General features: G+C 60.3%; 44 protein-coding genes and 6 pseudogenes (1 of these 50 running past the window's edge). 27 read left to right on the forward strand and 23 right to left on the reverse strand.

The window, feature by feature from the left end:
* Positions 1 to 118 precede the first annotated feature (118 nt).
* Positions 119 to 436, reverse strand: a complete 318-nt coding sequence (locus LCM4573_RS14235) for a hypothetical protein (RefSeq protein ID WP_071007021.1) — start codon at positions 434 to 436, stop codon at positions 119 to 121.
* 672 nt (positions 437 to 1,108) lie between these two features.
* Between LCM4573_RS14235 and LCM4573_RS14250 the strand changes: the two genes are divergently transcribed.
* The gene (locus LCM4573_RS14250) at positions 1,109 to 4,522 is read left to right on the forward strand and encodes an autotransporter outer membrane beta-barrel domain-containing protein (protein ID WP_131818964.1); all 3,414 of its coding nucleotides are present in this window, start codon (positions 1,109 to 1,111) and stop codon (positions 4,520 to 4,522) included.
* A 31-nt stretch (positions 4,523 to 4,553) separates the two neighbouring features.
* Here the strand turns inward: LCM4573_RS14250 and LCM4573_RS28565 are convergent.
* Positions 4,554 to 4,784: pseudogene (locus tag LCM4573_RS28565) on the reverse strand (hypothetical protein); the annotation flags it as partial.
* Positions 4,785 to 4,801: 17 nt separating this feature from the next.
* On the opposite strand from LCM4573_RS28565, the gene LCM4573_RS27715 reads away from it, so the two are divergent.
* A complete protein-coding gene (locus tag LCM4573_RS27715; RefSeq protein WP_244505314.1) occupies positions 4,802 to 5,062 on the forward strand; it encodes an HlyD family efflux transporter periplasmic adaptor subunit in 261 nt (86 codons plus the stop codon).
* Between the two features lie 934 nt (positions 5,063 to 5,996).
* Here LCM4573_RS27715 and LCM4573_RS14255 read toward each other — a convergent pair.
* The 3 genes and pseudogenes from LCM4573_RS14255 to ligD all read right to left on the reverse strand — a co-directional run bounded on the left by LCM4573_RS14255 (position 5,997) and on the right by ligD (position 12,746).
* Entirely contained in the window at positions 5,997 to 10,346 is a 4,350-nt protein-coding gene (locus tag LCM4573_RS14255; protein ID WP_083347442.1) for an autotransporter outer membrane beta-barrel domain-containing protein, read from the reverse strand.
* Positions 10,347 to 11,417: 1,071 nt separating this feature from the next.
* Positions 11,418 to 11,717, reverse strand: coding sequence for a hypothetical protein (locus LCM4573_RS14260; RefSeq protein WP_071007029.1), 300 nt, complete (start codon positions 11,715 to 11,717; stop codon positions 11,418 to 11,420).
* Positions 11,718 to 11,817: 100 nt separating this feature from the next.
* Positions 11,818 to 12,746, reverse strand: a pseudogene (gene ligD, locus LCM4573_RS14265) (non-homologous end-joining DNA ligase).
* Between the two features lie 367 nt (positions 12,747 to 13,113).
* Between ligD and LCM4573_RS14270 the strand changes: the two are divergent.
* The 4 genes from LCM4573_RS14270 to LCM4573_RS14285 all read left to right on the forward strand — a co-directional run bounded on the left by LCM4573_RS14270 (position 13,114) and on the right by LCM4573_RS14285 (position 17,600).
* Positions 13,114 to 14,283, forward strand: coding sequence for a zinc-dependent alcohol dehydrogenase (locus LCM4573_RS14270; protein ID WP_071007031.1), 1,170 nt, complete (start codon positions 13,114 to 13,116; stop codon positions 14,281 to 14,283).
* Between the two features lie 11 nt (positions 14,284 to 14,294).
* Entirely contained in the window at positions 14,295 to 15,095 is an 801-nt protein-coding gene (locus tag LCM4573_RS14275) for an SDR family oxidoreductase (RefSeq protein WP_071007032.1), read from the forward strand.
* A gap of 245 nt (positions 15,096 to 15,340) precedes the next feature.
* Positions 15,341 to 16,651, forward strand: coding sequence for an Nramp family divalent metal transporter (locus LCM4573_RS14280; RefSeq protein ID WP_338012588.1), 1,311 nt, complete (start codon positions 15,341 to 15,343; stop codon positions 16,649 to 16,651).
* 235 nt (positions 16,652 to 16,886) lie between these two features.
* Complete coding sequence (locus LCM4573_RS14285; protein WP_071007034.1) at positions 16,887 to 17,600, forward strand: 3-keto-5-aminohexanoate cleavage protein; 714 nt, start codon at positions 16,887 to 16,889, stop codon at positions 17,598 to 17,600.
* A 184-nt stretch (positions 17,601 to 17,784) separates the two neighbouring features.
* On the opposite strand, the pseudogene LCM4573_RS27265 reads toward LCM4573_RS14285, so the two are convergent.
* A pseudogene (locus LCM4573_RS27265) lies at positions 17,785 to 18,075 on the reverse strand (VOC family protein); the annotation flags it as partial.
* 21 nt (positions 18,076 to 18,096) lie between these two features.
* On the opposite strand from LCM4573_RS27265, the gene LCM4573_RS14290 reads away from it, so the two are divergent.
* Together LCM4573_RS14290 and LCM4573_RS14295 are read left to right on the forward strand one after the other, a co-directional pair.
* On the forward strand, positions 18,097 to 18,558 hold the full coding sequence (locus LCM4573_RS14290) for a type IV toxin-antitoxin system AbiEi family antitoxin (protein WP_274534856.1): 462 nt from the start codon (positions 18,097 to 18,099) through the stop codon (positions 18,556 to 18,558).
* Between the two features lie 35 nt (positions 18,559 to 18,593).
* The gene (locus LCM4573_RS14295) at positions 18,594 to 18,875 is read left to right on the forward strand and encodes a nucleotidyl transferase AbiEii/AbiGii toxin family protein (RefSeq protein ID WP_071007035.1); all 282 of its coding nucleotides are present in this window, start codon (positions 18,594 to 18,596) and stop codon (positions 18,873 to 18,875) included.
* 169 nt (positions 18,876 to 19,044) lie between these two features.
* On the opposite strand, the gene LCM4573_RS14300 is transcribed toward LCM4573_RS14295, so the two are convergent.
* The gene (locus LCM4573_RS14300) at positions 19,045 to 19,719 is read right to left on the reverse strand and encodes an RraA family protein (protein ID WP_071007037.1); all 675 of its coding nucleotides are present in this window, start codon (positions 19,717 to 19,719) and stop codon (positions 19,045 to 19,047) included.
* A 29-nt stretch (positions 19,720 to 19,748) separates the two neighbouring features.
* Positions 19,749 to 20,750, reverse strand: coding sequence for a hydroxyacid dehydrogenase (locus LCM4573_RS14305; protein ID WP_071007039.1), 1,002 nt, complete (start codon positions 20,748 to 20,750; stop codon positions 19,749 to 19,751).
* Positions 20,751 to 20,889: 139 nt separating this feature from the next.
* On the opposite strand from LCM4573_RS14305, the gene LCM4573_RS14310 reads away from it, so the two are divergent.
* The 7 genes from LCM4573_RS14310 (at position 20,890) to LCM4573_RS14340 (ending at position 27,768) form a co-directional block, all read left to right on the forward strand.
* Positions 20,890 to 21,585, forward strand: coding sequence for an IclR family transcriptional regulator (locus tag LCM4573_RS14310; protein ID WP_071007041.1), 696 nt, complete (start codon positions 20,890 to 20,892; stop codon positions 21,583 to 21,585).
* A 42-nt stretch (positions 21,586 to 21,627) separates the two neighbouring features.
* The gene (locus tag LCM4573_RS14315; protein WP_083347444.1) at positions 21,628 to 22,587 is read left to right on the forward strand and encodes a tripartite tricarboxylate transporter substrate binding protein; all 960 of its coding nucleotides are present in this window, start codon (positions 21,628 to 21,630) and stop codon (positions 22,585 to 22,587) included.
* Positions 22,587 to 23,045, forward strand: coding sequence for a tripartite tricarboxylate transporter TctB family protein (locus LCM4573_RS14320; protein WP_071007043.1), 459 nt, complete (start codon positions 22,587 to 22,589; stop codon positions 23,043 to 23,045). The genes LCM4573_RS14315 and LCM4573_RS14320 overlap by 1 nt, the downstream gene beginning before the upstream one ends.
* A 22-nt stretch (positions 23,046 to 23,067) precedes the next feature.
* The gene (locus tag LCM4573_RS14325) at positions 23,068 to 24,576 is read left to right on the forward strand and encodes a tripartite tricarboxylate transporter permease (protein ID WP_071007044.1); all 1,509 of its coding nucleotides are present in this window, start codon (positions 23,068 to 23,070) and stop codon (positions 24,574 to 24,576) included.
* A 1-nt stretch (position 24,577) separates the two neighbouring features.
* Positions 24,578 to 25,765: an alpha-hydroxy acid oxidase gene (locus tag LCM4573_RS14330; protein WP_071007046.1), complete on the forward strand. Its 1,188-nt coding sequence runs from the start codon at positions 24,578 to 24,580 to the stop codon at positions 25,763 to 25,765.
* 406 nt (positions 25,766 to 26,171) lie between these two features.
* The gene (locus LCM4573_RS14335) at positions 26,172 to 26,456 is read left to right on the forward strand and encodes a helix-turn-helix transcriptional regulator (RefSeq protein ID WP_071007048.1); all 285 of its coding nucleotides are present in this window, start codon (positions 26,172 to 26,174) and stop codon (positions 26,454 to 26,456) included.
* Entirely contained in the window at positions 26,446 to 27,768 is a 1,323-nt protein-coding gene (locus LCM4573_RS14340; RefSeq protein WP_071007050.1) for a type II toxin-antitoxin system HipA family toxin, read from the forward strand. The genes LCM4573_RS14335 and LCM4573_RS14340 overlap by 11 nt, the downstream gene beginning before the upstream one ends.
* 683 nt (positions 27,769 to 28,451) lie before the next feature.
* Here the strand turns inward: LCM4573_RS14340 and LCM4573_RS14345 are convergent.
* Positions 28,452 to 29,342: a LysR family transcriptional regulator gene (locus LCM4573_RS14345; protein ID WP_071007052.1), complete on the reverse strand. Its 891-nt coding sequence runs from the start codon at positions 29,340 to 29,342 to the stop codon at positions 28,452 to 28,454.
* Positions 29,343 to 29,446: 104 nt separating this feature from the next.
* Here LCM4573_RS14345 and LCM4573_RS14350 point away from each other — a divergent pair, with 104 nt between their 5' ends.
* From LCM4573_RS14350 to LCM4573_RS14375, 6 genes and pseudogenes are all read left to right on the forward strand, one after another.
* The gene (locus tag LCM4573_RS14350; RefSeq protein ID WP_071007054.1) at positions 29,447 to 30,316 is read left to right on the forward strand and encodes an SDR family oxidoreductase; all 870 of its coding nucleotides are present in this window, start codon (positions 29,447 to 29,449) and stop codon (positions 30,314 to 30,316) included.
* A 37-nt stretch (positions 30,317 to 30,353) separates the two neighbouring features.
* A complete protein-coding gene (locus tag LCM4573_RS14355; protein ID WP_071007055.1) occupies positions 30,354 to 30,815 on the forward strand; it encodes an AtaL-like protein in 462 nt (153 codons plus the stop codon).
* A 486-nt stretch (positions 30,816 to 31,301) separates the two neighbouring features.
* Positions 31,302 to 31,895 carry a hypothetical protein gene (locus LCM4573_RS14360; RefSeq protein ID WP_071007057.1) on the forward strand — a complete coding sequence of 198 codons (594 nt, stop codon included), beginning with the start codon at positions 31,302 to 31,304 and terminating at the stop codon, positions 31,893 to 31,895.
* Positions 31,888 to 32,100 (forward strand): annotated as a pseudogene (locus tag LCM4573_RS14365) (nucleotidyl transferase AbiEii/AbiGii toxin family protein); the annotation flags it as partial. The gene LCM4573_RS14360 and the pseudogene LCM4573_RS14365, both read left to right, overlap by 8 nt.
* Positions 32,101 to 32,716: 616 nt before the next feature.
* Positions 32,717 to 34,228, forward strand: coding sequence for a group II intron reverse transcriptase/maturase (ltrA, locus tag LCM4573_RS14370; RefSeq protein WP_071007058.1), 1,512 nt, complete (start codon positions 32,717 to 32,719; stop codon positions 34,226 to 34,228).
* Between the two features lie 109 nt (positions 34,229 to 34,337).
* Positions 34,338 to 35,036: a nucleotidyl transferase AbiEii/AbiGii toxin family protein gene (locus LCM4573_RS14375; protein WP_244505317.1), complete on the forward strand. Its 699-nt coding sequence runs from the start codon at positions 34,338 to 34,340 to the stop codon at positions 35,034 to 35,036.
* A gap of 494 nt (positions 35,037 to 35,530) precedes the next feature.
* Here LCM4573_RS14375 and LCM4573_RS14380 read toward each other — a convergent pair whose 3' ends face one another.
* From LCM4573_RS14380 to LCM4573_RS14410, 7 genes are all read right to left on the reverse strand, one after another.
* Positions 35,531 to 36,658: a Xaa-Pro peptidase family protein gene (locus LCM4573_RS14380; protein ID WP_071007060.1), complete on the reverse strand. Its 1,128-nt coding sequence runs from the start codon at positions 36,656 to 36,658 to the stop codon at positions 35,531 to 35,533.
* A 2-nt stretch (positions 36,659 to 36,660) separates the two neighbouring features.
* Positions 36,661 to 37,881, reverse strand: a complete 1,221-nt coding sequence (locus tag LCM4573_RS14385) for a M20 family metallopeptidase (RefSeq protein ID WP_071007062.1) — start codon at positions 37,879 to 37,881, stop codon at positions 36,661 to 36,663.
* Between the two features lie 22 nt (positions 37,882 to 37,903).
* Positions 37,904 to 39,547 (reverse strand): ABC transporter ATP-binding protein, encoded by a 1,644-nt coding sequence (gene nikE / locus LCM4573_RS14390; RefSeq protein ID WP_071007064.1) that lies wholly within the window; start codon positions 39,545 to 39,547, stop codon positions 37,904 to 37,906.
* A 10-nt stretch (positions 39,548 to 39,557) separates the two neighbouring features.
* A complete protein-coding gene (locus LCM4573_RS14395) occupies positions 39,558 to 40,382 on the reverse strand; it encodes an ABC transporter permease (RefSeq protein ID WP_071007066.1) in 825 nt (274 codons plus the stop codon).
* The gene (locus tag LCM4573_RS14400) at positions 40,375 to 41,322 is read right to left on the reverse strand and encodes an ABC transporter permease (RefSeq protein ID WP_071007068.1); all 948 of its coding nucleotides are present in this window, start codon (positions 41,320 to 41,322) and stop codon (positions 40,375 to 40,377) included. Before LCM4573_RS14400 ends, LCM4573_RS14395 begins: the two co-directional genes overlap by 8 nt.
* A gap of 115 nt (positions 41,323 to 41,437) precedes the next feature.
* A complete protein-coding gene (locus tag LCM4573_RS14405) occupies positions 41,438 to 42,988 on the reverse strand; it encodes an ABC transporter substrate-binding protein (protein ID WP_071007070.1) in 1,551 nt (516 codons plus the stop codon).
* A 22-nt stretch (positions 42,989 to 43,010) separates the two neighbouring features.
* Entirely contained in the window at positions 43,011 to 44,324 is a 1,314-nt protein-coding gene (locus LCM4573_RS14410; RefSeq protein WP_071007072.1) for a M20 family metallopeptidase, read from the reverse strand.
* A gap of 115 nt (positions 44,325 to 44,439) precedes the next feature.
* On the opposite strand from LCM4573_RS14410, the gene LCM4573_RS14415 reads away from it, so the two are divergent.
* Positions 44,440 to 45,204 carry a GntR family transcriptional regulator gene (locus LCM4573_RS14415; protein WP_071007074.1) on the forward strand — a complete coding sequence of 255 codons (765 nt, stop codon included), beginning with the start codon at positions 44,440 to 44,442 and terminating at the stop codon, positions 45,202 to 45,204.
* Positions 45,205 to 45,266: 62 nt separating this feature from the next.
* Here LCM4573_RS14415 and LCM4573_RS28570 read toward each other — a convergent pair.
* The 3 genes and pseudogenes from LCM4573_RS28570 to LCM4573_RS14420 form a co-directional block, all read right to left on the reverse strand.
* Positions 45,267 to 45,350: pseudogene (locus tag LCM4573_RS28570) on the reverse strand (type II toxin-antitoxin system PemK/MazF family toxin); the annotation flags it as partial.
* Positions 45,351 to 45,417: 67 nt separating this feature from the next.
* Positions 45,418 to 45,474, reverse strand: a pseudogene (locus LCM4573_RS28855) (DUF3018 domain-containing protein); the annotation flags it as partial.
* A gap of 643 nt (positions 45,475 to 46,117) precedes the next feature.
* A complete protein-coding gene (locus LCM4573_RS14420; RefSeq protein ID WP_071007076.1) occupies positions 46,118 to 46,963 on the reverse strand; it encodes an SDR family oxidoreductase in 846 nt (281 codons plus the stop codon).
* Between the two features lie 158 nt (positions 46,964 to 47,121).
* Here LCM4573_RS14420 and LCM4573_RS14425 point away from each other — a divergent pair, with 158 nt between their 5' ends.
* The gene (locus tag LCM4573_RS14425; RefSeq protein WP_071007077.1) at positions 47,122 to 48,078 is read left to right on the forward strand and encodes an AraC family transcriptional regulator; all 957 of its coding nucleotides are present in this window, start codon (positions 47,122 to 47,124) and stop codon (positions 48,076 to 48,078) included.
* A gap of 472 nt (positions 48,079 to 48,550) precedes the next feature.
* On the opposite strand, the gene LCM4573_RS28095 is transcribed toward LCM4573_RS14425, so the two are convergent.
* A complete protein-coding gene (locus tag LCM4573_RS28095) occupies positions 48,551 to 48,691 on the reverse strand; it encodes a hypothetical protein (protein ID WP_157895510.1) in 141 nt (46 codons plus the stop codon).
* Between the two features lie 261 nt (positions 48,692 to 48,952).
* Between LCM4573_RS28095 and LCM4573_RS14435 the strand changes: the two genes are divergently transcribed.
* Positions 48,953 to 49,660: a FadR/GntR family transcriptional regulator gene (locus LCM4573_RS14435; RefSeq protein ID WP_071007081.1), complete on the forward strand. Its 708-nt coding sequence runs from the start codon at positions 48,953 to 48,955 to the stop codon at positions 49,658 to 49,660.
* A 36-nt stretch (positions 49,661 to 49,696) separates the two neighbouring features.
* Here LCM4573_RS14435 and LCM4573_RS14440 read toward each other — a convergent pair whose 3' ends face one another.
* Positions 49,697 to 51,106: an aspartate ammonia-lyase gene (locus tag LCM4573_RS14440; RefSeq protein WP_071007082.1), complete on the reverse strand. Its 1,410-nt coding sequence runs from the start codon at positions 51,104 to 51,106 to the stop codon at positions 49,697 to 49,699.
* 270 nt (positions 51,107 to 51,376) lie between these two features.
* On the opposite strand from LCM4573_RS14440, the gene LCM4573_RS14445 reads away from it, so the two are divergent.
* A complete protein-coding gene (locus LCM4573_RS14445) occupies positions 51,377 to 52,846 on the forward strand; it encodes an amino acid permease (RefSeq protein ID WP_071007084.1) in 1,470 nt (489 codons plus the stop codon).
* Between the two features lie 19 nt (positions 52,847 to 52,865).
* Positions 52,866 to 53,798, forward strand: coding sequence for an asparaginase (locus tag LCM4573_RS14450; protein ID WP_071007180.1), 933 nt, complete (start codon positions 52,866 to 52,868; stop codon positions 53,796 to 53,798).
* A 70-nt stretch (positions 53,799 to 53,868) separates the two neighbouring features.
* On the opposite strand, the gene LCM4573_RS14455 is transcribed toward LCM4573_RS14450, so the two are convergent.
* Both LCM4573_RS14455 and LCM4573_RS14460 read right to left on the reverse strand, forming a co-directional pair.
* Positions 53,869 to 54,372: a hypothetical protein gene (locus LCM4573_RS14455; protein WP_131818965.1), complete on the reverse strand. Its 504-nt coding sequence runs from the start codon at positions 54,370 to 54,372 to the stop codon at positions 53,869 to 53,871.
* A 450-nt stretch (positions 54,373 to 54,822) separates the two neighbouring features.
* The gene (locus tag LCM4573_RS14460; protein ID WP_071007087.1) at positions 54,823 to 55,800 is read right to left on the reverse strand and encodes a chemotaxis protein CheB; all 978 of its coding nucleotides are present in this window, start codon (positions 55,798 to 55,800) and stop codon (positions 54,823 to 54,825) included.
* 195 nt (positions 55,801 to 55,995) lie between these two features.
* Between LCM4573_RS14460 and LCM4573_RS14465 the strand changes: the two genes are divergently transcribed.
* Positions 55,996 to 57,671: the beginning of a chemotaxis protein CheB gene (locus LCM4573_RS14465; protein WP_071007089.1), read on the forward strand. Its footprint extends 1,828 nt past the window's final position; only the first 1,676 of its 3,504 coding nucleotides appear in the window; its start codon is at positions 55,996 to 55,998; the stop codon falls past the right edge of the window.

Consider the following 57,671-nt stretch of genomic DNA (forward strand, 5'->3'; position numbering starts at 1 on the left):
AACCCCGGAAAATTCCAGCTCCCGCTGGCCCAAAATCGGGGTGCACTTCAGATCTCCAAAATCCCGATGTGTTGCTTGGTGAGGAAGCTGGGGATGCGAGCAATTGACGCCTGCTAGATCAGGAGGGCACTACGTTTGCAGTACCGCTAGCACAGGCTGTGCCACAGGGTTCCGCGAACTGAACACTGCGGTCCGCCTCGGTATGCAACTCTGCGATCAGCTTGAGGAATTCGCTCAGCGCAATGGCCAACTCCCCTCCACCGGCCACTGGTAGATCGATGATCGAGTTGAGGCGAGCGATGACCTGTTCCGCCGCTTCCCTGACAGTTTCGCTTTTCGTTTCGCCTGCGATTTCGCAGGCAAGAACATACATCTGCCGATAGCTGTGCACAGCCAATATCGCGCGCACAAGCCAGTCTTTTTGAAGGCTCGTCATGAGCTCACCGCCACTCCAGGCTACATTTTAGATGCGGTGCCTTTACCCCATTTTGGCTCAGGAGTGCGAAATCTCGCTGTCTTTGGTGAAGAGGCTAGTAACCATCTTTCCAGACATCCAATCGGGGTCAACGTGCCTTAGCCCATGTTACAAAACGGAAACGTCGCATATCAGAGGCGTGCATATACAAAATTTTGTAATTGCATAGTTTTTCGATTCGCATGCAGTGTGATCGCGCCAGGCAAGGGGGCGACCAGGCAAACCAACTATGTGGTAAAGAAGCCCTGCAGACGATCCTGGCGAGGGCTGATGTCAAAACGTGCAAACTGTTATCGAGGTGCGACTTCTACAATCGCGCTGACTGCAGCACTTCTATGCGGAACGCACTACCAGGCAGACGCAGCCGACGAATGCGGATCAGCGGGTGGCGGCACCGTTACCTGCGGTGACGGCATCTATGCTGGAGGCATCTCCTATACGGTGGTTCCAGTCACGGGCTTCACTCTCAATCTCGATGGCCCAGGCATCGTTGTCCCGTCCACCGCCCCCTCGGGCGTGGGAATTAGCGGAGCGGCGACCGGTGCCTTTATACTGAATGCAACGCGCTTAACATCGATAACCCGCTTGGGTACAATTGCTCTGTCAGTCACGAACTCATCGAGCGGATCCTCGGTGATCAACATCGATTCCGGTTCGATCACCGGCAACATAGGCGGCACGTGGGGTGGGGTCTATGCCACATCCACTTCAGGAGCGGCGCGGATCAACTTAAACGGCGGGGCCGTGTCCGCCAACAACGCCGGCAACGTGGTCCTCAGGGCGAAAACGACCAGCGGCAGCGCGTCGATCCTTATGACGGGAGGCTCGGTTACGGGCACCAGAGGCCTCTTAGCCGATACTTTTTTCGGAGGCACCGGATCGGCGAGTGTAGACATCACGGGCGGCACCGTGACGACCACTGGCGACGGCGCTTCGAGCGTCACGTTCTCAGGCAACGCGACCACCGGCATGTCCGGCGGGAGTGTGACTAGCGGTGGCAATGGCCTCGTGGCGACAAGCGGTACGGCAACCACGGCCGGCAATGCGTCAGTCATCATGGAGGATGGCTCCGTACTGTCCACGGGTGCCAGCTCGAGTGGCATTCTAGCGCGGAGTACTGTAGGGCAGGCACGCGTGGAGATAAGCGGCGGTACTGTCACGGCAGCTTCGGGTGCGGCTGTCCTGAGCCAATCGGACACGCACAATGCCGACATCACCGTGACGGGCGGCACCGTGGAGGTCCAAAGCGGCACCAATCCGGCACTCAGCGCCGTGGTTAGCAATGCCGCCGGGACGGGCCGCGCCAGCGTCTCCATCAGCGGCAGCGCCACCGTCATCGGCGCGAGGGGTGCAACCGCCACCAACGGTGGTGCGGGCGTGGCCCAGATCACGATGGAGGACGGCAACCTCACCGCCAGTACTTTCGGTCTCAGCGCCACCACGGCTGGCGTCGGCGCGGCGCAGATCGCGATCACTGGTGGCAGCATCGCCACCTCCACGAGCTATGGCGCAAGGGCTGCAGCCAACGGATCGGGGAATGCCACGATCTCCATGAGCGGGGGCAGCATCGCGGCCGGGACCGGAGCGTCATCCTTTGGGATCCACGCGTTGTCTGGCGGCGGCGGTGCCGCACATGCCAGTTTCAACGGCGGCAGCATCGCCACGCGATCCTCGCTAGGCGTCGGCGTTTTTGCCCAGGCCGGCCTCACAGGCACCGGCCCGGCCACCGCCATCATGACCGACGGCACGGTAACCACCGCGAACGGCGTCAGCAACGGAGTACGGGCCCAGATCGCCAACACCGCCTCCACGGCGGATACGACGGTGATGATGACCGGCGGCGCTATCACTCTCAACGGGCCCCTCTCCGCCGGGCTTTATAGTTTCAATCAGGGTACGGGACAGGCCATCGTGCAGATGTCGGGCGGCAGCGTCACCGCCACCGGAGACAGGGGCGAAGGCATCTTCGCCAATGTCGGCAGCGCCACCGGCACCTACAATGTCAACATATCGGGCGGCACCGTCACGGCAGGCTCCGGCTTCGGCGCCGGCATCCACACGGTTGCCGCAGCGGGAGGCACGATCACCATCGGCACAGGCGCTACCATCGATGGCGGGGCTTCGGGTGTCGCCATCCGCGACGGAGATCTTAACCGCGACGGCGTGGACGAGATCGGCGGCAACGTCGCCATCACCACGGCAGGCACCCTGACTGGCGACGTGATCCTCGGCGGCGGCAATGACACTATAATCATCAACGGCGGCAGCATCGCCGGCGACATCGCCGGCGATAGCGCGGACAGCCTCACCTTCGACCTGGGCGCTGGCAGCTTCACCTATGGTGCAGCCTACGCGATCAGCGGTATGGACTCGGCCATTATGACCTCAGGCACGGCGCTGATCGACGGCACGCTGACCGCCGACACGCTCGCCGTGAATGGCGGCAAACTCAATCTCAACGGTGTATCCACGATCCCAGGTGGCGCGACGATCTCCGGCGGCACACTCGCCGTAGGCGATGCCACGCATGCCTCGGCCCTCCTCACCGGCAACCTTGACGTGCTGGCGGGAGGACGGCTGCAAGGCATCGGCACCGTTGTCGGATCACTGGCAAGCGCCGGCACGATCGCCCCGGGCAACTCGATCGGCACGCTGACGATCGACGGCGACTATGTGGGGAGTGGCGGCACGCTTGAAGTCGAGACAGTGCTTGGTGACGACGCGTCGCCTACCGACCTTCTTGTGATTTCCGGCGGCACGTCGGGTTCCACCAATGTGCAGGTCGTCAATCTCGGCGGCGCGGGCGCTCAAACCGTGGAAGGCATCAAGATCGTCGATGTCGGCGGAGCTTCTAACGGGGCCTTCGCATTGCAGGGCGACTATGTTTACCAGGGCGACCAGGCCACCGTCGCCGGTGCCTATGCCTATCGCCTTTACAAGAACGGCGTCAGTGATCCGGCAGACGGTGATTGGTATCTCCGCTCCGCCCTGATCTCTCCCGACGAACCTGCTCCGGGTCCTGGACCGGGTCCTGGCCCCAGTGAGCCCACACCACTTTATCAAGCCGGCGTGCCGATTTACGAGGCCTATGCCGGCGCGCTGCAGACCTTCAATCAACTCGGCACGCTGCAGCAGCGGCTCGGCAACCGCCATTGGACGGTGGTGGCACAGGGCGCCGACGGTATTTCAAACGAGATGACCGTCTCACCGGGCATCGGGATGTGGGGCGAGATCGAGGGCGCGCGCGCCGAATTCAATCCGGAAAGCACGACCGGTGCGCAGTATGACACCACGATCTGGCGSCTCAAGGCGGGTTTCGACACATCGCTTTACGAGGGCGCCGCCGGCAATTTCATCGGCGGCGTGGCGGTGCATTACGGCACGGTCTCGGCCGATGTCAGCTCGATATACGGTTCGGGTTCGATCGACACGAAGGGCTAYGGACTTTCGGGCATGCTGACCTGGTACGGCAATGACGGCTGGTATGTGGACAGCCAGGCGCAGGCGACCTGGTATGACAGCGATCTGTTTTCCGAAACCGCCGGCATCGGCCTCACCGAGGGCAATAATGGTTTCGGCTATGCTCTCGGCATCGAGGTCGGCAAGCGTATCCCGATCGATCCGGAATGGGCGWTCACGCCGCAGGCRCAGCTTGCCTGGTYGTCGGTCGATTTCGACGATTTCGCCGATCCGTTCGGCGCCGGTGTGGCGCTTGGAAGCGGCGACAGTCTGATCGGCAGGCTCGGGCTTGCAATCGACCGGCAGACGGAATGGCGGGACGCCGCCGGCAACATCAGCCGGGCGCATATCTACGGGATCGCCAATCTCTATTACGACTTCAAGGACGGTTCGACCGTGGATGTCGCCGGCACCCCGATCCGCAGCGAGAATGACGGCCTGTGGGGCGGCCTCGGCATGGGCGGCACGGTCGATTGGGCCGAGGGCAAATATTCGCTCTACGGCGAAGTCATGGCTCGCACCGGCCTGAAGGACTTCGGCGACAGTCACGTGTTCACCGGCACCGTCGGCTTCCGAATGAAGTGGTAAGTGGTGAAGGCGCGGACCCAATCGTCATCCGTCAGTGAAAATTCCGCGCCTTTACCTTCAGCGTGTCGATGTGCAGATCCCTGACGAAAATGTCCCTCGGCTGAGGAGGCTTCGTACGGCCGCTCGGATCCGGACTTCCAGGAGACCCATGGAAGAATTCGTCCCCCCTGCCCGGCTGCAGCTTGAACTCGGCGTCTCGATCCGCCAGCTTGGACAGGTCTTCGCTCAGGTCAAAGAGTTGCTGTGCCACGAGATGAACGAGCGAGCGGCGCGACAGAGATGTGCACTATTCTGCCGGAGGGCCAAAAGATCGTAAGAGTGGAAATTCCCGAGCAATTTCTTGACAATGTGAAACCAGCTGTTTCCGTTGACGTGCTTGCGGAAGACAGAACAAAGCAGGCATGCCAGGGCCGTATCAGCCACATTTCTCCGGTGTTGATGCAGTCAACCGGAATGCCCGGCGAACGCAAGTCTACGTTGGGGAGGTTGGGCGGGAAACACGGCCATGCTCCCCYTTTTCCTCCCTTAGCCGGGCGATGAGGAGCGAGAGCCCGGCCTCACGAGAATGATGCGGTCGGTGATCCGAGCTACGGGGAAGAAGGTGAACTCAGCACTCCCATGAGAACCGCCCCGGAAACCTCGAGAAGCGCCGATTGTTCCCCGATGTTGATGGGAACCGTCCAGAGGATCGCGGTTTGAGCTCATCCCCCGCACTTGGGAAGAGGCTGCCAGCACTGGCGTTCCGAAGCACCGGTCGCAGCAGTGAAGTCTGGCGGGAGAGCAGCCGCGAAGTCTTTCGATCGGTTTACCGGCCCCGTATGGCGGCCCTACATTTCGACCGCTACAGCAACCATCCCCGTTGCGGTGGGAGTCCGCATGTTCCGCCCAGCCTCGCGCAGCCTTTCTTATCACCCATTATCTTTAGGAATTACTAAATGACAAAAGACTGCAACAATTTGCCCAACCACATTGAGTTCTCACTCGCTGCGGCCGGGAGCTCGGCGACGTCCGCCAGCTTGAGCCGGGCTCCTACTGTTCTTCCCGCCAGTCACCTCTGTTGCTTTGTTTGCCATAGGGAACTCGCCATCAGCTTGGGTGTTGCTAACCGTCGCGGTACGCCGATGTCATAGGACCTCCTCCGCAACTGTAGGACCGGGAGGAGTCCAAACCTGCCGCCTGCTTGGCTCCTCAATTTCTATCCACAAGTTCTAGGCGTTCCTCGGAGAACGCTTCGTGCAAAACTGACGCGCCGCGATGAGTTTCCCATTCCTTAGCGGTGGGGCCCGGCATAACCTCGCCAGGATATGTCGGGCCCTATATGGCCTAATTTGAAGACCATCGGCGACGTTCTGGCCCGCTCCGCCAGTCTCGCGCGGCCTCAGCCTCGCTGATCGGCATCGGGTCGCTCTGGGCACCGTTCATCATTGAAATCTATTTCGAGCGCTGGTTCGACTGGTCGTACTGGTTCAGGAAACTACCAGGTTACACGGAAACTGACCTTCGCGCCGACCGAGTTACTGTCGCCGAAATCCTCAAGGCTGGTGCGCACGAATGCTTCACCATTGACTGAATAGCGGCCGCCCGACCAGCTATAGGTGCCGCCGAGGCCCAATCCACCCCAGAGGGCCTGGCTCTCGTTGACAAACCTCGTTCCCGTGACGTCAACGTCCGATCCCTCGAGGAAATCGTAATAGAGATTGGCGATCCCATAGAAACTGGAGCGGCTCGTCAGTCCGTTTCCATCCGGCCATACGTTCTCATAGTCGGCAGAAATTCCTAGACGACCAATGAGCGCATCCCCATCGCCCAGAGAGACGGCACCACCGTAAGGATCGGCGAAATCGTCGAAGCGCACGGAGGAATAGGTAAGCTGCGCCTGCGGGGTGAGCGACCACGCGCTGGTGAGCGCAATCTTCTGCCCGGTTTCGATGCTGAGGCCATAACCGAAGCCATCATTGTCTTCGACCAGCGATCGACTCAGGGTCGATGAATGAAGATCGCTGTCGAACCATGTCAGTTGCGCCTGAGCATCGACATAGAAGCCGCTATTGCCATACCAGGTCAACGTGCCGCCAAAGCCGTAGCCCGTCGTGTCGATGTCTCCCGTGCCGAAAATGGAGCCGATGTTCGCGGATGCCGTTCCATAGTGGAGGCTGACGCCACCGATCAGCGTCCCGTTCGCATTTTCCGCCAGCAGCGCTTCGAGACCTGCGTGGAGCTTCCATGTATTGACATCGTAACCCACGCCGGTTGTCGAGGTGCCCGGTTCCAGATGGCTGTGCGCGACCTCGATCCGCGTCCTGATCGCTCGTGCTCCTTCGCTTCCATCCTCGGGTGCTCCGAGCGCCACGATTGGGTTGCTGCCGACTCGCTGTCTCAGGGTCCCAACCTCATTAAAGCTCTGCAACACGYCCGCATATGCCTCGTAAAGCGGCGTGGTCGGCGCATAAAGCGGCTGCTGAGGCAGTTGCGGCGCGGTAGGAGCGGGGGGAATGGTGGGGTCGACCGGATCGGTGAGCGCCGAGCGCAGGTACCAGTCGCCATCGTCCGGCGTGCTAACGCCGTTTTTGTATAGGCGATAGCCATAGGCTCCGCCGACCACAGCCTGATCGCCCTGAAACACATAGTCGCCCAGCAGAGCAAAATCGCCGTCGGAGGTGCCGTCCACCTGGACGATGCGGATGCCCTCGGTGGTCAGCGCGCCGGCGCCGCCGAGGTTGATAACGTCGACACTCGTCGTCCCCGAGGTATTGCCGGTGACATGCAGCAGGTCGGTCGGCGAGGCGTCGTTCCCGAGCACGGTTTCGATCTCCAGCGTGCCGCCGCTGCCGACATAATCTCCGTCGATAGTCAGTGTACCGATCGAATTACCGGGGGCGACAACGCCGGCATTGGTCGTATCGCACACCGTGCCCGTGCCCTGCAGCCTGCCGCCGGCGAGCACATTCATTGGCCCGCAGAGGCTTCCATTGACCGCGAGCGTGCCGGCCTCGACGAGCGTCGTGCCGGTGAAGGCCGAACTGTCGGCGGTCAGGTCGGTCAGCCCCGATCCGATCTGCCGGATCGTGCCGCTGCCCGAGATTGCYCCGGCAAACGTCATGGTGTTGGAGCGGAAGAACTCGAGCGCGCCGCTGTTGGTGACGTCGCCGACGATCGATCCGGTCGTGCCACCATTGCCGAGGCGCAGTGTGCCGGCGCTGATCGTCGTGCCGCCGGTATAGGTGCTGGCGCCTGTAAGCACCTGCGTGCCGGCGCCAACCTTGACCAGCGCGCCGATGCCCTCGATGGCGCCGCCGAAAGTGGTGTTTCCGCCATTGCCGCCCGTGGTCAGGGTGGCCGATCCAAGCATCACGTTGCCGCCGGTCGCACCGCCGCCATCGAGCGAACCGATGGCCTGATCGAAGCTATTAAGGTTCAGGGTGGTGCTCTCAACGTTGGCAAGGGTTACCGCCGAAAGTGCGCCGAAGGCCGTTCCGCCTGCAGCCGCGCCCGCCTGCAAGGTGCCGCCGTTGACTATCGTTGCGCCGGTATAGGTGTTCGCCCCCAAAAAGATCGCGGTGCCGCTCCCGTCCTTGGTTAGCGTGCCGCTGGTGATGCCCAGGACGCCGGTGATGGCGGTGTTTCCGGCGCCGCCGAGCGTGAGGTTTTGCGTCGCGCCCGTGATGGTGTCCAGCGTCAACATGCCTTCGTCGGAGTTGATGCGCACGGCGCTGCCCAGGGTAATCGGGCCGCCATAGGAATTGGCGCCGGATATGTTGCGCAGCGCGCCGTCATTGGCGATCCCGGTGCCGTTGAGGGTCAATGCCTCCGCGCCGACAGCGATGCCACCCTCGATCTGCAAGGCTGCGCCCGACGCCACGTTCGTCCCGCGCACAGTGCTGCCCAGTGCGGTGTTGTTCCTGATGTTGAGGACGCCGGCATTGACGTTCGTGACGCCTTCATAGGTGCTCGCGCCGCTGAAGATCTGCGTGCCGGTGCCTACCTTGGTGACACCGACCACGTTTGTGACGCCGCTGCCGCGAATAATGCTGCCGCTGAAAATACCGCTGCCGTTGGTGTTTCCCAGCACCAGGGTCGAACCGAAGTTGCCGCCAACCGGATTGCGATTGGCGACTATGATGCCGCTTCCGGACAACGCCCCTATATTGAAGGTGCCGGTGCCAAATCCGGAGCCTATGCCTTGATCGGCCAGCTCGATAGTTCCGTTGAGCACGACATCCGTATTGATCAGTGCATTGCTCGTGGCCAGCCCCCCAAGGGCCAGACCGCTGCCTGCTCCGGCGGTGGCGTTAGCGATGCCGTTGACGATCAACGTCCCGCTGAAGGTACTGTTGTTGTTGCGCAGGACAACGGCATTGCCCGCAGAGGCGGCGTTGATGGTAACCGTCCCGCTACCCCGGAGGCCACCGTCCAAGTAAAACCTTCGGTTCGGGCCGGCGGAGGCATTGGCATTGATCGAGGTGTTGCCGGTGCTGGTTACAGCCCCGAGCAAATGTGCGTAGCCCGACGGATTAATATTCTCCAGCGTCGCGCCGTCGTTGAGCATAATAGAGGCAGTGGCTGCCGCGCTCCCGGTGCCGGTGAACGTCAGCGTGGCGCCGGAATTGACGGTAGTGGTGGAAGTAAAGCCGTTTGCGTTGCTCAGAACCAACCGACCGGCATCAACGATGGTCGCCCCTGTGTACGGATTGGCGCCGTTCAAGGTGAGCGTACCGCTGCCGGCCTTGGTGAGGCCCCCGGTGCCGCTGAACGGAGAGGACGCCGCCACGTTGAAGCCGGCCGTGTCGATGGTCAGCCCGCCCGCCRCAATGTTGAGTTGGGTGCCGGTGAAGCCGGTGACGAAGTTCGCATTGTCGGCCGTTGCACGCAGCGTACCGCCGTTGAAATTGACCTTGGGCGTACCGCCGCCGACGGCGCGCTGCAACGCCTGCGTTTCCAGCGTGCCGTCACTCGTGATGTTGAGTGTACCGGCGCTCCCCGAGTCCGCCACGTACGTGGTCGTCCCGACCGTGACGCGTGCATTGTCGCTGATATTCAGCGTGCCTGGGCCGCCATTGCCGACATATAACCGGTCGGCAATATCCCAGGACGAGCCCGCTCCAGTAATGGTCGCAGTTCCGTTCGAGCCGACAAAACGACCGATATAGGCATCGCGTCCGGTGGTCAGCGTGCCGCCGCTCGACACCGACAGAACGCCGGTGGCCCTCGTCTCGCCGACGACGATGTCACCGGCCGTATTGACCGCGCCGCCATTACTGATGTTCAGCGTGCCGGTTGGCGCAGTACCGGTCCCGACTGGAATCTGGCCGAGAATGAGGGAGTTGCCTATGCCATTGATGTTCCAAGCCGAACCGGAGCCGGTCACGTTTACGCCGCCGCCGGATCCCACATGCCTTCCGACGAAGACATACCCGGTCGGGTTGCTCGTCAGCGTGCTGCCGTTCTGGATGGTCAGGTTGCCTGATCCACCCGCCGTGCCAAGCGAGAAGTCGCCGGTCGTGCCGGTCGCAGCGCCGGAGACGCCCAACACAACGGGATTGGACGGCGTGTTGATGACGACAGCACCGGTGGTCGGCGCGGCATTGCCGGTCCAGTTGCTTCCATCGGTCCAATCGTTGCTCGTGGCTCCTGTCCAGGTCTGTGCAGCGGCCGGTGAAGAAAGGAAAAGCCCGAGTGCGCCAGCAGCCGAAATACCGCAGAGCAACTGTGTGGCGCGAGCTCTGAGCAGGCGAGGCGGCCTGTTGCTGCACTCTGTGTCTAGCCCGGTATGCCGGTATACCCGCGACGCTTGCTCAGACCTTGCCTGACGATTTTTAACGTTCATGCTTGCCCCCCCGGAAGCGTGTCGCGTGTCTCAGTCCCCACCTGCCCGTGGTACGAGCGGCGTGATAAATGCGCCGATGTTCAATGATTTACTCAACTCAGGAACATATCCCGCTTGCGACCATTGAAACGAATGCAAGCCAGACCGGCCCAAGCTTCAACATGCATGTCCCCTCAACCGAGGAGATCCAAGCTGCAGGCGTGTCACTGCCAAATCACCCTCGTGCGCGATCATTCCGAAGCAATTTGTCGCATGATGCAATAACAGATTGCATCGACGCCCCGAAGAATCGTCGCGCAGTGATAAATACGCAACGTAGGGTTACTTATGTGTTTCCGCGCGACCACACCTCTCACGCTTTTCAGCCGACTAAGCTTCCTTCTTGCGTCTAGTCCGATCAACTTAGCGTACCGCGTGTGACGGGTTCCGGCCGAAAGGCCCGTCATCACTCAATGAAAAATTCCGCCCTTTACCTTCAGCGCATCAATGTGCAATCCCTGACGAAGATGTCTCTCGGCTGAGGAGGCTTCGTACGGTCTCTCGAATCCGGACTTCCCGAATATCCATGGGAGGATTCGTCTCCCCTGCCCGGTTGAAACTTGAACCCGGCGTCGCGATCCGCCAGTTGGACAGGTCTTCCTCAGGTCAAAGAGTTGCGAAGAGTGCAGTCCCAGCGGGAGCGGTTGATGCAGACCGGCCGGATTTCGACGCCGTGGTCGCGGGCGTCGCCGACGATCTGCGCGGGAGCATAGAAGCCCAGCCGACATCGTTCGCAGAACCTTTCGGGTTCGCGGTAAAAACTAGACGGCATCATGCCACCTGAAGACTTTACGTTTAATGTTCATGTTCCGTTCCTTTCCGAAGCGAGCGCCAAGGCACCTCGAATGGAGGAATCTAGTCCTGAGAATTAGGTGTTCTAAAAATCGTGAAGCGAATCAAATCTATAGCCGATCTTCACAAGTCGGTGTCGCCATCGAAAAATTTGTGACTTCACGCGGGCGCCGAGCACGCGTGCGGAAGCACTGGGCAGAGTTCGGCGATTGGCTCAGGCGAGATCCGGAGTGACGTCAATCAACGGACGGGCATTCGCCAAGCGGCAAGGAGGGCGCGTGCTTTCCTTGAGATGTCGAGGCGATGCTCAAAGCTCGTCTCAACACAAAGGCGCTCCCGCTCAACGCTGCCGAGATATTCCGCTATTGCCAGTTCGTCGGCTCCGCCCGCCACCAGCTGCCAAAACTCTGGTAGGTAGGCACGATACTCGTCGTCTGGACCATCGAGAGGATAAATTCCTATCGGGTCCCATTCTCGATAAAGCAAGCGATCCAGCGCTTCATACGCGCCGGCATCGGCTGCAGAAGACTTGGTCCCCATGCGCGCCCCGTTTTCGCGGATTAAAATCCACCCGTGAGTTAAGGGTTCTTATCTAAAGGGTTCTCACGCCCTCATCCAGCCCAGATGACTGCGGTGGGGCCTAATCCGGCAGCCGATAGACATCTCCTGYATCCGCCTCATCCCGCAATCCCTTGAAYGACGGATGCCTAAGCTTCCCGTCATGGGTCCAACCGCGATATTCGATCTCGGCAATCAGTGCCGGAGCGATAAGCGCCAGGTTCTTGCCGCGGATCATCACTGGCGGCAGTCTCGTCTTGAGCTTGTCGAGCTGCTTCTTGAGCCGCCTCGCCTCGTCCTGGCTGAAGCCKGTYCCTACCYCGCCGACATAGACGTGATCCACGCCCTTGTACGCGGTGAGGAGAAGGCTTGCGATCGCACCCGGCACCTTCGTCGATGGCTCGTAGCCCACGACCGTGAAGCTGTCGCTGAGGACGCATTTGATCTTCAGCCAGTCGCCGGTGCGTCCGGATCGATACGGCCGATCCCGGTGCTTGGCGATGATGCCTTCCAGGCCCGATTGGCAGGCGCGGCGCAGCATTTCATCCGGATCGTTGTCGAAGGTCTCGGAAAGCCGGATAGAGCCGTCAGCGCCCACGAGGAGGCTTTCCAGCATCGATCCCCGGCGCTCGTACTCCATGCCCTCAGATCATGGCCGTCGAAGTAGACGAGATCGAAGGCGTAGAGAAGCGAGTTTCGCGAGGGAAGCTTGCCGCCTCGACCACCGAGCGAGTTCTGCAGCATGCCGAAGTTCGGCAGGCCATGCTCGTCGAGAACGACCGCCTCTCCATCAATGATCATCGTCCCTGGCCCGAGATCCTTCGCCGCCTCGGCGATTGCTGGAAACCGATGCGTCCAGTCGTGACCGTTGCGGGTGAGAATGCGAACGCGGCTCGGCTCGATATACAGTCCCAACCGATAACCGTCCCACTTGACCTCATAGAGCCATTCAGGCCCGTGCGGCGCATTCGGCTTCAGGAGCGCGAGGCAAGGCTCCACTCGCTCGGGCATAGGATCGAAAGGTAGTTGCGGCTGCTTGGGGTCGCGCTTTCGGATCGGCCGGCTTTGGAGCGGCAGATCGGTTTCATTGAGCAGCGGCTTGGAGGTTGTCTTTTTTGGCGCTTGGTCATGCCCGATATTACATCAGCGAGTTCTTAATAACATTTAGAAATCACCGGTACCCGGATTTCAGCATGAACATCCGACCTGGTTTTTGAGGAGCTGTCTGGAACTATGCTGGGAAAGCCTTGTTTGTGGGTGGCCATCGCCCCAGCGGCGCATCCGGTAGGTCCTCGCGTCGAAGCGACAGTTGAGGCCGGGCCTGCGGAACCAGACAGCCCATCTAGGCTTCGGGGCGCTCGATTAAAAGGACCTTCCGATGAAAGCACTCACCTGGCACGGCAAGCATGACATCYGTTGCGAGAGCGTCCCGGATCCGGAGATCCAGCATGGCAGGGATGCCATTATCAAGGTGACGGCCTGTGCCATCTGCGGTTCCGACCTGCACCTCTACGACGGCGTGATGCCCGAAATGCATAGCGGCGACATCATGGGGCACGAGACCATGGGAGAGGTCGTCGAAGTCGGCACGGACAATGCGAAGTTGAAAGTAGGCGACCGAGTGGTGGTGCCCTTCACCATTTCCTGCGGCGAGTGCTTCTTCTGCCGACGCGGGTTCTATTCGGGCTGCGAGCGTTCCAATCCAGATCGCAGTAAGGTCACCAAGCTTTGGGGCAATTCGCCCGCCGGCCTGTTCGGCTATTCGCATCTGCTTGGCGGCTACAGTGGCGGCCAGGCAGAGTATCTGCGCGTTCCCTATGCGGATGTCGGGCCCATCAAGGTTCCGGAGGGGCTTTCGGACGAACAGGTACTCTTTCTCTCCGACATCTTTCCGACCGGCTACATGGCCGCCGAGTTCTGCGATATCCAGTCAGGAGATACGATCGCCGTCTGGGGCTGCGGCCCCGTTGGCCAGATGGCAATCCGCTCCGCCTTCCTGCTCGGGGCCGAGCGAGTGCTTGCGATCGACACAGTACCGGAACGGCTGGCGCTCGCGGCCTCGGCAGGCGCATTGACCTTGGATTTCTTGGAGGAGGATATCTACGATCGAATCATGGAGCTGACCCATGGCCGCGGCGCAGACGCCTGTATCGATGCGGTCGGCACGGAAGCAAATGCTTCGGCGAGTTGGGATTCGCGCTGGGACCGGATCAAAGTCGCCACTTTCATGGGCACCGACCGACCACATGTTCTGCGCCAAGCGATCCATTGCTGCCGCAATTTTGGCACCGTCTCCATCGTCGGCGTCTATGGTGGCTTTCTCGACAAGATTCCGATGGGTTCGGCCATCAACCGCGGTCTGACGTTCCGGATGGCCCAGACACCGGTGCAGCATTATCTGCCTATCCTATTGGGGCGTATCGAGAGAGGCGAGATTGATCCGTCCTTCGTCATCACGCACCGCGCGACGCTGGAAGAAGGCCCCGAGCTCTACAAGACCTTCCGCGACAAACAGGACGGCTGCATTAAGGTCGTTATGAAACCGTAGAGGAGAAGACCATGAACCCCGTTGAATCAAGCAGGGGCCTCGCGGTTGTCACCGGGGCATCAACCGGTATCGGTTACGAATTGGCCAAATGCGCAGCGCAGGATGGCTACGACCTTGCGATCGCGGCCGACGAGCCGCGGATCCAGGAAGCGGCAATGAAGCTCAGGGAGCTCGGCGTGGAGGTCGAGGCCATGCAGGTGGATCTTTCGACTCAGGATGGCGTGCGTCGTTTCGGAACGGCCATTTCCGCGCTGAATCGTCCGGTCGACCTTCTGATGGCCAATGCGGGCCGGGGCCTCGGCAGCGGCTTTCTCGACGAAGACATCCATGCCGTGCAACGGGTCGTCGATACCAATATCAGCGGCGCGCTGGCCCTCGTTCACGGCATCGGTAACCACATGCGGGCGCAAGGCCGGGGCCGTATCCTTTTCACCGGCTCCATCGCCGGCTTCACGCCCGGTACGTTCCAGGCGGTCTACAACGGTACGAAAGCCTTCATCAACTCCTTCTCCCTGGCTCTGCGCGAGGAATTGAAGGATACCGGTGTGACGGTCACCTGTCTAATGCCCGGCGCGACGGACACCGAATTCTTCGAGCGCGCCGATCTGATGGATACCAAGCTCGGCCAGGTGAAAAAGGATGATCCCGCCTTCGTGGCGAAGATCGGGTACGAGGCCATGATGGACGGCGAAGGCGATGTTGTTGCGGGCTGGAAGAACAAGCTGATGTCGGCTGCTGCCAATGTCACGCCGGCCAGCATGCTAGCCAAGCAGCATCGCAAGATGGCGGAGCCGGGTTCGGCCAAGGACTGAAGGCTGGGAGTCTGAGGCAGAAGTCCGAAAGCAAAGACTTACTCCCCGCTGATGGTGCGGAAGATAACCTGTGGAAACGTCGGCTGGCGCGCCCGCGGTCTTTCCTGGATCAATCAACGACGCGTTTCGGCAAGGAGCTGACTGACCCGTGCAGAACAAGCGATCTCAACCTCAGTACAGGCGGCTGTGGTAAGGAACCAGCAGAAAGACGGCACGTTGATCATCCATTCCACAGAGGATCAACCTTGAACTCCGTCGTAGATCGCATCATCCCAGGCGAAGAAATCTCCAAGAAGCCCCTTCGACGTTGGCGCCGAGCTGCGGTTTTCAAGCAACTCGGTCCGGGTCTCGTCACGGGAGCAGCCGACGACGATCCCAGCGGTATAGCTACCTATTCCCAGGCTGGCGCCCAATTTGGGTTCAACATGCTCTGGACGATGCTGTTGACCTATCCGTTGATGACGGCAGTTCAGCTCGTGAGTGGTAAAATTGGTCGCGTCACCGGATGCGGCCTCGCCAAAAACCTGGGCGATGTCCTTCCCAAATCGATAGTGCTTCTGCTTGTTGTCCTTCTGTTCATGGCCAATACGATCAATATCGGCGCCAATCTCGCTGCAATGGGTGCGGCCGCTCAACTGGTGTTGGGAGGGCCAGCCTTTCCGTTTACGATCTTCTTTGCGCTTGTGTCTTTGGGACTTCAGCTGTTCATCTCCTACGAACGGTATGCGCGGTATCTGAAATGGCTCACGCTGGTCCTGCTGTCCTATGTGGCCGTCCTCTTCGTGGCAGAGGTCGATTGGCTGGCTGCAGCGCAAGGATTTGTGCTGCCGTCCTTTCCGCTCACCGGCGAAAGCTTCACCGTCATCGTCGCGATTCTAGGAACAACCATCAGCCCCTATCTATTCTTCTGGCAAAGCTCGCAGGAAGTCGAGGAAATCGATCAGCACCCAAAAGCCAAAGCGCTGACCGAGGCGCCTGACCAGGCCCAAAAGGAGTTGAAGCGAATACGCCTAGACACTTTTGCAGGCATGGCGATTTCCAACCTGGTCGCGATCGCCATCATGATGAGCACGGCGGCAACCCTGCATGAGGCAGGAAAGACCGAAATCGGCAGCGCGGCCGATGTGGCGGAGGCGCTGCGGCCGATTGCCGGAAATTTCGCTTTCATGCTGTTCAGCCTCGGCATTATCGRCACCGGGCTGCTTTCATTGCCGGTGCTGGCCGGTTCCGCCGCCTATGCATTCGGTGAATCACAGGGATGGAAGTGCGGTCTCGAGAACAAGCCGTGGGAGGCGATCGGGTTCTATGCGGTCATCACCGTCGCCGTCCTTCTCGGGCTCGGCATCGGTTTTTCGCCTATCGATCCCATCAAGGCGTTGTTCTGGAGCGCGGTGATCAATGGCTTTGTGGCGGTACCGATCATGGCGGGGATGATGATCGTGGCCAGCCGTCGCGATCAGATGGGCCGCTTTACGGTGTCGCTTCCTGTTTTGCTATTCGGATGGGCGGCAACCAGTGTCATGGCTCTCGCGGCCGTCGTGATGCTGATTTTTTGAGTGAGAAGATAGTCAAGCATATAGGAAGATAGCGAAAAGCGAACAGGGACTAGATCAAAGTCGCCTGACCTACGGCTTGCTTACGGCCTTCGCAGAGCGGATGTCGAGTGACATGCTAAATTGCCTTTGGGCATAGTGTATCCTTGCACGAACATGGCTCTCAAGGCGTCCTATTGCACATGCGAGGCCGACGCCATCATGTCGGCGCGGCCTCCACAAAACACTGGAGACCAACATGATCGTCCAAGCCTGCCTTAACGGTGCACGTTCTGGCGACTATCACCCGCGGCTGCCGCTCACTGCGGATGCCATTGCCCTCGAAGGTGCGGCATGCGTCTCCGCGGGGGCTGCTGAACTTCACATACACCCACGCGGCCCGGACGGACGTGAGAGCCTCCTGGCGGTCGATGAGACGATATACGCCGTGCGGCGCGCTTGTCCGGGAAGTCTTGTCGGGGTTTCAACGGGCGCGTGGATAGAACGCGACGAGAAGCAGACGCGAGACTGCATCTCCGCTTGGCAGCGGCTGCCCGACTACGCCTCCGTCAATCTCTCCGAGCAGGATGCTCCAGCGGTTATCGCATTGCTGCACCGCCTGGGTGTGGGCGTCGAAGCGGGATTGGCCACGGTCGCAGATGCCGAGCGATTTGTTGCGCTTCCGGATTGCCATCGCGCTTTCCGCATCCTCATCGAGATCGAAGAACAGGACCACGGAAAGGCTGACACCATTGCGGATGGGATCGCGCAAGTTCTTGAGCGCGCGAATATCTTACGACCAATCCTTCTACACGGGTTCGACACGACCGTTTGGCACTTCGTCAACCGCGCGCATCAACGGCGCTGGTCTACGCGAGTAGGATTTGAGGATGGGTGCCAACTTACGAATGGTGAGATAGCGGGTGGGAACGCCGACCTCGTGGCAGATGCGCTCCAGATCTTTCGCAAATAACATGCCAGATTGGCCTGCCATCCAGCACGGAAACACCTCGCTYGAATGACAGCTTCGTCCACATTTCGGCCGTCCGTGTGCTGGCCATAGGCGGCTTCTCACCACCCGTTGCAGTCTCCGAGGTGAGTTTCGATCCTTCGCCTTGATGGGAATCGAACCAACGGCCCCTCTCCACACGCCTATTTCATTTCATCGGGTGAGACCGTGCCGTCAGCTTGTTTCCGTCAGGGTCGCGAAGATATGCGACGAATGCACCATTCGGACGCTGCGTAGGCGGGCTCTCAATCGCCGTGCCACCATGCGCGGTACCAGCAGCATGCCACGCTAGAACATGGTCAGGGCTTGCAACAGCTATACCGATCGTCCCACCGTTGGCCGCAGTCGCCGGCTTACCATCGATCGGTTTCGTGATCATCAGGCGACCGCCCTCGTGTGAATAGATCAGCCGGCCTCTCGGATCCACCTCACCGGGCTCACGAACAAACTCCTGCCCGATATTGAGGCCGGGCGAACGCGGATCGTGTTTTCATACCGCAAGGATATGGGAGCGGTATCGGCAGGAATCGAAGACCGCAAGACGCCTTCGGGATATATGAAGTTATCCTCGCCGGAACTGACGGCGTTCGACCTGGTACGCTATCCGCATTCCGGGGCTGGTCTGGACAATATTGCTACGGTGCTTTCCGAACTTGCCGAGCGATTGCAACCCAAAAAGCTTGCCTCCCTGTCGCGTGCTTTTGAGAAAGCGGTCGCACAACGCCTCGGATATATGCTTRGGAGGCTGGGGCACTCGCGGATAGCGGAAACGATGTTTGCAGCGCTATCTACTCGCGGGCCATTGCCATGGGTCAAACTCGATCCCAGACAGGCCGGAGATCCAGATCTGTCGCCGCCGCCATCCGAACGCGATGAACACTGGCACGTGATCGTTCGCCGGTCGCCGGAGATCGACGAATGATACCGCAGGACTACATCACCGCCTAGAATGGTGTAGTGCCATGGGCAAGTCAATGGCAAGTCGAGCAGGATCTCATAATCAGCCGCGCGATTGTCGCCATCTTCTCCGATCCGTTCCTGCGTGACGAACTGCGCTTTCGCGGCGGCACTGCGCTCAATAAGCTGCACTTCCCCAAGCCGCTGCGCTATTCGGAAGACATCGACCTTGCGAGGACGACTGCCGGTCCTATCCGCCCGTTACTGGAGCATCTGCAGAAACGATTTTGCATGCTAGGCCGGCTGCGAGGGCCCGTCAGTTTGTCTCCCGCCGATGGCTGATATGGGCCGACAGCGGAATGCCGGCTCAAATACCCCCGAAGTGAAAAGCCGACATCCAACCGATCAATCGGAGGATTTGTGATCCGCGCCAAGTCGATGCCGCTTTTATAGCCAGCAACGAGTGAAGCAAAAGGCCAATGGTGGCCGCTTAAACGGCCACCATTGTCGTTCAAGCCTGAAGATGGCAGCCCTTTTTCTGGAGAGCCGCGTCAACCCACGCGCGGTCATTCGAGCCGGCGCGAATGTTCTCCATCTGCTTCGTYTCGGCTTCGTGCTTCTTGCTGGCGGCAGCGAAGACGGTTTCGACATCGTCCATCGGCACGCTTAGGAGACCATCCGGGTCGCCGCAGATCAGATCACCAGCATTGATAACCATGCCGCCGATGGAGATCGGAACGTTCACTTCTCCCGGTCCATCCTTGTACGGTCCGCGGTGCGTCACGCCGCACGCAAAGACGGGGAAGGAGCCGGCGCTCAACTCCGCGCTGTCGCGGATCGCTCCATAGATAACGATCCCACCGAGTCCTCGCTGAGCAGCATGYGCCACCATGAGTTCACCGATAATTGCGTTGGTGAGATCCCCGCCTGCATCGACCACAATGATGTCRCCTGGCTCGGCTATATCAAGTGCCTTGTGGACCAGCAGGTTGTCTCCTGGCYGCGACTTCACGGTGATCGCCGGTCCCACCATCGTGCCGCCGGTGTAGTAGGGTCGCAGAGCTGCGCCGGCTGCGGTCATCCGGCTCATCACGTCGCTGACGTTGGCAACCGGCAGTTTGCGAAAGGCTTCAATCCACTGCGCGTCAACCTTGCGCTCACGACGGCAGACCCGAAATCCAATCATTCCATTCCTCCTTCTGACGAGCCACAGCATCACGCTGCAGTAACGAGTTCCTTGTTGGCGAGAGCCTGACTGTCATAGCCGCGGCCCTCCAGCACACCGATAATGTGTTGAGCGCTTTGCACCGCCATGTTGCGCAGCGCCGAACGGCTCGCTCCTCCGACGTGAGGCGTGGCTATGACGTTCGGCAGTGACCAGAGCGGGTTGTCGGTCGCCGGTGGCTCAATCTCGAAGCTGTCGAGCGCCGCCCCTGCAATGGTTCGCGCCCGCAGGGCCGCGACCAGCGCGGCCTCGTCGACTACTGCGCCGCGAGCGGTATTTACGAGGAAAGCGGTCGGCTTCATCAGTGCGAGCCGTTCAGCGTTGATCAGGTGATGGGTCTGCGGCATCAAGGGGCAGTGGAGACTGACGACATCTGCCGCCTTCAGCACAGCTGCCAAGTCACGACTCATCACGAAGTCCGCCGTATCGCTCGCGAAAGGATCATAGGCCGCGACTTGCATCCCGAGCCCACGCGCCAGGGACGCCGCACGTTGCCCGATTTCTCCGAAGCCGACGACACCGAACACAGCGCCTGCCAGATCGCGCCCGACATACTTCGTTTTCGGCCAGGAGCCGGCTTTGACCGCCGTGTCCAACGGCACGACATCCTTCATCAGGCTCACCGTGAGACTGATCGCGAGTTCCGCGACGGATTGTGCGTTGGCCGCAAGAGCACGAAGCACCGGCACACCGCGTGCGGTAGCCGCGGAAAGATCGATATTGTCAACGCCGCTTCCGTGCTTCGCCACTACCTTCAAGCGCGACGACGCGTCGATGACAGATTTGTTGATCTGACCCTGGCGAACGAGGATAGCGTCAACCTTCTTCTCGCGAGCAAGTTCGGCAAGATCATCCGAAGTCGAATAAGCGGGCGCGTAGATGACTTCAACCTGGTGAGAAGCAAGTAAATTCCGTGCCTCTTCAACCAGTTCGGCTCCCGTCACCATGACCAAAACGGTCTGCTTCGCTCCCGATAGGGATGCTACGCTCATCTGTCTCCTCCTTCCATCCGGCCGGCACGCTGTAGCAAGCGGGTTCCTACCCGTTGACGAAACTCGTTTATCGCGTATTGTACTAAATGAAAAGGTGTTGTACTAGGTACAACGTGCAACATCTTTTTTGGGAGGATCCATGCCTGGAAATTCAGCCGGCGTTGCCGCAGTCGAGCGCGCCGCTTCATTGATGGAAGCTTTTACCGACCGAGACTTCTCCTTGTCGCTCGGAGAGCTCTCGCGTCGTGTCGAGTTGGACAAGTCCACCGTTCTCAGGATTGCGCGCTCCCTTGCGAAGCATGGCCTCCTAGTCCGCAACGAAGACGGAAGCTGGCGCCTTGGGCCGAAGCTGATGAAGCTCGGCAACATCTATCAATCGACGTTCCGCGCCGCCGACATCATCGAGCCGCTGCTGGCGCAGCTTGTCGATCAGACAGGGGAAAGCGCGGCTGTCTACGTGCAGGAAGGGCAGGAGCGGGTCTGCCTCTTTCGGCATGACTCACATCAATCGATCCGTCACTCGGCACGTGTCGGCGACACGATGCCTCTTGAACGCGGTGCGCCTGGACGAGTGATTTTGGCATTCACGGGCAAGACAGGCGAACTCTATGAACGGATCCGCGACCAGCGCTACTACGCGACGTTCGGAGAGCGCGACCCGCAGGTCGCAAGCGTGGCCGTTCCGATCTTCCGCGACGGCGACAAGGTATTCGGATCACTGGCGCTCACCGGGCCGCCGGCTCGATTCACCGAAGATGCAATCAGAAAGAACCTCGAGATTCTCCAGATGGCCGCGCACAAGCTTTCCGCGGCCATGGGAGGAGAACCCGGCTGATCAGCGGGACCGGGCCCGCACGACTCCAATGGAGGATTGGATATGAAGCGTTTCAAGATGAAGATGGCCGCGGCTGCAGCCGCCCTGGCCGCGACGACGACAATGGCCCACGCCGAGTGGCCGAATGACCGCCCGATCCAAATGATTGTGGCATTCGCGCCCGGTGGAAGCACCGACGTCATGGCCCGCGCGATCGAACCTCTCCTTGAAAAGGAGCTCGGCGCCGACATCGTCATCGAGAACCGGCCAGGGGCTTCCGGGGAGATTGCCTACACAGCGCTAGCGAAGGCCAAGCCCGACGGCTACACGTTTTCCTACATCAATACTCCTGGATTCCTGTCAATGCAGGTCCAGCGGAAGCTAGGCTACGACCCGAAGTCGATCAAGCCGATCGCCCGGATCGTCGACGACCCCAGCGCCGTCGTCGTGCCGACCAATTCCGACATCAAGACGCTGAAAGACTTCGTCGAAGCCGCCAAGGCGAATCCCGGCTCGGTCTCCTTCGGCACTTCGGGCGTCGGGACGGACGATCACCTCGCAATCATCCTTCTGGGATCCGCAAATGGCACAAGCTTTACCCACATACCCTTCAGCGGAGCAGGCGAGACACGCACGGCCATCCTCGGATCGCAGATCACTGCCGGTGGTCTGAACATCAGCGAGTTCGCCGGCAACGATACGTCGGGGCTTCGCATGGTCGCGCATTTCGGGGCGGAACGGTCTCCGCAGCTTCCTGACGTACCCACTGCGAAGGAGGAGGGATTTGATGTCGAGATGACTTCCGAGCGTGGCATCGCGGCTCCGCGTGATGTTCCCGACGAAATCACCCAGAAATTCTCCGAAGCTGTGAAGCGCGTTCTGGACAATCCGGAATTCCAGAAGCAGGCGAAGCAGCTTGCCCTGCCACTGGCCTACCTTCCGGGCCCCGAGTGGGAGAAGCAGATGCCGGGCCGTCTCGAGCGCTTCCAGAAGATCTGGAACGAAACACCCTGGGTACAGTGATGCCGACCTCCTCCAATCTGAAGCGGAATTATCCCGATATCTTGGCAGGAGTGGTAATGGTCGGACTGGGAGCGCTTGGCCTGTGGGCCGGGCGCGACCTCCGCTTCGGCACGCCGGCCATGATGGGACCAGGCTTTCTGCCTGATGTGATCTGCGGTCTCCTTCTCGCGATCGGTGGATTCGTCTTGATAAAAGCACTTGTCAAGGACAGGGAGCCGATCGGCGAGACGAACATAAAGCCGCTTATCATTCTTATCATCGCCATCGCCGGCTTCGCGTTCCTCGCAGAGGGCCTCGGTTTTGTCGTCTCGACCATCTGGCTCCTGGTGATCGGCAGCCTAGCCGATCAGGAATCGCGTTGGCGCGAGATCGCAATGTCCACCGTCGTGCTGACCATCTTCGGCGCTCTCGTCTTCATCTACGGCCTCGGCGTCCAGATGCCGATCCTGCCGTTCTGAGTGCCCAAAGAAGGAATTTCCCATGGGATTCTTCGATGTCCTGGTGCTCGGGTTCTCTGAAGCCTTCACCCCGACAAACCTTTTGTTCTGCTTCATCGGAGCGCTGCTCGGCACCCTTATCGGGGTGCTTCCAGGCATCGGGCCCACGGCAACCGTCGCGATCCTGCTTCCGGTCACGTTCTTCCTCCCGCCGTTGGGCGCACTGATCATGCTCGCTGGCATTTTCTACGGTGCGCAATACGGGGGGTCTACGACYGCCATTCTTGTGAACCTTCCCRGTGAGGCGTCGGCCGTGGTCACTGCGATCGACGGCTATCAAATGGCGCGAAAGGGACGTGCTGGTGCGGCGCTTGCCATTGCGGCACTCGGATCGTTCTTTGCCGGCACGGTAGCGACGATCGGCCTCGCCATTGCCGGTCCGACGCTTTCGTCTTTCGCCCTGTCCTTCGGCCCTGCCGAATACGTCTCTCTTTGCATCTTCGGCCTTCTCGCGGCAACCATCCTTGCGCACGGCTCCGTTATCAAGGCAATTGGCATGGTCTGCCTCGGCCTTCTGCTGGGAATGGTCGGGATCGACGTCAACAGCGGCTCGACCCGGCTGACCTTCGGATCGACCGAGCTCTACGATGGTATCGACTTCGTGGTTATCGCGGTTGGCCTTTTCGGCGTGGCTGAGATCGCCAGCAACCTGGAATTCAAGGAAGCGCGCGGCGTCCTTCAGAGCACCATCGGACGCCTCTGGCCGACGGCGCAGGAGTTTAAGGAGAGCTGGGCGGCGGTTCTACGCGGAACCGCCGTTGGTACGCTTCTGGGTGTTTTGCCTGGCGGGGGAGCAACGCTCAGCGCGTTTAGTGCCTATTCGGTAGAAAAGAAGCTCTCGAAACATCCGGAGAAGTTCGGCCACGGGGCTATCGCGGGCGTTGCGGGCCCTGAGTCTGCCAACAACGCCGGAGCGCAGTCGTCATTCATTCCGCTTTTGACACTCGGCATTCCGTCGAACTCGATCATGGCGATGATGCTCGGGGCGATGACTATCCACGGAATCATACCTGGACCGTCAGTCATCCAGAACCAGCCGGAGCTATTCTGGGGCCTGGTCGCGTCGATGTGGCTTGGCAACGCGATGCTGCTCGTCATCAACCTGCCGCTGATTGGGGTGTGGGTCCGGCTACTCAAGGTCCCGTATCGCCTGCTATACCCGGCCATCCTCCTGTTCTGCTGCATCGGCGTCTACAGCGTTAACAATCGAGGCTTCGACGTCGCTCTCGTCATCCTGTTCGGCGTGCTCGGCTACGTTCTTCGCAAGGCGCGCTGCGAGGCCGGTCCGCTTCTCCTTGGTTTCGTCTTGGGCCCGATCCTCGAGACAAACCTGCGCCGAGCGCTGCTTCTCTCCCAGGGAGATCCGCTGGTGTTCGCGGAAAGGCCGATCAGCGCCATTCTCCTCGTAGTCACGGCGGTGATGCTGGTGGCGCTCGTTCTTCCGGCAATTCGGCGAGGACGGAAGGAGGCATTCGAGGCAAGCGAGGATTAGAATGCGGAAGCCGACTGGTCCTCGTCCTCTGGCGCTACGGCGGCTGGGAGACGTTCTGTCACTGGAGGACTTCGAGAACAAAGCGCGACGTCATCTGCCGCGTCCGCTGTTCGGATACATCTCCGGCGCGGCCGAGACCAACGCCTCGCTGCGCATGAACGCCTCGTCGTTCCAGAACTACGCGTTCAAGCCTCGAGTGCTCCGGGACGTCTCGGGGCGGTCGATGGCGACCGATCTGTTCGGCAAAGAATATGCAGCGCCCTTCGGCATTGCGCCAATGGGCATCAGTGCACTGATGGCCTATCGAGGCGACCTGGTCCTCGCAAAGGGTGCAGCTCAATCCGGTATTTCCATGATCATGAGCGGCTCCTCGCTGATCGGGATGGAGGAGGTCGCACAGGTTGCGCCCGACACCTGGTTCCAGGCATACCTACCAGGAGAGACGGACCGCATCGACGCCCTCGTGGACAGGGTTGCTGCATCAGGGTTTAAGGTTCTAACGCTTACCGTGGACACGGCTGCGCTTGCCAACCGCGAAAACAACATCAAGGCTGGGTTTTCGACGCCGCTGCGGCCCGGCCTCAAGCTCGCCTGGCAAGGTATCTCACATCCTCGCTGGACCATCGGCACATTCCTCAGAACAATCCTGCGACACGGGATCCCCCACTTCGAAAACTCGTACGCGACGCGGGGCGCGCCGATTATCTCGTCTTCGGTCATGAGGGACTTCGGCAAGAAGGACCACCTGCACTGGATGCACCTGCAACGGATTCGTGAGCGGTGGAAGGGTCGGCTCGTCGTCAAGGGCATGCTTCACGAAGACGACGCACGGCATGCGGTGCAAATCGGCGTTGATGGCATTATCGTCTCCAACCACGGCGGGCGGCAGCTCGACGGAGCACTGTCGCCGCTCGACGCGCTGCCGGCCATCGTTGATGCAGTAGGAGGAAAGACTGTGGTCATGCTCGACGGCGGCGTACGACGAGGATCTGATGTCTTGAAGGCGTTGGCGTTAGGGGCCCGATTTGTGTTTGTCGGCCGCCCCTTCCTGTATGCGGCCTCTGTCGGCGGCCTGGAAGGGGTTCTTCTCGCAGCAGACATTCTCAAGACCGAAATTCACCGGAACATGGCGCTCCTTGGGCTGACAAGCGTGAACGAGATGAGCAAGCCATATCTCTATGATGTTTAGGTGCTTAGACTCGATGAGCAGGATGTTGAGCAGGGCAGCACCCGGGAGGCTGACTTAGTCTTTCCAGCGACTAATCACTACGCGCTTTTTGGTTCCACGACCTTTGGCGTGACCTTAGTGGAGACACCATGGCTCTCCCAATCCCATGACGGCCTTACCGGTCTCCTGCCCCTTCACTCTATCGCATTGCCGCCGCCCGGCCTCGGTCCTGCTATGTACAAAATTTTGGCCGCGAACCACCCTTATGACCAATCAAATGAACATAACTTGACTGTTTACCAGTCCCATGGCACAATGTACAAAATTCTGGACATGAGAAAGCCTCGCGTCCACTCAAATGAACAAAACAGGTATAACCGTGCCCCGTCAGAGAAGCTACTCGAGAGTCACRCACCAGGCACTCGCCATGCTCGGCAAGCTGATCCGGGTCGGCCGGGCCGAGCGCGGCCTGACCGCACAGGAACTGGCCGACCGCGCCGGCATCAGCCGCACCACCCTTTCCAGTATCGAAAAAGGCGCCCCGGGCCCTGAGATCGGCATCGTCTTCGAGGTCGCCTCACTCGTCGGCGTGCGCCTATTCGACTATGACGAGCGCACGCTTCAGATGCACAATACCCGCCTCGACGAAAAACTGGCCCTGCTGCCGAAGAGCGTCCGCCACACCGTGAAGGAGGTCGACGATGACTTCTAAGGCGGATGCAACAGAAGCCTTTGTCTGGATGTGGCTGCCCGGGGCAACAGATCCGGCGGTGGCCGGCCGCCTCGACCAGGATGGCGACCGCCTGCTCTTTACCTACGGTGCCAGCTACCGGCGCCGTAAGAGCGCCATTTCCCTCTATGAACCTGAACTCCCCCTCCAGGAAGGAGTCATCGCGCCCATCAACGGCCTGTCGATGGCAAGCTGCATCCGCGACGGCTCGCCGGATGCCTGGGGCCGCCGTATCATCATCAACAGGCTGACGGGCAAAAAGCCCGACGCTGCCGGCGTGCCGGAGATCAGCGAGCTGACCTTTCTGCTCCAGTCAGGCTCCGACCGGATTGGCGCCCTCGATTTCCAGGCATCTGCCACAGAGTATGTCCCCCGCCTTGCCGCACAGGCCTCCCTTGACGAACTCATGGAGGCAGCCGCCCTTATTGAAAAAGGCGTCCCCCTGCCCCCGGCACTTGATCAGGCCCTTAACCGCGGCACGTCGATTGGCGGGGCGCGCCCCAAGGCGCTGATTGATGACGGCACAAAGAAATTCATCGCTAAATTCTCGGCAGCCAATGACACCTACAGCGTCGTGAAGGCTGAATTCATCGCAATGAAGCTGGCAGCCGCCTGCGGGCTCAACGCCGCGCCCGTGTCGATGACCCGCGCCGCCCACAAGGATGTGCTGCTTATCGAGCGCTTCGACCGCGCGCACACAAAGGATGGCTGGACGAGACAAGCCATGGTCTCAGCCCTGACCATGCTGGGTCTTGATGAAATGATGGCCCGCTATGCCTCCTACGAAGACCTGGCCGAACTCATCCGCCACCGCTTCACTGACCCGAAGGACACGCTGAAGGAGCTCTACGGGCGGATCTGCTTCAACGTGCTGTGCGGCAATACCGACGACCACGCCCGCAACCATGCAGCCTTCTGGGACGGCAGGATGCTGACGCTCACGCCGGCCTATGACATCTGTCCGCAAGGCCGCACGGGCAACGAAGYCACACAGGCCATGCTGATCAAGGGCGAGGGCCGTGCGAGCACGCTCGCCACTCTGCTCGCTGCCGCGCCGGATTATCACCTGAAAGAAGCGGAAGCCACCGCGCTGATCGAACATCAGATCACAACCATTGCCAACCTCTGGCAAGGCGTATGCGACGAAGCAGACCTGAGCCCCGTCGACCGCAAACTATTTGCCGGGCGTCAGTTTCTCAACCTCTACGCCCTTGAAGGCCTCGATAATCACAAGGCGCTGCAGGATGCATTCCGCGCCGCACAGGCAACGCTAATAGCCAGCGGAGGCGCGTGAACATGACAGCGCCAAAGCAGCTCAAGAGACGCAAGTGGCCCGGAGCGATTCTTCGCTCCCTCGGCCAGCCCCGCCGCTAGACGTCGACGCGCTGACCTTTCACGCGCTTGGCAACCGGATCATCCGCGAGGTTGAGGTCAAGGGTCCGGCGCGGGCCGATCATGCCAGTGATGACGCCAAGTTCCGCGTGCTGCTCAGGGACATTCTTCTCAACGAAGTCACTTCAAGACGCAGGATAGCTATTTCCAGTGGGTGGAGGCCCATGAGCTTCGCACCCTGAATGGCGACTCGTCAGAAGCTTTGAAGAATGGGAGATTTCCAACTGGCTCTATCGCACGGCATCGCATTCGAATACGAGCCTGTCTATGGGGCCCGCTGCCCGCCGATGCCCGCGGTCCTTATCACCCCGAWTTCCGGCTGACGGAGAGCGGCATCTATATCGAGCATTTCGGCATCCGCAAAGAGCGCGGTATTAATGGTGCGCCCGGGCAGGATTCGAACTCTGCTAGCAGTGTTCCTATCGGAGTAATATTCGTCCGCTTTAGGCCGCGTTGATAAGAGCCTGAATGACCGACATGACGGCGCAAAGTGGAAATCAATTCCGCTACGGGACTGTAATCGGGTCCCTTCTTTTCCAGTTACCGTCGCTTGGCTGTCCCAGAGCGGGTGGCTTTGCCAAGTCCTTACCTGCCGATAAAAGCAGCCAGTTCGTCGGGTGTCCCGTTCGGAAAGACTTCTTTTAGGTGATCCAAGAATGCCGACACGCGCGCGCTGAGCAGCCGTCGCGACGGATAGAGAGCCCACAGTGCAATCTCGGGTCTTTCGACATCTCCCCAATGCTGCAATGTGCCGTCCGCGATATCATGGCTTATCAGCGATATCGGCAGGCGGGCCGCACCAATGCCGGCGCGCACGGCATCRCGAACCATGATGAGAGAGGACAAGACGAGCACCGGCTCGACTCTGATTTTCGCAGGTCCCTCCCGCGTGATCATCTCCCAGGTCTGCTCAACGCTGGCTCCGCGCACGACGCCCGGCACCGCGATATCGGCCGCCGGACAAGCAAGACCCGGACTTGCCACAACAACAAGTCGATCACGCAGGAATGGCTTCCCAATCAGGGTATCATCCGGATCCGGATTGACGCGGATCACCAGATCATACCCTTCCTCGACCATGTCGACAGCGCGGTCCTCCGTCGTAATCTCCAGCCGAACCTCGGGATATTTTAGCGCAAACCCCGCCGCGATCTTGCCCATGGCGATCTGCGACAGGAGGAGCGGCGCGCTGATGCGCAACTTGCCGCGCGGTCTCTCTCCACCCGAGGCAATGGTGGCGGCCGTTTCGTCAAGTTCTGTCAGCAGGGCAGCTGTTCGCTCATAAAGGGCTCGCCCTTCCTGGGTGAGCTTCAGGTCGCGGCTGCCGCGCTCGAACAGTCGAATGTCAAGCGACGCTTCCAGCTCCGACACTCTTCTGGAGAGCGTTGCCTTGGGCCGGCCGGATGCCCTCGCCGCTTTGCCGAACCCTCCTTGACGGGCAACGAGGTTGAAATCGGCCAATGCCAGGAGATCCATATCGTTCCACCTGTGAGACGGCTTGTCCAGAATTCCGGCCTATTGGCCCAAAGATGAACCATCCATATTCGGGATGTCAAGCAACACAACCCGGAGACACTCCCATGACCATTCTCGTTACCGGCGCCACCGGCAATGTCGGCACCCAAGTCGTCCAGCATCTCGTCAGCCGCGGCGCGGATGTCCGTGCCCTCGTCCGCGCCCCATCCAAGACCAGTTTTCCGGCAGGAGTTGCCGTCGTCCAGGGTGACTTTCTCGATGTCGACTCGCTTCGCCGCGCCTTCGATGGCGTGTCCACCTTGTTCCTGCTGAATGCCGTCGTTCCCGATGAGTTCACCCAGGCGCTCATCGCTCTCAATGTGGCCCGCTCTGCCGGCATCGAGCGCATTGTCTATCTCTCGGTCATTCATCCCGATGTCTATGTCAACGTGCCCCACTTCGCCGGTAAGTTCGGTGTGGAGCGGATGATCGAGCAGATGGGGATGAGTGCCACGATCCTACGCCCGGYCTACTTCATCCAGAACGACCTGATGATCAAGGATGCGATCATCAGTTACGGCATCTATCCGATGCCGGTGGGCGACAAAGGCCTCGCCATGATCGACGTGCGCGATATTGCCGAGATCGCCGCCCTCGAACTGCTGCGTCGCGAACAGTCGGCACAGCCGCTTCCGCTCGACCGGATCAACCTGGTCGGCCCAGAAACGCTGACCGGAGCCGGGATTGCCGCCATCTGGTCGGACGCTCTCGCCCTCCAGATCCACTATGCCGGCGGCGACGCCAGAGCCTTCGAACAGAACCTGAGGCAGTTCATGCCGCCTTGGATGTCCTTCGACATGCGCATGATGGGTGAGCGTTTCCTGACCGACGGCATGTTGCCCGAGAAGGGTGATGTCGAGCGCCTGACAGCGCTGCTGGGCCGTCCGCTGCGTGCCTATCGCAATTTCGTTTCAGAAGCACTTGCCTCGGCCTGAGCGGAGCAGACCCCAACACAATCAAGGAAACAAAATCATGATCTATTCGACAGCAACCATTCCGGTCAACCCGAAGGACGAAGTGAAGCTCACACGGGAGCAGGCCCGGAAGGGTCTGGAACTGAAGGCGCGCGATGCGCGCCTGTTTCTTCCGCCCGGGCTCTGCTCGCGCTGCGACGTCGTGGAGGACAGCGCGACCCATTTCGTCCGGGAGGCCACCATTGCCGGCGCTGATCTCCGCGAGATCATCACGCTAGAGCCCCTGCACAAAGTGGCGTTCTTCCAGGTCACCGGCCCGCGCGAAGGCGTCATCATCAACGAGCTCTATGAAGATGAGGCCGGCAATCTACAGCTTCGCTTCTACTGCTATCTCGGACTGYGCGGCAAAGAGCCCAACGGGCTGGAAGAACAGGCCGAACAGGCACTGTTCGACAGCGAGCGGGGTTACAGGTCGGCACTGCTCTCGACCCGCGAGCTGCTCGCGGAGAGCCGGCTCTAATCGATGGCAGGGGCTCGAACGGAGGCGTCTCCTCTCTTTAAAAGGATACGATCCATGACCGCGTTCATCCTTGATCAACCGCTCCCTCGAAGATCCTGATCCTTGGCGCCACCGGGTCCGATCGGGCGCTCCATCGTCAGCCAGACTGTCAGCCGCGCCCATGATATTACTGGTTCAATCATCCGAAAAGACCAAGGACCTGAAAAAAGCAAAACTGGTCGTTGGAGACACCCCGGAACGAGCAGGTACAGTGCGGGGCGCTGAAGGGYCGCAACGCCGTCGTCAGCGCACTTGGCACGCCATCCAGCCCTTTCGAGAGGTCTGCCTTCTTTCCACCGCCACGCGGGCCCTCGTCGGCGCGATGAAGACTGAAGGCGTCTCCCGCCTTGTTGCCATCACCAGCATCGGTACGGGATGTGCATGAATTTTTAATGAAAATGCTTGCATAGTTCGCGCCATGTCCTATTTTGAGGGCAGGTGAAAAACATGACCAGATTGGACGAACTGAAGCAGCATCTCGTTCCGGGAAAGGTTTATCGCAGGGCAGACCTGACTCGATGGACCGCCTCTGTGGACCGAGACCTTCGGAAGTTGCTGGATACCGGCGAACTGACAAAGCTCTCCGGCGGCGTCTACATGCGCCCGAAAACCACCAGTTTCGGACGCGCTCCGGCCAGTGACCGCGACCTCGTGAAAGCGTTTCTGAAGGACAAGCGGTTTCTGCTGCTGACGCCGAATGCCTATAATGCGCTCGGCGTCGGCGCCACACAGCTTTATAACGAAACCATTGTCTATAACAGGAAGCGTCATGGCCGCTTCAAGCTTGGAAGCCGGGTTTATGTTTTCCGGATGAAGCCCGAGTTTCCAACAATCGCAACCAAAGAGTTCCTGTTGGTCGATCTGGTCAACAATCTCAAACGGCTTGCCGAGGACGAAACCCAGGTACTGGAACGCGTGGGGGCGGTGGCGAGAAAGCTCGATCAGGAGGCCCTACGACAGGCCGCCGAAGACTATGGCGGCGTGCGGGCGAAGAAGTTCTTCAGAGAGGTCWTCGCCAATACGGAAGCTGCTGATGGCTGATTATCTGCACCGGCACCCGGAGTTCGCAGACCTGCTCCGCATCGTCGGCGAGGAGATGAGCATTCTGCCTGCACTCGTCGAAAAGGACTACTGGATCATGCATTGCCTCTTCGGCCTGAAGCAGGCGGGGTATTCCTTCGAGCTGAAAGGCGGCACATCGCTTTCCAAGGGCTTCGGAATTATCGACCGCTTCTCCGAAGACATCGGTGCGCCGTGACGGCGCGGGAGGGTAGTATGACATAGTTAGAACCCTCCTAGCTTTGCTGATTTTCGACCGACGGCTGCAATGCTGTCCCTTTCGTGGGAACAACGAAAGGAAGGGGACCGAAAAGCTGGACCGGGTGTCGCCGGTTCGGTGCCATAAGCAGATCGGTCTGAACTGTACCGGACGGAAGCCATCACTTTCCGGGCCGGGCTACCGCAGTGCTCATGGTGAGACAACGAAGTGCGTGATTGAAGCCTCTGAATATCCGAGAAGTTTCCCAACCGTGATGGCGGGGAGACAAACAGAGCGATCAGACATGGCAGGGCTCAATGTTCCCTGCTGAGGGGTGCGAGAAATACGCACTCGGAGGGGGYGAGTTCCTTTAACCCACTCTCCGCATCGCCAGGGGTATAGCGCACCACCTACAGGYACGAAGGTTGGAAATCGGAACACGGGAACTTGAACGGTCTGCCCGGCAGGAACCGGGCTAGCCGCGACGACCGGAGACGGGCGCGTTCAAGGGCGGAGCCTCCGTAGTAGTTTGAGCCCGGAAAAGCCGGGCACATGGCGAAGGGAGGCAGGAAGACGATCGGTTGGCATGGCGGAGGAGTGATCTGTGGACACGGATCATCAGGCTGATAAAGCTTGGGTACTCGGCGTTCAGCGCAAACTGTATCAGTGGAGTAAGGCGAATCCCGATCAGTGGCGGGACATGTGGGGCTGGCTGACAGACTCGCGCATGCTTCGTCATGCTTGGCGTCGTGTGTCCACCAACAAGGGCGGGCGCACAGCCGGGGTCGACGGGATGACCGTAGGACGCATCCGGAAGAAGGGAGAGCTACGCTTCCTTGCCGGGATTCAGGACGAACTGCGCTCCGGCGCATATCGGCCGAGTCCGGCGAGACGCAAGCTCATTCCCAAAGCCGGTAAACCGGGGCAATTCCGGCCCTTGGGCATTCCGACGGTCAAGGACCGCGTTGTACAAAGCGCGGTCAAAGTACTTCTGGAGCCAATCTTCGAGGCGCAATTCTGGCATGTTTCTTACGGGTTCAGGCCCGGACGGAGCACGCACGGCGCCTTGGAGCATATCCGACGGGCTGCTCAGTCGCATAAACGCGGCGGCGATACCCGGCGGCACGGGATGCCATATCCGTGGGTTATCGAGGGAGACATCAAGGGCTGCTTTGACAACATCAACCATCACTACCTGATGGAGCGGCTACGCAAACGCGTCGCCGATCAGCGGGTGACATGGCTGGTCGGGCAGTTCTTAAAAGCCGGTGTGCTGGCGGAGGATCAGTTCTTCCGCACGGAAGCCGGAACCCCGCAGGGTGGGATCATATCACCGTTGCTCGCCAACATTGCGCTCAGCGCGATTGAGGAGAGATATAAACGGTGGGTACACCCGAATCTGACGGGGAGGTCTTCCCGACAATCAATACTCAAGGGGGCATCGGATAGGCGCATGTGGGATCGCAAGGCAGGAATCTGCGTGTGCTTCCCTGTGCGCTATGCGGACGACTTCGTGGTGCTGGTTTCCGGCACGCAGGAACAGGCCATCAAGGAGAAATCCGCGCTGGCAAAATATCTGCGGGAAACAACGGGCCTTGAGTTGTCACCGGAAAAGACGAGGATCACTGCCATAACGGACGGGTTCGAGTTTCTCGGATTCCGCTTCGGAATGGAATGGGACAGGCGATATGGATATTGTGCACGCGTACAAATCCCTAAGGTTAAGTCCCTCGATCTCCGTCACAAAGTCAAGGAGTGCACCGGGCGCGACAGCGCGAGAGGCACCCTTGGCGCAAAGCTTCAGGAGCTTAATCCCATCCTGCGCGGATGGGCGAATTACTTCCGTTTCTGCTACGGAGCCAGCAACGTGTTTACCAGCCTCGACTGGTACACCGGGGATCGGCTCTGGCGCTGGCAGCGGAAAGTTCGCCCGAACGCCAATGCAGGTGAGATCGCTAAAGGCCGACAACGCAGCAGTCGCCGTCCGACGGTCAGACTGTGGCGCGATGGGCACGTCGAGCAATATATGCTCGCATGGACTCCCGTCTGTCGGTTTCGTCTTGCGTGGATGGGAACGCCAAACTTCGCCATGTCTTCTGGCGAGCCGGATGCATAACGAAAGATGCACGTCCGGTTCTGCGAGGGGTGGTGAGAAACGGACCGCTGAAAAGGCGGCACCGCGCTCGCCACCTACTCCACATCTTCGGATAAATCCGCCGCATGGAATGGCTGTCGCCGTCGACCGCAATCAGGACAAGCCGAAACAGATCGAAAGCCGGCGGAATTTCTATGACAGGCTGGCAGAAGAAATCTCGATCGATGGAATAACCAGTATCGAGCGGGATCATATCTTCGATGACGAGAAGTTTCGAAGCGGCGGCATACGCCTGCATTATCCCACCGCAACCTCCGATGAAACGGACCTGAAGGAAGGCGTTCTCCTGGAGCTCGGATTCGACGACGTCACACCGAACCGGCCGGTCGACATCAGTTCATGGGCCTACGACTTTGCCGTCGACAAGGTGAACATTACCGACAATCGCGCGCTCGGCATCGTCTGCTACCATCCCGGCTATACGCTGGTGGAAAAACTTCAGACGATCTCCACAAAATTCCGCAAGCAGCGCGAAACAGGGGAGTTTCCCGCGAACTTCCTGCGTCACTACTACGATGTCTACGCGCTTCTCGGAAACACTGAGGTTCTCGAGTTTTTGGGCAGCGACAGGTACTTCGCTCACAAGGAAAAGCGGTTCCGGTCTGAGGAGCGGAATCTGACGGTCAATCCGGCCTTCAACGTCACCGACAAAGCCGTCTTCGCTGAATATCAGGCAGCCTACCGCAGCACGAGGTCCCTTTATTATCGAGAGCGCCCCACCTTTGAGAAAATCATTGAGCGCATAAGAGAGTTCGCCACAAGGCTTTGACTAAACCCCATTGCGGGGCAAGATTTGAACCTACGCATGTCCTTTCTCCGGCGTTTAATCATTAAATGTGCCCTCCCGCGCCTCTGCGTATTCCAGCGTGATCGGGAGCAGACGAACGTGATGCATAACCACCAAGGCATATAGTTCCTCCACGGCGGTGACGAACTGAATCATGACCAACATAGCCAGCGTTATGCTGCAGTTCGTTAGTCGCTCGTTGCGTCATCAACGACACGATCAACGGGCAATGCTTTCCCTCTAAATGGAGCAGCAACTCGCGCCAGAGGTCGGGCGGCGACATCATCGACATCGACAATTTCAGCAGCCACACATCGGCGCCGTGCGTCAGTTCCGATTAAAACCGCTCCTCGCTTCAGCTCCCGCCACCCTATTCCTGCGCTCTCGCCCGGATCGAGCAAGCCTTTGCCAAGATCAAGCACTGAATGGCATCCCGTCACGCAGGTACACGAGAACGACATCCGGCTGCATGTTTCTTAGTGATCTCCGATCGTTAGAATACACCGCGGGCTTTCGGTGAGGCGAACACCTCCAGCTTTTCCAACAGCGACCGTCTCGCTGAAGCCGAGACCTTGAGCCGTCGCATAGAGATGAAAGACCATGCCCTCCTCCAGCATCCAATCGGATGTCGGCAGRAAGACGCGGGAAAAATCGCTGGTGCGCGGCGTTCGTGTATAGAGGCCGAGAGTATAAGCCGTGACGTTTTCGTAAGTGGGCCGCAAGCCGGCTTCCAATGCACCCTGGCGCATGATGGCATCGACCTCACGCGCAGAGACGCCGGGCTTCATCGCTGCAATCTGGCGATCCTGCAGGGTGATCAATTTTCCTGCCACCGCCTGTAGCGTCGAAGATGGTTCTCCCACCATGATCGGTCGCATCAATCGCGCGCCATAATTGCCGACGCGCGGGATCAGCTCGACATGCAGGATGTCGCCCTCGCCGATCGCCTCCGTCTTGAAGGCACCATGCAGGAATTCATGGCTGCCGGAAGCTTTAACCACCGGACCGACCTCACCCGTGTCGGCCCCCTCGCGTAGGAAAATGCCGGAGGCGATTGCCGCCGCATCGCGCGTCGTCATGCCGGATTGGGCCTGCTTTGCGATTTCGAGCATAGCTCTGTCGGCGATCGCGGATGCCTGCTTCAATACGGCGATCTCTTCTTCCGATTTCACCCAGCGCAGGCTGTCGCTGATCCCCGGCATCGGCACGAAAGTCGCCTCAGGCAAAAGCTCCTGCAGCCGCATGAAGGTCGCAGCACTCATACTGTAGGAATTGGTGTCGAGGCCGATCCGGGCCTTGCCAAACCCGTGACCACGGACGCTGCACGCGACCGCCGCCTGCGCTTCCTCGGTATCGGCGAACCCGATGACGTCGGCAATCCAGCTCTTTTCCCGACAAGGCGCCTCGTCGAGCGCCCTCAGCGTGAACCAGGCATCGTCTTCGCGCGGCAGGAAGGCCGCGCGATACATGGTTTCCGAGACGGTATAGCCCGTGAGCCAAGCCAGGCACTCGCCGCTGTCCACCAGCAGGAAATCGACGCTCGCGGACGCCATGGCGTCCCGGGCAAGAGCGATGCGGCGATCGAATTCCGCCCGGGAAAACATGGTCAGGCCACCTCGCAGATATCGAGGATGGTCAGCATGTAGACACGGATCATGTCGAGATAATCGACGATATCGACCCGCTCGTCGGGCATGGTGTTGTAGCGCCCGCCCGGACCGCAGACGATGCCTTCCATGCCGAGCTCCTTGTAGAGATGGCCGGCATCGGTACCGTAGAAGCGCGTTGGTGTGATCGCGCCGGTCGGCTGCTTTTCGCCGCGTACGGCCTCGTAGGCCGCATTGATCGACTTGACGATGCGCGAATCTGGAGAAACCTCGAAGGGCGGCATCAGCGGGCGGCCTTCAATCATTTCCGGAACCAGCTTTGCCTTTAGGCCGGGGAAGCGGCCTTCCAGTGCCCTCAGTTCCTTGTCGAGGTCGGCCAGAACGCCTTCCTGGGTCTGGCCCGGCGCGTAGCGGCATGAACCCTTGAGACGAACGAAATCGGCAACCTGTGGCGGACGCCATTCCTCGAAGTTACGGCCAAGTGCGCCATGAACGACGCCGACATGGCCGCGGTTGATCGAGCGGTGTACGTCGCTCTTGGCGCCGCTGAAGGTCATGGCGTTGATGCGCGGGATGATGTCGCAGGCGGCCGCGATGGCATCGACCGATTCCTCGCGTTTGGAGAGGTGGCGCGTGTCCCCGGTCAGCTCGATGACATAGCTGAGTGCAGCCGCATGCATGGTGACGGCGACGAGGTCGCTCGGCTCGCTGTTGATGAAATAGTCTGCCTTGACACCGTGCCTGATGGCCGCGAGCGTACCGACGCCGCCCTGCAACTCGCCGACGACGAATGTCAGGACGACATCGCCCTTCAGCTTGACGCCGGCGTCGAGCAGCGTCTTCACGGCGCAGAAATAGGCAGCGTCACCAGCCTTCATGTTGGAAACGCCGATGCCGTAGATGAATTTGTCATCGACAAGGCCGGAATAGGGATCGACCGTCCAGCCCTCAGTCACCGGATTGGTGTCGAGATGACCGTTGAACAGCAGGCTCTTGCCGCCGCCGGTGCCCTTCAGGCGGCCGATGGCGTTGAAGCGCCGGCCTTCGTCAAAAGGCTGGAGTTCGGCTTCGACGCCGATCTTCTCAAGCTCCTTCGCCATCCAGCGGGCGAGCTCGCGCTCGCCGTCGGTTTCCGAATGGCTCTTGTGCTGGACCATCTTCGACAAGAAATCGAGGCAGGCCTTTTCGTCGATCCGGTCCAACAGGGACTTCGGGTCCATTGTCATGCTCCTTGATGAAATATCACTGGTATTTGGCGGCGGCGCGCGGCACCGCCTCGATCAGGCGGCGGGTATATTCCGCCCGATCAGGGTTCTCGATCTCGGCCGCCTTCACCACCTCGATCAGGTCGCCGCGATACATGACGGCGATCCGGTGGGCGATCTGGCGGATGAGGTTGAGATCGTGGGTGATGAAGAGATAGGCCGTGCCACTCGCCTTCTGCAGTTCGAGCAGCAGTTCGACGATCGAGGCTTGCACCGAGACGTCGAGTGCCGAGGTAATCTCGTCGCAGATGACGAGCCTCGGCTTCGACGCGAATGCGCGGGCAATCGCGACGCGCTGCTTCTCGCCCCCCGAGAGCTGGTGCGGGTAGCGCTGCGCGTGGGTGCGCGGCAGGCGCACCTGTTCCAGCATGTCGCCGATCCGCTTGTCGAGATCGGCCGTGTCGCCGAACAGTTTCAGCGGACGCGACAGGATTTCCGAAATCTTCTGGCGCGGATTGAGCGAGGCGTCGGGATGCTGGAAGATGATCTGCACGTCCTTCCGATAGGCGGTGTCCATGTCAGCAAGGCTGCCAATCTGCYGGCCGTCGAACCAGATCCTGCCTTCGAAGCGGTTGAGGCCGGTCATTGCTTTCGCCAGCGTCGACTTGCCGGAACCGGATTCGCCGACGATGCCGAGGATTTCGCCCGGATCGATGCTGAGGCTGATGGCATTGTTGCCGGTGACGCGTTCGGTCTTCCTGCCAGTCAATGCCGCAAGGAACGACTTGCGGCCGAAATGCACGCTGACATTCTCGACCTTCACGAGCGGCGTTTCCGCAACCGCGACATCGTCCTTCACCAGACGGCGGGTGGGATCGGGAACCGCGGCGATCAGCTCTCGGGTATATTCCTCCTTCGGATTGCCGAAGATTTCGCGAACACTCCCCTGCTCCACAATATCGCCGCGCCGGATGACCGCAACGCGGCTTGCCGTGCGGGCGACCAGTGCGAGGTCGTGGGAGATGTAGAGCGAGGCGACACCGGTTTCAGCCTGCAACTCGATGAACAGGTCGAGGATCTGCCGCGAGGTGATGACGTCGAGCGCCGTGGTCGGCTCGTCGAAGATGATGCATTCCGGATTGCAGGCGAAGGCCGATGCGATGACAACGCGCTGCTTCTCGCCGCCGGATGCCTCATGCGGCATGCGGTGCATCATCTGTGCCGGGGTTTTGAGYCCGACATGGGCAAGCAGCGCCTCCCCCTCCTTCCAGGCCTGCTGGCGGGTCAGGCCACGATGACGGACCAGCACTTCCGAGAGCTGGGTTCCGAGCGACAGCGTCGGGTTGAGCGATGTGCTGGGGTCCTGAAACACCATGCTGATTCGCCGCCCGCGGAAGGCCTCGATCTCGCTTCCGGCCTTTTCGAGAAGGTTGTCGCCGCCGAGCAGGATGYGACCACCCGGCTCGCGGGCATTCTTCGGCAGGTAGCGCATGATCGACCAGGCGAGCGACGTCTTGCCGGAACCGGACTCRCCGACGAGGCCGAGGATCTCGCCACGGTTGATGGCAAGCTCGATGTTCTTCAGCGCGTGATAGGGCCCGGTTGCCGTCTCGTAATCCAGCGAATAGTTCTCTATCGCGAGAACCGGGGAAAGGACCGGGTGTTCTTCCGTGTTCGTCATGGTCTTGACCTCAGGTTCGCGGATTGAGGGCGTCGCGAAGTCCGTCGCCCAGGAGATTGAAGCCGACGGCAACGACGGCGATCGCTACGCTCGGCCAGATCAGGATGCCCGCGGAGAGATGCATGTAGCGGCGCGCTTCCGAGACCATCAGGCCCCATTCGGCAGCCGGCGGCTGGGCGCCGAGGCCAAGGAAGCTGAGCGTTGCGAACAGCATCACGRCGAAGGAGACGCGGATGGTCATCTCGACGATGATCGGCGCGATCACGTTGGGCAGCATTTCGCGGCGGATGATGTAGGCGGAGCTTTCGCCACGGGCGATCGCCGCATTGACGTAATCCTGCTTGCGCACCGAGAGCGCCACGCTCCGAGTGATGCGCGCCATGCCCGGCGCAAACGCGATTGCGACCGCCACCAGCGCGTTGACCGTGCTGGAGCCGAGCAGATTGACCACGAGCAGAGCGAAGAGGAGGCTCGGGATCGACATGATCGCGTCGATCGTGCGCATGATCAGTTCATCGGCCCTTCCGCCGAGGAAAGCGGAGGTCGTGCCGATGAAGGCGCCAACCAGCGTCCCGGCAATGGTGGCGAGCACCGCCATGACGACAGTGGCGCGGGCGCCGATCAGGAGGCGGCTGAAGATATCCCGGCCGTATTGATCGGTGCCGAGCCAGTAATCGAGGCTCGGGCCCTTGTAGCGGGCGAGCGGCGACAGTTTTTCCGGATCATGCGGCGCGATCATGGGACCGAACACGACGATCAGCAGCACAACCAACACGAGGGTGAGACCGATGAAGCCTTGTGGCGTCTTCAGGAGACGTTTCATGAACTCAGTCATACTGGATCCGCTTGTCGAGCCACGCATAGAGGATGTCGGCGATGAAATTGACGATGGAGTAGGTGGCGGCCATGATCRGCACCCCCGCCTGGATGGCCGGCAGGTCGCGCGCTTGAATGGCGACGATCAACTGGCGGCCGATGCCGGGGATCGCGAAGATCTCTTCCACCACGATGACACCGCCGAGCAGGTAACCGACGTCAAGCGCCACGATGGTGATGGTCGGTAGAAGTGCATTGCGCAGCGCATGGCGGCGCAGGACCTCGCCGCGCGAGATGCCCTTCAGCCGGGCGGCGCGGATATAATCCGTGTGCAGCACATCCACGAGCTCGGAGCGCACCATGCGCGATACGTGGGCGATCAGGATCACCGAGATGACGCAGACGGGAAGGACAAGGTGGGCAATGCCGCTGGCGAAGTTCTCCGTCAGCGGCACATAGCCGGTCGGCGGCAACCACTTCATCCAGTCAGCGAACACGAGAACGGCGACCGTGGCGGTCACGAATTCGGGAAGCGCCACACCAGCATAGGAAACCAGACTGACCACCATGTCGGCGACCTTGCCGCGCCGGACGGCGGCGACGATACCGAGGGGGATCGCGATGATCAGCATGAGTCCGATGGACAGGAAGGCAAGAAGAAGCGAACGGCCGAGGGCCTCGAACATGACAGGGCCCACAGGCTGGCCGGTCCGAAGCGAGGTGCCGAGGTCGCCTTGCAGCACATGCCAGAACCATGTCGCGTATTGCTGCCATATGGGCGCATCGAGCCCCATGGTCTGGCGCAGCGCATCGAGCGCTTCCTGCGTGGCGTTTTCACCCAGCATCATCACCGCGGCATCGGCGGGGAGGATCTGCGTGATGGCGAAGACGATAAGCGAAACGATGAAGAGCGTATAGACGATCATCACCAGCCGCTTGGCTATGTAATTGGGAGACACGGCTGTGTTCCTTGCAGGTCAAGGGCTGGACGCTTCAAAAGTGTCCAGCGGTCCGGCGCAAACTCGAGGATCTTACAGCGCCACGCGCCCTCGGGAACGCGTAGCGCTGCAAAGATCAGCCGCGCTTGCGTCGCTCGTCGGTGAGCGAGACGTGGTCGAGGCGGAAAACCGATGCGCGCGGATGGGCTTCGAAACCGCTGACCCAGCTGCGCTTGGCGGCCAGCACGTCGAAGAAGGACGGGATGATCGAAGGAACATCCTCGTTCATCAGTTCCTGCGCCTTGGTATAGAGCTCGGTCCGTTTGGCTTCGTCCGTGGTGCCTCGAGCTTCGGCCACCAGAGCATCGAATTCCTTGTTGTTCCAGCGCGTCTCGTTCCACGAGGCATCCGAGGTATAGAGAAGCTTGAAAATGCCATCCGGCGTCGGCTGCATGTTGTAGAAGCCGACGTAGAAGCTGCCCTTCTTCCAGACCTGCTCAAGATAGGTGGCATGCGGCATGGTCTGGACATTGATGGTGATGCCGGCCTCCTTGGCCATTTCCTTCAACGCCACAGCGAGCTGGGTGCGAACGGCCGGTCGGTCCGATGCGACCAGGGTCGCTTCCAGACCATTCGGGAAACCCGCCTCGGTCAGAAGCTTCTTGGCTTCCTCTATGTTCTTCTCACGCTTTGCGACATCCTTGAAGAAGCGGTAGGACGCGTTGAGCGGCGTATCGTTTCCAGGGGTTCCGAAGCCTTCGGTGACAAACCCGACCATGGCCTCACGATCGACGGTGAGCGCGATCGCCCGGCGAACACGAGCATCATTGAAGGGGGCCGTATCGCAGCCGAAGTTGATGTTGCAGAATTGGCCTGACGGGGTGCGCAGCACGTCGACGCCGTCATTGCCTTCGAGACGCATGTATTCCGTCGGCTGCAGCGTCGAGATGATGTCGACATTGCCGGCGATCATCGCCGACCCTTCCGCCGAGATGTCCGGGAAGACCTGGACCTCGACGCGATCGAGATACGGACGTGCCGGATCGTAATAGTTCGGATTACGCTCGACGACGATCAGACGATCAGGCTCGTAGGAGACGAGCTTGAACGGACCGGTACCCACCGCCTTGGTGGACAGACTCTTCAGGTCRCCGGTGGCGATTGCCGCCGGGATGATGCGGGCATTGGTATAGGCCATCGCGACAGGCAAGTCGGCATAGGGTCCCGACAATTTGAACAGTACGGTGGCGTCGTCGATAGCGACGATATCGGAAATCGGGCCGACATTGTTGCGGCCGGGCGACGCGGTTGCCGGATCGAGGATCGCCTTGAATGTCGCGACGACGTCGTTTGCCGTGAAGGCGGAGCCGTCGTGGAAGGTGACACCCTTGCGCAGCTTGAAGGTCCACTCGGTCAAGCCGTCATTCGGCGTCCAGCTTTCGGCAAGATCAGGTTCCACCGACATGTCGACCTTGATGCGGGTCAGATTGCTGTAGAGCAGCTCCGTGACCAGATATTCCGGATTGACGCGCGTCAGCAGCGGATGGATGACGCTTGCCGCCTGATCCACGGAAATCCGCAATGTACCGCCCTTGGCCGGCGCTGCAGACTGCGCCATGCTGAGCGAGGGCGCGGCAAAAATGGCGGCGGTGCCCGCCAGGAAGAAGCGACGTTTCATTTCCAGCATGTGTAGTTCCCCTTTTTGCGTATTAGTTGCCGTTTTCAGGAATGCAGTCCGCGGCAAAGTCGGCCGCGAGATAGGCAAGGATGCTCTTGGCGAGCGCTATGATGTCCTGGCGGGTCGTGTGCTCTTCCGGGCTGTGGATGCAGCTCTCCGGCCGGCCAAGCCCACCCAGGAGAACCTCCGGGCCAAAGCCGGCTTTCTGGACGTAGCCGAAGTCCGAACAGCTGGCGGCGCCCCATTTGCTGAAATCCTCCGGCCGGTAGCCGAAGCCGAGCGACAGCGCTTTTTGCCAGCGCGGCCAGTGCGGGCCGTCAGGGTCTTCGGTCGGGATCAGATGGCCGACAAGATCGATGGCGATCCCGAGATCCGTTCCGGCAATGCAGGCGCGGACCGCAGCTTCGATTTCGGCGCGCGCCTCCTCATAGTTTTCTTCCGGCGCATAGCGGCGGCTGACGAGGATCTTGATTTCGGCCGGAACCTGGCCACCCGCCGTTCCGCCATTGACTGCCGAGATCGTAAGCTGCGGCTTCAGCGGGCCGGACGCATGCGGCGGCGGCGCGAGTTTGGACGCCCGGCTCTCCACCTTCGGCTTCAGCTCCGACAGGGCATTGAGAACCGGCAGCGCGCCCTCGATAGCATTGATCCCGGCACCGGTCCGATTGCCTTCGCCGGCGTGAACCGCATGGCCGGTAATCGTCACCTGCAGATTGAAGATGCCGAAGCAGCCCGCCCAGATGCGGGGCGCAGCCGATCCGTTGAAATTGACGATGTGCCCCTTCAGCATGCCCTGTTCCGCCAGGTAGCGAATACCCGGATAGAGCCCGCCCTCCTCGTCCGTGCACAGGAGCAGCATCGGATCATAGAAGAGCGGCACGCCGTTTTCCTTCGCCGCCCGAAGCGCCAGAAGGGTCGCCGCGATCGTACCCTTCATGTCGGCCGCGCCCAAGCCAAAAAGCTTGTCGTCTTCGACCGTCAGGGCGAGAGGATCGCGCGTCCAGCCCGGTGCGACGGGAACCGTATCGACGTGATAATAAAGGCCGCAGACCGGGCGGCCGGTTTCACGGGTTGCGACCAGGTTCATCCGCTTACCCGCCGCCGGACCACCCGCCACATGCCAGAGGTCTTGCGGCACCGTCACCCGATCGAAATCGAAGCCGAGGGGCGCCAGAAGCTCCATCATCAGATCCGCAAAGGCGTCATAACCAAGTCCAGGCGGAAATGACGTATCCACGGCGACCATCCGCGCTAAATCCTGGATGGCGATCTCGACATCGCGCTCAATCGCTGCCATGGCAGACATGATGAAGTCTTGCTGCAAGGCGGGTTGCTGCTTGGTCATCGCAGTGTCCTCGGCACCGTAGCGCCCGCCTCCTCAGCTTGCGCTTTAATATAAACTATATAGTAATACTGCGTAGATCGACAGCACGAGTCAACTCCAAAGAAGAGGCAAATCATTGCCGGAACTGCCTAATAATTCATCAGAAGCAGCCGGGCTCAGCGAGCTGTCTCTGCCGCTATATGAAGTGGTGAAGCGGCAGATCACTGAGGCCATCATGCTCGGCGAACTGCAGCCGGGCTCCGTTCTGCCCAGTGAAGTGGCACTGTCGCAAACCTACAGGGTCGCCGTCGGCACCATTCGCCGCGCGTTGATGGATCTCACCAATGACGGTCTRCTCAGCCGGCGCCGGAAGACGGGCACGGTCGTCACCGGCCGCAAGCCGCAACATAGTCTGAGGCTGTTCTTCCAGTATTTCCGCCTGCACGGCCTCGACGGATCACTCAGCAAGTCCGTGACGACCGTCACATCACTCGATCATGGCATAGCCTCTGCCGGTGATGCGCAAAAGCTTCAGATCGACGAAGGCTCGCCCGTCATCGTTTTCCATCGCGTTAGAAACGTCGACGATCGACCGATCATGCATGAGACACTGACACTTGCCAGATCGCGAGTTCCCAACTTTCCCAATCGCCCGGAAGACATACCGCCACTCTTCTACCTGCATCTGCTGGAACATTATGGAATCCGGATATCAGCGATCCGGGAGCAGATCGGCGCCGATCTCGCGACAGAGGCCGACGCTCGCTGGCTTGAACTGACCCTTCCAGCCGCGGTGCTGACGATTGACGAAGTGGCATATGATCAGCTGGCCGCACCGGTATTGATCTCTGCACATCGCGCAACCACGGCTCACCACCGCTATGTAAATGAGGTGCAATAACGACCACGATCGAGATAGACATGAAGCGGCAAGAGATTCAGGCGGTGAAAACCAAAAAGTTCTTCATCCTGGACAATCACCACTGGGCGCGGCTTGCCCGCATAGTCGTTGCCGCCCGCTACCGTCCAGATATCGCCACGTCTCATTCATCGCCCAATCCGTAACAGCGTCGATGAACGCCTGATCATCCGCAGCCTGCTCGCTGGTTGCAACTGAAAGCGATTGGCGATGCGCCTCGGCTCTGAATGACGGCGCACGCACATCCGGCACCCAGATCTGGATCGGGCGGAGCCCCTAAGCGCGCAACCGAGCGCGATGCTGACCCACCTTCACGCGTGACGGCTTTGGCTTCGACGCAGAGGCCATGTCTTTCTCCGGCTTTATTCGTTACATGTAACTCATCATAGATACCGGCCCTTGCCAATGGTTTCATTTGAACGCGCCCAGAACAGGACTATTCGAAGCAGGCAGCCGTCTTTGCCGCCGCCGTCGAGCGGGTTATGGAGCGCTTCGCGCTCTCACCTCGTCATTCAACCTCTTTGCGATTGGTCGGGCGAACAAACTCAAGAGCATCAAGGAGACGACGGCCAATGACATTGTCCGGATGAATAAAGAACTGGCTCGGTTCGATCGCCGGCCACGCTGGCGAACTCACCCTGCCCTGCTCGGCGCTCGCGAGTTGCTATTGGCGGCTCTGCGTTTCGCCGCGCCAACGAGGCTTCAAAAGCGCGCCGGATGATGGCACTATTCGGATGGCTTGCGCTTCGGAGCTACGTGCACACAAGATCCGGCGGGATGATTCATTTTGATCGGTTGAAACTTCATGTCCGCTGACGACCTGGCGGCTGAGGTGGCGGTCAATTGCCGACCGCCGCCGAACAATGATGAGCTCCACCCTACCCCGAAGGCCAGGTCAGACGACGGCGCCGTTCGAGAAAACCGTCTGTCCGCTGATCCAGGCGCCGTCGCCGCTGCAGAGCGCTGCGATCGTGTCAGCGATGTCGGAGGGCTCGCCGAGGCGGCCCATCGGGGTGCGATCGATGAAGTCCTGGATTTGCTGGTCGGTCTTTCCGTCCGTGAACAGGGTGGTGTTGACCAGCCCCGGCGCGACCGCGTTAACGGCAACTTTCCGTACGCCCAGTTCCTTTGCCAGGACGCTCGCATACATCTCCTGGACCGCCTTGGACGCCGCATAGGGACCATAGGTCGGAGACCGAAGCTGGACGATGCTCGAAGAAAGCGTGATGATGCGCCCGCCGTCGCGCACGCGACGCGACGCTTCGCGCAGCACGTTGAAACTGCCTTTAGCGTTGACGGCGAACATCCTGTCGAAGTGCTCATCCGTCATGTCGTGGAACGGCGCCAGACGCATGATGCCGGCATTGCTCACCACCGCGTCGACGCCGCCGAAGGCGCGGTCGTTCTCATCGAACAGGCGCCGAACCGCGGCGGGATCGCTGACGTCGGCCTGCACCCAGATCGCGCGTCCGCCGGCGGCTTCGATCTCGCGAGCGACGCTTGCGGCGAGGTCGCGGTTGACCACGCAATTGACAGTAACCGCGTAGCCGTCCCGCGCAAGACGTTTGGCGGTCGCCGCGCCAATGCCCCTGGAAGAGCCCGTCACCAGCGCGACCTTGCCGTTCGACGTCTGCGCCGGCCGGGTGGTTTGAGCACTGGCCGTGCCCATCGCCATCGCGGCGGGAACCAGAGCCGCCGCCGTCAGAACAGCCCGCCGTGGTACATCGTTTCGTTCAGTCATCGGTGTCCCTTTCCTGCTCGATAAAACTGTAGGGACATGCATACGGCCTGGATGGATCAGGAACTTGCCAAGCTATGCGTAAAACTTGCCCAATCCTGCAGCTTGGATGATTTCCGTGCGCGGCTGCGCTATATTCGACCGGATTGCTGGAGAGCCCCATGGAGACACTCAAAGAGGCCGTACGGACCTATGCTGCTGCCCACGCAAACGCTGATGGGCTTGCACTGACCGCCGTTCCCGGCCTGCGGATGATGTATATCGAGGCGCCGCGCGGCGATCTCCATTCCATCTACCGGCCGCTGGTATGCCTGGTTCTGCAGGGAGCCAAGCTCATGATGGTGGGTCGGGAGCAACGAACCTTCTCGGCTGGGCAGTCGGTGATTGTGAGCGCCGATATGCCAGTCGTCGGGCGTATCGTTGAGGCCAGTCGGAGCGAGCCCTATCTCGCCGTTGCTGTCGAGCTTCAGCTGACAGTCCTTGGCGAACTTACCGCCCAGCTGGGCGGTGTCCGGCCCCTACGCCCGTCCCGGTCACGCACTCTCTTTGCCGAGGACACCAACGCCGCCGTTCTGGACTGTGCATTGCGCCTGATGCGGCTGCTGGATCGGCCCGAAGCGACGCCGCTTCTCTACGACGGAATCATGCGGGAGCTGCATTATTGGCTTCTGTCGGGGCAGCACGGCGAAGCGCTGCGGGCGCTTGCCGATCCGACCAGCTATGCAAGCCGCCTTGGCGCTGCCATCGCGGTCCTGAGGCAGGATTATCGATCGAGGATTCGAGTTGAGGAACTCGCGGCGGCAGCGGGGATGAGCCTCACGGCCTTTCATAAGCACTTCAAGCACATGATATCGATCAGCCCCGGTCAGTATCAAAAGCGGTTGCGCCTGATCGAAGCACGCCGGCTCATGCTGGAGCAAGGCTTTACGGCTAGTAGCGCCGCATTTGAGGTAGGCTATGAGAGCGTCTCGCAGTTCACCCGCGAATATGCTCGCCTGTTCAAAACGCCTCCGAAACGTGACGTGCTACGCGTGCGAAACGCGTCGCGCTCGACCGAAGCAGTCCTTCCACTTCCCGCCGCCCAATCGATCGCTCCTTGGACCAGCGCCGCTGACTGATGGCATGTCCATGTTGTTCGTGCCCGAAAGCATCACGCGAGGGGGCCAGTCACAGGGCTATCCCAGCACGCCCTCAGGAGCGAAACGATGGCGACAGGCGTTTCCTCCGATCCACTCCGGCGGAGGCCCGTTATTCGGCGTATCACGACGAACCCGACATCAATGCCCTTAGGCGGAAACTTCCGGCATGCGCGTACAGCCGATGGTGTCCTACGCCGCAGCGGCCGGAATGATCGCGAAGCGAACAGCATTGGGCTCATCCCCTGTAGTGACGAACCAACAGGTTCAATTCGCGAGGTCTTTTGATAAGGCATATGGTCAAAACCCCACTGACCTCATCCGCAGGCCCGAGCATCATGTTGATGGATCATCTACATAGGCTCCGCTGTTGGAATGACACCCGATAAGTCGTCCTGAACGTCGTCAGCGTCCTGGTCAGCGGGAATGCGCATACTGTGGACGATATTGGCGATTAGGTCGGTGGGGCGGCATCGCTTTGCGGGTTGTCGGGCTGCTCCAGAGGCTTCACGCGAGTGATACCGCAAAAGCCCTTCGCCATGACAGCGATCATAACAACAAAACCGAAACTCATCAGAAGGTTGTAGAAGGTCATAGGACATCTTCCGCGCTTGCTTTCTTGAGCATACATGAATTCGGCCGAATGCGCGAGAACCAGAACCAACAGCGCTTCTCAAGTCAGACAAGCTAGACACCTGCGATCGTGCGTTTGGATTATAGCATTCCACAGGCCTTTCCTCGCGAGCAGGTCGCCTCCGGTCGACGCCGGTCTTGTCAGGCGTTCGTGGTGGTCTCAAAGCTGTGTTAAGCTGCCGGACTGTTTGACAAATCCACGCGGGGGTGAAAAGCTTGGAGCATGGGTGTTGTGACTGATTGGTTATCCGATACGAGTCCGATCAGTCGGAAGAACGCGGCGGAGGTCATCTTCGAGGACATCCGCTCGGCCATCACTTCGGGGCGGTTGGCAATCGGCACCCGATTGCCCTCGGAAGCCCAGCTGGCCGTCCGATATGGCGTAAGCCGACCCATCGTGCGAGAGGCGCTGCGATCGCTCCAGACGCTCGGGCTCACCCAGACGCGCACAGGCAGCGGCACCTATATTCTCACGGCTTCTCCGAGCCCCGATCTCAACTACGGCAGCTATTCCGCCCGCGATCTTATAGAGGCACGTCCCTTCATCGAGGGGCCGGCCGCTGGATGGGCCGCCTTGCGGCGTAGCGAACAGCAATTGGCGACACTGCTCGCCTTCTGCGACCAGATGGATAGGCAGACCGATCCGCACGAATGGGTGCTTCTGGATTCCGGGTTTCATAGCGCGATTGCCGAAGCCTCGGGAAATACCGTCTTCGCCAAGATCGTCGCTGACACTCGGGACGCGTTGATGCAGCAGTCCGAGCTGGTCAACCTAATGGCGGGGCGGCGCGTTGCATCCAACAGGGAGCATCGCCAGATCGTCGATGCGATCCGGGAGGGCTCGGAAGAACGCGCACGCGATGCCATGGAGGCCCATCTTGGCGAGGTCAAGCAAGTCGTGACGACGATCATCGGCAAGGATCAGGCGTAGAGGCGCCAGGAGCGGCTCGCCGCCGAGCCGCGCCAGTCATGCTTCGGCGCTAAGACTTGAAACCGGCAGGTTTGCCAGATGCTGGGGCTTGAGGGCCTGCTCCAGCTGCACCGCGGTCAGGTGCCCCTGTTCCAGCACCACCTGCGGGACCGTGCGGCCGCTGGCGAGTGCCTCCTGTGCGACCTTGGTTGCCGCATAGTAGCCGATGAGCGGATTGAGCGCGGTCGCCAGGCCGATGGATTCCTCCACCCGCCGCGCCATGATCGCCGGGTTTGCGGTGATGCCGTCGACGCAGCGCTCCGCCAGGATGCGGCAGGCAGCGCTCAGATGGCTGATGCTTTCGCAGAGCGAGCGTACGATGATCGGCTCGAAGGCGTTAAGCTGCAACTGGCCTGCCTCGGCCGCCATGGTGATGGTCATATCATTGCCGATGACAGAGAAAGCCACCTGATTGACCATTTCGGGTATAACCGGATTGACCTTGCCGGGCATGATACTCGATCCGGCCTGAACGGCGGGCAGATTGATCTCTCCGATCCCCGCCCGCGGACCCGAGGAAAGCAGGCGAAGGTCGTTGCAGGTCTTCGAAAGTTTGACGGCGACACGCTTCAGCACGCCGGAAAGATGGACGAACGCGCCGGGATCCTGCGTCGCCTCGATGAGATCGCTCGCCGTCACCAGCGGCCGTCCCGTCAGCCGCGAAAGATGCGTGCAGGCAAGTACGGCGTAACCTGACGGCGCGTTCAGACCTGTGCCTATGGCGGTCGCGCCGAGATTGATCTCGTGCAGGAGTTTGGCGGATTCCAGAAGACGTGCCTTATCCTCCCCAAGCATGACAGCGAAGGTGCGGAATTCCTGACCGAGCGTCATCGGAACTGCGTCCTGAAGCTGTGTGCGGCCCACCTTAAGCATCCCGTCGAATTCTTTTGCCTTGCGCTCGAATGCCGCCTGCAGGAATTCCATCGACGCGGAAAGCCCATCGATCGCCTCGATCAGCGCGACATTGACGGCCGTCGGGTAGGCGTCGTTGGTCGACTGGCTCAGATTCACGTGGTCATTCGGGTGAAGGTGCGCATAATCGCCCTTGGGGTTGCCAAGYAGCTCCAGCGCACGATTGGCGATCACCTCGTTCGCGTTCATGTTCGTCGAGGTGCCCGCCCCACCTTGGATGACGTCCACGACGAACTGATCGTGCAGCGCTCCGTCCTGGATTTCGCGGCAGGCCCGGACGATGGCGTCGAGCCGCGCGTCATCCAGAAGACCCAGCTCGTGATTGGCGAGAGCCGCCGCTTCCTTGACGAAGGCGAGACCGCGAACGAGATGCGGGAAGCGCCCGATAGGCGTGCCCGTGACCTGGAAATTCTCCACCGCCCGTGCGGTATGAATTCCCCAGTAAACTTCCGCCGGAATTTCCTTTGCTCCCAGCAGATCATATTCGACACGCATCTCCACCACATTTCCTCCTGGACTCGTTGCGRCATTATCTGTAAAGCTGTTTGACAGGTTTTCGCGGTCACCGCAAGGAGGAACAGGGTGGCTGGCTTGACGATCAAGTGCAGATATGCGTTAAGACTGCTCTTTAAAATCTGTCAAACAGCTTTACAGACATCGATACCCATCCAGCGATCCGCCGATGTCAATGTCCTGCGGAGAAGTGCCGCTCGAAGGCCTTGAACTGCACAGAATCGACCGAAAACGCGCTCACAGGGAGGAGCCATGTCAACGGAAGCCATTAAAGCCACCGCGGCCGACCGCGAAGTGTTCATTGAAGAGGACAGCGGGTATCACAAGGCTTTGAAACCCCGCCAAATCCAGATGATCGCCATCGGAGGAGCAATCGGAACCGGTCTCTTTCTCGGTGCGGGCGGGCGCCTGGCGCAGGCAGGCCCTGCGCTCATTCTCGTCTACGCGCTCTGCGGCTTCTTTGCATTCCTGGTTTTGCGCGCGCTCGGCGAACTGATCATGCACCGGCCGAGCTCGGGCTCTTTCGTCTCCTATGCGCGCGAGTTCTACGGAGAGAAGATGGCCTTCGTCACCGGCTGGATGTACTGGCTGAACTGGGCGATGACCTCCGTGGCGGACGTGACAGCCRTTGCCCTCTACATGAACTTCTTCAAGCATTACGTGCCGTGGCTTGCCGGCATTGATCAGTGGATGTTCGCCCTCGTCGCGCTCATGATCGTGCTTGCGATGAACCTATTGTCGGTCAAGGTCTTCGGTGAGCTGGAATTCTGGTTCAGCCTCATCAAGGTGCTTGCCCTCGCGGCTTTCCTGGTGGTGGGCATTTATTTCGTCGTCTCCGGCACCCCGATCGACGGCCATGCCGCAGGCTTCAGCCTGATCACCGACAATGGAGGGCTTTTCCCGAACGGGATATTGCCGGCATTCGTGATTATCCAAGGCGTGGTTTTCGCCTATGCCTCGATCGAACTGATCGGCACGACCGCCGGTGAGACCGAGGACCCGCGCAAGGTCATGCCCCGCGCGATCCGTACGGTCGTTGTCCGCCTGCTGGTCTTCTACGTCGGCTCGGTCCTGCTGCTTTCACTGCTTTTGCCCTACACCGCCTATAAGGCCGGCGAGAGCCCGTTCGTTACGTTCTTCGGGACGATCGGCGTCGAAGGCGCCGACATCATCATGAACCTGGTGGTGCTGACGGCCGTCCTATCCTCGTTGAATGCGGGCCTTTATTCCACCGGGCGCATCCTGCATTCCATGGCCGTCTCCGGCTCGGCGCCGGCGGCTCTCGCCAAGATGAATAAGGCTGGCGTGCCTTATGGCGGCATCGCGGTGACCGCCGTCGTTACGGTGATCGGCGTGGCGCTGAACGCCATCGTCCCCTCGGCCGCCTTCGAGATCGCGCTCAACCTCTCGGCGCTCGGCATCATTTGCGCCTGGGGCGTCATCGTGCTCTGCCAGCTCAAGCTCTGGCACCTGTCGCGGCAGGGAAGGCTTGCTCGTCCAGATTTCCGGATGTTCGGCGCGCCCTATACCGGCATCCTGACGCTGGTCTTCCTCTTCGGCGTGCTGGTGCTGATGGCGTTCGACTATCCTGTGGGAACCTGGACGATCGCATCGCTTGCGCTGATCGCGCCGGCGCTTGCCATCGGCTGGTATCTCCTGCGCGACCGCATCAATCGCCTTGCCGCAGAACGCAATCTAGCGACCGGCATTGCAGGTGAGTGAGGGGCCGGTGGACAACGGCATGACGACGAAGCCGTTGGTGGCGGTGATCGCCACCGGCGGCACCATTGCCAGCAAGCACGGCGCAAGCGGCGCGAGCATTCCCACACTTACCGGTGAGGATCTCTTGGCACTCCTTCCGCAGGCCGATGCACGTCTGCGTCCAATCGAGCTGATGTCGAAGGATTCCGCCAGCCTGACATTGTCGGACATGCAGCGCATCAGCGATGCCGTAAAAGCGGAACTCAACGATCCCGACGTGGGAGGCATCGTCATTCTGCACGGGACCGACGCGATGGAAGAGACTGCCCTGCTCGTTCATCTGCAGCTGATGAGGCGAAAACCGGTGATATTCACCGGGGCGCAATTCACGGCGGATCACCCCGATGCGGACGGCCCCACAAATCTTGCCGCTGCCATCCGGCTCGCCGCCGATCCCGCCAATGCGCAACGGGGCGTGCTCGTAGCCTTCGGTGGCCGGACGTTGCCGGCATGGGGGCTCTTCAAGCATAGCAGCGACGAGGCGGACGCTTTCCGTTCTGCCCGCACACTGCCTCGTATCGAGCATCCGCGCCTACCGGCACCCGTAGACGGTATCCGCGTCGATATTGTCGCGATCTATCCCGGCTGCGATGCCACCCATATCAGGGCAAGTGTTGACGCAGGCGCGTGCGGAATCGTGCTGGCGGCGCTCGGCTCGGGAAACACCAATCCCGACATAGTCGACGCCGTCAGGGATTGCACGGCGCGAGGTGTTTCCGTCGTCGTCTCCAGCCGCGTTCCGGTCGGGGTTCTGAAACCCAGCTACGGCGGCGGTGGCGGCGGGCACGATCTCGCCAAAGCCGGAGCGATTCATTCCCATGTGCTGCGCCCCGCTCAAGCGCGGATACTTTTGTCCAGTTTGATTGCAAGCCAGAGCTCGGCTGAATCGATTGTACACGCCTTCAGCGATTAACCCGCGCATTCACGAATGCACCAAGGGGAAAGGGTTAACAGTTGAGCGATGTGCCTTCCTGAAGAAGAAGTCACTGCCCTATGAGCTGCATCTCTAGGACCTCCAAGACCTTCACAGCGTTGTTCCTGGCTGCCTCTGTGCTCTTTGCAGAGGACTGGATTATCAGCCTGTCGCCACCCTTCACTGCGAAAATGTTCACCCCTGATTGGCCGCCACCAAGGTTTCGGAGGGTGATCTGCCTGGCGATGGCTGTTCCGGCGTCGATCTCCTCGATCTTGCAAATCCCGTTCGCACAGATGTTCTCGAGTTCGGCGATGTAGGCTTCGTCAGTCCGGTTCGCCTTGCCGATCTCGTCTGTTTGTCGATCGACAGTCACCGAAACGATTTCGTCTTCATCCGCCCCGCAGCAGGAGATGCTCATATTAGCAGGGGTCGCCCAATGGTATGCCTGCTTGTCAAATTTGGCTGCGACGGTTTTCTCCATCGTCGTGAGATCATGAGTTTCAAATCCCTCGGCGAATGCTGAGGCGCTGGACGATGCAAGCATCATCCCGACAACAGCTACGAATTCCATCAGTCGCATAGTACCTCCATTCGCGTTTGGTCTGCTCTCCACCACTATGCCGCCCTACCCTATTGTAAAAATCCGGGATGATGTAGCAAATGCCACATCCAGTGACGCGAAGAGCGGGGCCGTTGCTCTCAGTAGAAGCAGCTATGCGCCCCCTTGCCGCCGTTGAGGCAGGCTGRGCTTCCACCCTGAAGCCGACGTTGCCACTCGAGGCTTCGGCACGACGCTCACCTTATCCACACAGCCACGTCCGTGTCTGCATCGTTCAAATCCTTGATGGCAAAGGTTCTCGTGAAGCGGATATCTCGCTGCGGAGCACCCTCCCGGAGACAACTTGAGCAGATCAAGTGACAATCGGGCCATCACGCCGTTCACCGGCAACGTGCAGCCTCCGCATAAGACGGCAACGCTGGCCTCGTGGTATTGATTTCCTTGGTGGCAGCGGTGTCAACGCTACGGCGCGGTGATGGCCTTACGCAGGATGTCGGCATAGGCTCGGCTTTCGTTCAATCGTTTCTCGTAGGACGCGGCAGCCGCACCTCTGCCGGACATTCGAGCCTCGTCGGCCATCTTCTCGGTGAGCACGATCCGCTCTTCGATGATCCTCAGCGCCACGCGCACCGCCTCGTCCACGGCGCCTTCCTGCTCGCTCGCAAGTGCTTCAGCGGTGTAGGCATGCCCGACCTGACACCGGAACCGCAGGGGCGATCCTCGTCTCACCTGTGACAGGACTCCCCCGCATGCCGGGCATGAGAGCGCGACAGGATCAGAAAACTGCGCCATGATCTCGGTGTCTGCTTGCCTTCCCAGGGCGATGGCGACCTCGCTCCTGATATCTTCGGGAATCTCGACGGTTGGGCCTGCCTCTTCGCTGGAAAGCTTCACCAGAAGCTCTGCCATGTCAGAAAGCGGCGCCCGATAATCGATATCGCTGGCTTGAAGCGCACCCAAGGGCATGTCTGGCGCGAGCGCATCCGCCGGAGTTTGAACCACTGTAACTCCTCCGCACCGTTTGACATCGGCGAGCCCGGCTGCGCCGTCGTTGAGCATCCCCGTCAGGACGACCGCAATCGCACGGGGTCCAAAAGAGACGCCGACGGATCGGAAGAGCGGATCTAGCGCCGGGCGGGCCATATTCTCACGGGGCCCGCGGCCCAGCCTCACGTGATCATTCACTACAAGAAGGTGGTGGTCGGCGGGAGCGACATAAGCATGACCGGGTTGGAGAACCTCCCCATCCACCGCCGTCTTGATGGAAATAGACGAATGCGCGTCAAAAATTTCAGCCAGCAGATTGTTGCCCTGTGCGCCGACATGGATCACGATGAACATCGTTGCGGCAAGGTCGCGCGGCAATGCCTGGCAGAGCTGCTTAACAGCGTCGACCGCCCCTAAGGATCCTCCCACTGCAATGATATCACGGCGGCTCATGCGCTCTCCTTCACGACCCAACGCGCATGCCAGGCTTTTGTTCTATGCGATGTTATCGGTCAGCGATGGAGTGACGATGGCAAATCCAATCTATAAAAGGGTTCTCGACTGGGACGGAACCAAAATCTCGAATATGAATTCCTAATGGTTGCTGCCTTTTTTAGGCCATATTCCGCTTGAGTGGGGAGATAGATCATGGCATCGGATTCCGATGCGCCGATCGTGGGGATCGGAGCTTCAGCCGGCGGGGTCAAGGCGCTTCAGAGCTTTTTTGAAGCGTTGCCAGACGAACCGAATGCGGCTTTTGTCGTCGTCGTTCATCTTGATCCGGAGTTCAGGAGCCAGCTCGCAGAGATCCTGGCCAGTCGGACGACGATGCCGGTGGAGCAAGTCGAYGAGACTGCAAAGCTTGAGAGCAACCATGTCTATGTCATCGCGCCGAACAGTCGGCTTGTCATAGCCAATCATACGATTTCGGCCGTCCCCTTCGACGAACCCCGCTTCCACCGTGCTCCGATCGATCTTTTTTTTCGGTCGCTTGCCGAGCAACATACCGATGGCCTCGCTTACGGTGTCATCCTCACAGGAGCCGGAGCCGACGGCGCGAATGGCGTCAAGGCTATCAAGGAGGCGGGCGGCATCGTCCTCGTGCAGGACCCGAACGAGGCGGAATATCCATCGATGCCAAGGAACGCGATCGCAGCCGAAGTCGCGGACTTCGTGCTTCCGATCCGGGACTTGGCGCAGCAACTCAACGAGCTTCTGAGAGAGGACAACAGAGGATCGCCTTCTCCAGCACGGGATACAGACGAGGAGATGCTCCGGCGGATATTGGGGCACCTTCGTGTCAGGATTGGTCATGATTTTTCGCTATATAAGCGCGCGACGATTTTGCGCCGCATCRCAAGGCGCATGCAGGTTACAAGAAAGGACAGTCTCGGAGATTACTATGCCTACTTGCGCGAAAATGCCGAAGAGGCTCAATCTCTCTTCACGGACTTCCTGATCTCCGTCACCACGTTCTTTCGCGATCCGCACGCCTTCAATCTTCTCGCGCAGGACGTCATTCCTCAGCTCTTCGAAGGCAAGGAGGCCGCAGGAAACATCCGGGTCTGGGTGCCTGGCTGTGCCACGGGTGAGGAAGCCTACACGCTGGGAATCCTTCTCCTGGAAGAAGCGGCGCGCCGTGATCTAAGGCCGGAAATCCAGGTCTTCGGCTCCGATCTGGACGCCGGAGCTCTGTCAGTCGCTCGAGAAGGCCGGTTTCCGGCAACCATCGAGGCGGACGTCACCGAGGAACGGCTTCGTCGGTTCTTTCAGCGCGAAGGAGAGCATTATCGTGTTCGAAGGGAGCTTCGCGACATCGTGCTGTTTGCGAACCACAGCCTTCTGYGCGATCCGCCATTTTCGCGCGTAGACATGATCTCGTGCCGCAATCTCCTTATCTATCTGGACCGGGAGCTGCAGCACCAGGTCTGCAACACCTTTCACTATGCCCTCAATCCTGGCGGCTTTCTTTTTCTGGGCGCGTCCGAAAGTGCCGACCAGCCCGCGGGACTGTTCAGAGCTGTCGATCGTGACGCTAGAATCTATCGTTCGACCGTCAATCCGGCGGAAAAACGAACCGCGCTCCCAATCCTGCTTGGTCCGCGRCAATTGCCGGAGAGAGGACCAGCCGTTCCTCGTCCATCCTCGCCGAATCTGAATATCGGAGATGCCGCATTACATCGGCAAATGCTGGAGAGGATCGCGCCGCCGAGCATGCTCGTTGACGAAAATCTTCGAGCTATTCATCTGTCGGAAAATGYCGGCCGATTTCTTCAACTTTCCGGAGGGCCGGTCAGCACGGAAGCGACCGAGATGGTTCGCGA

It is taken from the genome of Rhizobium sp. LCM 4573, assembly GCF_001854865.1.
Taxonomy (GTDB): domain Bacteria; phylum Pseudomonadota; class Alphaproteobacteria; order Rhizobiales; family Rhizobiaceae; genus Neorhizobium.

Bases quoted from the DNA above. Each gene is read 5' to 3' on its own strand.
- LCM4573_RS14235 (WP_071007021.1), bottom strand. From the start codon at position 436: ATGACGAGCCTTCAAAAAGACTGGCTTGTGCGCGCGATATTGGCTGTG.
- LCM4573_RS14260 (WP_071007029.1), bottom strand. From the start codon at position 11,717: ATGGGGACCAAGTCTTCTGCAGCCGATGCCGGCGCGTATGAAGCGCTG.
- LCM4573_RS14275 (WP_071007032.1), top strand. From the start codon at position 14,295: ATGAACCCCGTTGAATCAAGCAGGGGCCTCGCGGTTGTCACCGGGGCA.
- LCM4573_RS14285 (WP_071007034.1), top strand. From the start codon at position 16,887: ATGATCGTCCAAGCCTGCCTTAACGGTGCACGTTCTGGCGACTATCAC.
- LCM4573_RS14305 (WP_071007039.1), bottom strand. From the start codon at position 20,750: ATGAGCGTAGCATCCCTATCGGGAGCGAAGCAGACCGTTTTGGTCATG.
- LCM4573_RS14310 (WP_071007041.1), top strand. From the start codon at position 20,890: ATGCCTGGAAATTCAGCCGGCGTTGCCGCAGTCGAGCGCGCCGCTTCA.
- LCM4573_RS14315 (WP_083347444.1), top strand. From the start codon at position 21,628: ATGAAGCGTTTCAAGATGAAGATGGCCGCGGCTGCAGCCGCCCTGGCC.
- LCM4573_RS14320 (WP_071007043.1), top strand. From the start codon at position 22,587: ATGCCGACCTCCTCCAATCTGAAGCGGAATTATCCCGATATCTTGGCA.
- LCM4573_RS14330 (WP_071007046.1), top strand. From the start codon at position 24,578: ATGCGGAAGCCGACTGGTCCTCGTCCTCTGGCGCTACGGCGGCTGGGA.
- LCM4573_RS14335 (WP_071007048.1), top strand. From the start codon at position 26,172: ATGCTCGGCAAGCTGATCCGGGTCGGCCGGGCCGAGCGCGGCCTGACC.
- LCM4573_RS14375 (WP_244505317.1), top strand. From the start codon at position 34,338: ATGGCTGTCGCCGTCGACCGCAATCAGGACAAGCCGAAACAGATCGAA.
- LCM4573_RS14385 (WP_071007062.1), bottom strand. From the start codon at position 37,881: ATGGACCCGAAGTCCCTGTTGGACCGGATCGACGAAAAGGCCTGCCTC.
- LCM4573_RS14410 (WP_071007072.1), bottom strand. From the start codon at position 44,324: ATGACCAAGCAGCAACCCGCCTTGCAGCAAGACTTCATCATGTCTGCC.
- LCM4573_RS14420 (WP_071007076.1), bottom strand. From the start codon at position 46,963: ATGACTGAACGAAACGATGTACCACGGCGGGCTGTTCTGACGGCGGCG.
- LCM4573_RS14425 (WP_071007077.1), top strand. From the start codon at position 47,122: ATGGAGACACTCAAAGAGGCCGTACGGACCTATGCTGCTGCCCACGCA.
- LCM4573_RS28095 (WP_157895510.1), bottom strand. From the start codon at position 48,691: ATGACCTTCTACAACCTTCTGATGAGTTTCGGTTTTGTTGTTATGATC.
- LCM4573_RS14435 (WP_071007081.1), top strand. From the start codon at position 48,953: ATGGGTGTTGTGACTGATTGGTTATCCGATACGAGTCCGATCAGTCGG.
- LCM4573_RS14450 (WP_071007180.1), top strand. From the start codon at position 52,866: ATGACGACGAAGCCGTTGGTGGCGGTGATCGCCACCGGCGGCACCATT.
- LCM4573_RS14455 (WP_131818965.1), bottom strand. From the start codon at position 54,372: ATGGAATTCGTAGCTGTTGTCGGGATGATGCTTGCATCGTCCAGCGCC.
- LCM4573_RS14460 (WP_071007087.1), bottom strand. From the start codon at position 55,800: ATGAGCCGCCGTGATATCATTGCAGTGGGAGGATCCTTAGGGGCGGTC.